This window comes from Cognatundibacterium luofuense, from assembly GCF_018139685.1.
Taxonomy (GTDB): Bacteria; Pseudomonadota; Gammaproteobacteria; order Burkholderiales; family Burkholderiaceae_D; genus Undibacterium; species Undibacterium luofuense.
This window is the reverse complement of sequence record NZ_JAGSPN010000008.1, coordinates 1-57,671: the sequence shown is the minus strand read 5'-3', so window position 1 is coordinate 57,671 and position 57,671 is coordinate 1. Positions and strand designations below refer to the sequence as shown.

Genomic DNA, 57,671 nt, shown 5'->3' with positions numbered 1-57,671 from the left:
TGTTGACGATTAATTTCCTGGTAACCAGCAACGGTTTTTCCCGCTCTCTGAAACAGGTTTTTGACATCGTTATCCATGACTGTCATCGCTTTCACCGTCAATGCAATTAGCGCCTGCCTGAAAAGGCAAACTCATCGACTACTTTTTTCAATTCAAATACTAATACACGGTCCGCATTTTCATCACTGCGCTGGGAAAGGCGCAAAGAGCTGTCCATGCCGAGCGCCTCAAACCACTGTGCATAGATACCTTCAAGCAATGCGGGGGTCCATGCAGACGCATCCTCACCGAATGCCATACGCAACGGCGCAAACTGATGCAATACCAGCAAAGCATCCGCTTGCTCAGACAATTCAACGCAGCCCCAGTTCATTTCTGACCAGACCTGGTTCATTGCGTCTTCCAAAGCCTGCAAACTGCTGCCATCTGCAACTTTTACCATTGTGGCCATCCGTCGCCCCAGACGATGCATCAGCAAGCGCAATTCCCTGACATCACCTTTTTGGGAAAACTCCTGAGCAAACGCCTGCAAAAAAAACTGCCACTGGCGGGAAATTTGCTGAGTTTCGATATATCGGTTACGTTGCTGAGACATAAGGCTTTACCTTCAACTTTTCGCATCCGGAGATGTGTTTCCGGGACGCAGTCTGAAATGTATACACATCCGGTTACAAATGTAACACCTGCATATTTACTCAGTCTAGCAAACCAGGCTAATCAAATGTCAACAATCCATAAAAAGAATAACTGTTTTACAATTGAAAGCCTTGAAATTTCCATGCAGAAATAAAAACATCAAAAACCGGGAAAACGCAGGCTGGATCGAAGGAATTTAACTGAAAGCAGTCACCGTGCACCGGATAACGACAGAGCAGAATGTAACTTTAGGACAACGGCCAGAATTTAACAAATTACTACTTTAAAAAACAGCAGATCGATATCCATTTGTATCAGAATCTCGCCAGCAACCAGTCCCAGATTTGCATGATAGCAATTGCTGCCGGGTTTTCCGGCGCATAGGTGATCGCAGTCTGTTCAAACGCAAGAGACTCTTCCACTGCGGAAGATTCCGGCACATAAAACGGGATTAATCTGTCACCAAGTTGCGACGCATACATTTTGACGACATCCTGCGACAGCTGACGTCCTCCTACCTGATTCACGACATAAGCAGAATCATGTTTTTCGGAACGTCCTCCGTATGCCTGAATCAGCTCCTCAATTTCCGGCAAGGTGACATAGCTCGCAGCATCAGCAAGCACTACCGCAAGAACAAAATCTGCCGCATAAATAGCCTGATGCAAATATGCAGAAGGGCCAGGAGGAGTATCAAGAATCACAACCGTATCAGGATTTTGCAGTGCAGACTCAAGACGTGAACGCAACCAGGTCGGATCCTGCAACAATAAATTCTCAAACTTCTGACGCTTGAGCTCACCGGTAATTCCAAAAGGAATAAAGTGAATACCAGCACTATTTTTCTGAATCAGCCGTGCAAAGCTGATACGGCCGTCTGTTAGTGCAGACAACCCTCTTACAGCGTCTGCCTGCACACCGCCAAAATGCCACTGCATCGCATTTTGCGGATCAAGATCAATCGCCAGAACCGGTCTGCCTGTTTGCGCAATCGCCGCCGCCAGATTTGCAGAAATGGTCGTTTTTCCGACACCGCCTTTCGCAGAAGCAACTGCAAATACACGCATCTGTTTTCCCCCGTCACCGGTTTAAGCTGTTCCGCCTACGGTTAATCCTTCAATACGTAAGGTCGGCTGCCCTACGCCGACAGGAAGACTTTGTCCTTCTTTCCCACAAATACCAACACCCGAGTCCAGTTGTAAATCATTACCAATCATGGAAATGTTATTCATAACTTCAGGTCCGTTACCGATCAGGGTTGCGCCTTTAACAGGGTGACTGATTTTCCCGTTCTCAATCAGATAAGCCTCACTGGCTGAAAATACAAATTTACCGTTGGTAATATCAACCTGACCGCCACCGAAGTTCACAGCATAAATTCCGTCTTTGACTGACGCGAGAATTTCAGCAGGATCTTTATCACCTGCCAGCATGTAAGTATTAGTCATACGGGGCATAGGCAAATGCGCGAACGACTCACGACGCGCGTTTCCGGTCACGGGCATCTTCATCAGACGTGCGTTCATCATATCCTGCATATAGCCGGTCAGAATGCCATCTTCGATGAGGATATTGTGTTGCGTCGGATTGCCTTCGTCATCCATATTCAGCGACCCGCGACGGTTTTGCAATGTTCCGTCGTCCACAACTGTCACGCCTGCAGCGGCGACTCGCTCACCAATCCGGCCAGAATAGGTACTGGATCCTTTGCGGTTAAAGTCACCTTCCAGACCGTGCCCGACTGCTTCGTGCAATAAAACACCCGGCCAGCCCGGACCAAGTACGACAGTCATCGGACCTGCCGGCGCCGGTCTTGCATCCAAATTAACCAGCGCGGAGCGTACGGCTTCTGCAGCATAGTGATCCAGTACAGCGTCAGAAAAATAAGCATAATCAAAACGACCACCACCGCCACTGGAACCGATTTCGCGGCGTCCGTTTTGTTCGGCAATCACAGTAATCGATACACGTACCAGCGGGCGCACATCTGCAGCCAGCACACCATCACTGCGCGCCACCATCACCACATCATATTCACCGGATAACGATGCCATGACCTGCACAACGCGAGGATCTTTAGCGCGTGCCATTTTTTCGATTTTTTCCAGTAGCCGGACTTTCGCCGTTGCATCCAGAGAATGCAACGGATCCTGTGCCGGATACAACTGATGCGCTGTTGCCAGTTGCAGTTCACCCGCAACTTTGATCTTCCCGCTGCCCTGACGCGCAATGGTGCGGGTAGCTGCGGCAGCATCGCTCAAGGCCTGCAGTGAAATCTCATCTGAGTACGCAAATGCGGTTTTCTCTCCGGAAACAGCACGCACACCAACACCCTGATCAATGGAAAAACTACCCGTTTTTACAATTCCTTCTTCCAGACTCCATCCCTCACTGCGGGTGAACTGGAAGTACAAGTCTGCGTAGTCAACTTTATGTGTGAACATCGAAGACAGCACTTTCTGCAAATGCTGCTCATCCAGACCAAACGGAGAAAGCAGTAACTGACGTGCTGTTTCAAGATGACCTTGCACTGAACTCATAGTATTCCTGTTAATAAATCGTAAAAATAAAACGCAAGTTGTGATTGTAAGCCAGAATCCCGTCACTGACAGTGACCGCCGGATGACTCAGCGCAGCTTACGGTGATTCAGTGCGGGCAGGCTGGCACGAATATCCGCTATCAGCGCAGTATCCAGAATGCCGCTGACAATTCCTTCGCCTTCAGGCAAAACATCAATGATTTTCCCCCAGGGGTCAATCAGCATACTATGCCCCCAGGTTCTGCGGCCGTTTTCGTGTAAACCACCCTGTCCGCAAGCAAGCACGTAACACTGATTTTCGACAGCACGGGTACGCAATAAAATTTCCCAGTGCGCCTGTCCTGTGGTGTAAGTAAACGCTGCGGGAACCAGTAATAAATCACAGGCACCCATTGCACGGTAAAGCTCCGGGAACCGTACATCGTAACAAATCGACAATCCAATTCGCAAATCACCGGCACTAAAGCTTACCGGTTGCGTGCCTGCAGTAATCGTACGCGACTCTTCATACGACTCCTGCTCTTTTTGAAATCCGAATAAATGGATTTTGTCGTATCGTGCCTGCACAGCCCCGTCAGGTCCGTACACCAGCGTACTGTTGAATACCTTGCCATCATCAGGCGATACCAGCGGAATTGTGCCGCCCACCAGCCAGATCCTGTGCTGCCGGGCTTTTTCAGACATCCATTGTTGCAATGGGCCGTCACCGAATGGCTCAGCGATAGTCAGTTTATCGGTGTCGCGCTTCCCCATCAGAGGCCAGTACTCAGGAAGCACAATACACTGCGCGCCCTGCTCAGCTGCCTGCTGAATCAATGATTCTGCAGCGAGACAATTTACTTCCGGCGCAGTGGCCGAAACCATTTGTATTGCAGCGACTTTCATACTGACTCCGTTAATTCCTGACCGTTTTCGGGGTATTTGCCGAATCGGAAGATTCGTTACGCTCAAGCTTACGGACATTCGGCTCGCGCCATGAACCACTGACGCCGTATTCGAAGGTAAATGCTTTTGCGAGCGGATCCTTCAGAAATAATTGCGCCAGGAATGTTCCCAGTCCGATAACCGGATTGACTGCCAGTCCGTAAACAACCGAAGCGGCACCGGCATTAATCACCGGAATCACAGCAACATGCAAATCCTGAGTTTCATGCTGTAAGTCTGCGCTGCCCGCCATCAGCACCGAGGCACTGACACCGCGCATACGTAAATTATCCGTCCGTGCAACGCCGTGCTGAAGTAATGCATCACCCTGAATTGCATCAAACGCAAAACCCTCTGAAAATACATCTCTGAAATCCAGTGTCAGGCGACGCGGTAAGGATTGCATACTGAGAACACCAAGCAGTTTTGCTGCACCGGGGTCCACTTTAAGAAACTGTCCTGCATTCATTTCCAATGCCACCTTGCCGGACATGCTCGGAAAATCGAGCGCATACGGCAAACCATTCCAGCGTAATTCACCCCGCAGACTGCCTTTGCCGCCGGTCAGTACATGCTCAAACCCCAGTCGCTCAAGCAATTTTCCGGAATTCTGGACATTCAGTTCATACTGCAGTTCCGTCTGACTATCGCCACCGCCACGGTTACGCCATTTCCCGCTGGCTTTTAACTCGGCATCCGGATTTTTCAGTGTCACCCTGTTCAGTATCCATTCATCAGTTTTTCCACTGCGCTGATTGCGGGCATTTAATTCCAGCCGACCAAGCTTTTTATCTTTCAGTTCAAAATTTTCGGCAACGATCTCCAGTCCCGGTAATTGTTCATCCGATTTACTTACTGTTTCGGACAAAGACTCACTGCCGACAGAAGATGGAATACGGAGATGGCTGAAATGGGCAGAGATCTGACCGTTATCTGCTGGCTGCATACCAGGGCTCCATTTCAGTTGCCCGGTAATTTGTTCAGATTGCAAATCTGCCAACCAGTCATTACCCTGCTGCTTTAGCTGCAGATTCACACTCTGTAACTGCTTACCCATCCACTGCAGCTGGCTGGTTTTTAAGTCCATCTGACGTAATGTGAAGTAGCGAGCAACATTCAGGTCAGCATCATTGCTCGGGCCTGCATGTGAGGAACTACCGGAGGGTAACAATCGCTGCCATTCGTCAATATTCAGTGATGCTACCCGCAGCTTCATATCAACGCCGCTGACTGGCTCCGGTGCTGCCGCCTGAATACCAATGCCGCCACGTATCACCTGCCAGACCTGATCACCGTCATTTTTCCGCTGACGCAGGTAGCGCGCCTGCAGCAGATTACCGGCGACAATACGTAATTCGTCACGCTGCATACCGGCATCTGCTGTTTGCGGCACTAAATCAATCCGCAGTGGCAAAGTATCTGTCGCGGGTTTATTCAACGGAGCCGGTAATTGCAATGCCATTCCCTGCAGGGTGGATTCAATATTCAGCTCCATCGCTTGTTTGCGCACCTGCAGGGCTGCGGTATAGCGACTGCTCCCACTGATACGCCCGTCGAGCAAATGGCGTTGCGCCGCAGGCAGATAATCTCTCAATCCTTCAGCGCTGGCACTGCCATCCAGACGCACGCGGATACTGCCATCTTTCTGACTACCGCCACTGATGGCAATCGCACCACCTAATGCTTGCCCGCGCAATGGCCCGAGACTGACACCGGTTTCGGTGAATTCCAGTTTTCCGCTGACTCCGGATACGACAGGAATACTAGGCTGCAAACTCACTTCATTATTCATGAACTGCAACTGGCCGTTCACTTTCGTATCAATCACATGATTTAACGGGATATTCAGTTTCAGATGCAAACCAGATGCGGCACTGGCCTTTGTATCATCCAGAAAATGGGATAACCATCCGCGCACGGGACTGGCGGCAACATAGCCCAGCATTTGCTGCAACTGTCCATTCGCCTGACCATCAATTTGCAGTTCCGCCTGATGGTGAATCAGATCAGGAATCACAGCTCTGACCTTCTTCAGATCGACCCCCTGAGTGCGGGCGGTATCTGCCAGAATATCCATTTTTGCCCGGTCAAAAATAATCTGACCATTAATCTGCTCAATCAGTGGCCACAAGGGCTTGCCATCAGCCAGTTCTCCGGCAGAAAAATCCAGCTTTGCCTGTTTCAACCGTCCCTTAACAACAAATTCACCCTGACGGCTCGCCTGCGGATCGTTAGCTGCGAACGGAAAATCCCGCAGATTGCCTTTTAAACGCAGACTGGTATCGTCCAGCGTTCCGCCGAGCAAAGAATGCGTCAGCCAGTGACGCAAGTCTGGCGGCGTAATCGTCGGAATGAATTTATCAATACTGCTGATATCAAACCCATGCAAACGACCGGTCAGTTCTATTTGTCCGGGGCCCGCACCTTCTTTCAATGACAACTGGTGTTTGCCCGATAACTGTAAGCGCATTGCACCCTGCTGCAACTCCATCCGTGCAATCTGAAACTGCATCGCATCCGCGACAAATCGCCAGTTTGCCGCCATTTGCAGGCGATCAAAACCCAGTGCCGGATCCACAAAATAGCCGGATGTATTGAATGAGAGGTCCGTCGAATTCAGACTGAAACTACCGCCTTTTTCGCTGGCATCGATAAATCCGGATAAATTCGTAAACCCCGGAATTGCCGGCACCGCAGCAACAGCAGAAGACTCACGGCTGGCGACACGAGGAGCACGGGCCGGTTGAGAACGCATGCCCAGGCGATTGAATTCACCTTTCAACTGATAACGGCTGATATCAGGATAGCGGCCACTCCAGCTGGCACTGAATCGCTTTAACTGCCCGCGCGGCTCGAAATCAGCCAGCATCTGACGCTGATCTTCCGGAATCGGTAAATGACTGGCGAAACCGGCAATCGTGCCCAGATCGAGTGATTCTGCGTACAACTGCACATGCTCAGGCTGTCCGTCTGCCCCCGGTGTATAGTCTTCCCTGATACTGGTTGGCGGAAGGATGCTGCCATCCGGCGCCGTCATCGAAAAACCTGTCAGCTCGATCTGATGTCCGGCCTTACCGAATAGCGAAGGCAGATATTTTTTCGCAAAGACCTGTTTCTCACCGACACGGATTCGCCCTTTAATTTCCTGCATATCCAGCTCTGGCAAACGCGGACCAAACCGTCCCTGCACTCTGGCAAGACGCACGTCAGCAGTCAGATCTGCCATCCGTCCGTCATCAATCGTCAGCCACGCACGGACAGCGCCATAACCTTCACGCACCTGTAAATCGAGTGGCAGATAATGCTGCAAACGTACGAGGCTGGTTTGTCGCAGGTCGGCATACAATTCGCCAGACCAGGTAGACATATCCGTCAGAGATCCGGCAAAGGGTTTGTGCTTCAGGTTACCGCGTATATCGATTGGTGCAGCCAGCGCGCCGGAAGGTTCTGCGCGCAATGCAAACTGGTGCCGGTTCCATTGATTACGTAAATCCAGCACGAGATTCTGTAACCGCAGCGGTGGCGTATCGTGAAGCGTATCCTGCCAGATCAGGCTGCCATCGCGGATCACAATACGATGCTGGGACAACACCCAGTCCAGCTCTTTGCCATCACTTTTGGCAGAAGGATCAATGATAAAACCGGCGATCAGCAAACGCCCCTGACTGTCACGACGAATCTGCAGCGCAGGGCCGAGCAGTTCAATCGCATCAAATCGCGGCGTCAGAAACGGAATGCTCCACCACGACAATGTGGCGTCAATACGGGGAAGGGATAATGCAGTCTGCCCTTGCTGATCTGCAATACGGACATCGGTGAGTTCAAGTCGCGGATGCAATCCGTGCCAGCTGGCATCCAGCGCACCGATGCTGACTTGCCGTCCGACGGCGCGGCTGACTGCTTGTTCCGCTTCCGGCTTCCAGGCACTGACCTGCGGCAGAATCAGATAGCGTAAGCCCAGCACCAGTACGCCGAACAGGAAATACAGGCCGACGATGCAGAGTATTGTCCAGCGCAGGCTACGGCTGCAGACATGCCAGAACAGGCGCAGCAAACGCCAGCTGCGCCGCCAGCCAGTCAGCGGCGGATGCGGATCGTGTGCGGAATCGCCGGTCATGCCAGACACACAATCGTTACCGGAAGACTTCCGGTTTCTGACGCTGCGCAATTCCCGATCAACAACATGCCCCCTGCAAAAATCGATATGCTGATGCACAAAATGGCGGTATCAGCCCACGCCGTTTAAGCACATCAAGACAAAACTGTCCGGCACTGCGACAATGCTTTGCAAACCGGATCAATACCGGCCCGGGCCATTTTGCTAACCCAGTCATCGTTATGCCGAACTCAATCAAACTCTCTTCTGCTTCCCCCTCGGATTTATCGCGCTTTTTAGCACGCTGGCTGCAGGCGCAGCCGGAACGTGCAGCGCTGTTAGAGGAAGTTTCGCAATTATCCTTTACCAATGCGCGTTTTGCGTACTTTTTGCAAAAAGAATTGTCAGCCGGAACCGGGTTACCGGCCGCAATGCGACGTTTGCGCAACCTCGTGCTGTGTACGCTGATTCAGCGCGATCTCAACGGTCAGGCAGATATGCATGAAGTGGTGGATACCATCAGCCATTTTGCCGACTTTGTGGTACGCACCCATGTCGCTGATATCAGTACGGAACTGCAAGCCCTGTATGGTGTTCCGGTGGGTGACGACAGCGGCGAAGAACAGGAAATGATTGTGCTCGGCATGGGCAAACTGGGCGGCTATGAACTGAATGTGTCATCCGACATTGATCTGATTTTCTGCTATCCCGAAGACGGTGATACACGGACAAGCGAAAGTGGTCAGAAGTCGATTTCCAATCACGAATTTTTTACCCGTCTTGGCCGTCGTCTGATCGGTGCCATTTCTGAAATCACGGCTGACGGTTACAGCTTCCGTGTCGATATGGCTTTACGCCCTAATGGCCAGTCCGGCCCGCTGGTGGCCAGCTTTGGTATGGTGGAAGAATATTTCCTGATACAAGGCCGCGAATGGGAGCGTTATGCCTGGGTCAAAGCCCGTGCGATGACCGGCAAAGAACAGGATATCCGCCAATTGGAAAGCATCGTCCGTCCGTTTGTGTACCGACGCTATCTGGACTTCGGTGCGATTGATTCACTGCGCTCTATGCATGCGCAAATCCGTGCTGAAGTGCTGCGCCAGGAAACCCGACATCCGGAACGCAATCTGAACATTAAGCTGGGCCGCGGCGGCATACGCGAAATCGAATTTCTGGCGCAGGTATTTCAGATTATCCGCGGAGGCCGCGATGCGGGACTGCGCGACCGTTCTACCCGCAACACACTGAATGCCCTCGCCGAGCGCGGCATCTTTACTGATGATATCGTCAATCACCTGCTGCTTTCCTACAGTTTTCTGCGCAACTTAGAACATCGTCTGCAATATCTGGATGATGCACAGACCCACACCTTTCCGGTAGCAGATGAAGACAAACTGCGGGTTGCGCGCATGATGGGGTATGAGGATGTCAATGCGCTGCTGCAGGCATTGCAGGCACACCGCGATTTCGTTGCGCATCAGTTCGATACCATTTTCGGTGAAAAAGACAGTGGCTGCGACACTGCCGAAGCCCGTTTAGCGGCGCTCAGCAGTGCCTTGCAAAATGGTGCTGAGGAGGAAGCGCTGATCACCGTGCTGGAGCAGGCAGGCATGCAGGATGCCGCCGAAGCAGCGCGACGCTTACGGGTCAGCTGGCATTCTCCGCGGCTGCAAACCATCAGCGAATCCAGTCAGCAAAAACTGCTGCAACTGGTGTCCGGCGCGATCCAGCTGGTGGTCAGTCATGCGCGTCAGCAAAATGCATGCTGGAATCGCTTGCTCGATTTCATGGAAGCGATTGCGCGGCGCAGCGCGTACTTATCCCTGCTGACCGAATTTCCGCACACGCTGGACCGGCTGGTGCGCATTATGGATGCCAGTGACTGGGCTGCCAAATTCCTGACCCGCCATCCTTTATTGCTGGATGAATTGCTGGACGAGCGCGTGCTGCGTCAGCGGCCGGACTGGCCGCAATTCCGTACCGAACTGCAAACAGCCTTACAGCAGCATCCGGGCGATGTCGAACGCCAGCTGGAAGTACTTCGCGAACTGCATCATGCCCTGCAATTCCGCTTACTGACGCAGGATCTGGAAGGCCAGTGGACTGTCGAACAACTGGCCGATGAACTTTCCTTACTGGCCGATATTCTGGTGGAGGCAACGATACAAGCCGCATGGCAAACCATCGCGACCAGACATCGCGATGTACCGCGTTTCGCCGTCATTGCTTACGGCAAACTGGGTGGCAAGGAACTCAGTTACGCATCAGATCTGGATGTGATTTTCTTGTATGACGATGATGATCAGGATGCGCCGGGCAACTATGCCAAGCTCGCGCAACGCTTTATCACGTGGATGACCAGCCATACATCGTCCGGCATTCTGTTTGACATCGACGTTGCACTGCGCCCCGATGGTGCCAGCGGCCTACTGGTGTCGTCCCTGCAATCTTTCGAACGTTATCAGCAACAGTCTGCATGGTTATGGGAACATCAGGCACTGACACGGGCGCGTTTTTGTGCGGGTGACAGCGAAATCGGTGCACGGTTTGAAGCAATCCGCGAACAGGTTCTGACCGCGCCGCGCGATGAAAGCCATTTGCGCCAGGAAGTACTGAATATGCGTCAGCGTATGCGTGATGCTAACCCGCCGCATCCGCATCTGTTCGATCTGAAACACGATGCCGGCGGCATGATTGATGTGGAATTTATGGTGCAGTATCTGGTACTGCGCTATGCCGCCAGTGTGCCGGCTTTACGCCGCAATACCGGCAATATCGCCTTGCTGCAGTTTGCCGGCGATGCCGGACTGATCCCTGCGGATCAGGCGGCCGCCTGCGCCAGCGCCTACCGCAGTATGCGCAAGCTGCAGCACAGAATCCGCCTGCAAGGCACCGAACGCGCCAGAGTAGCGCCGGAGCTGACAGAAGCGGAGGCCGCGGCAGCCAGTCGCTTATGGCAAACACTGTTCGGTGGGGAACAGACTGCAGTCTGAGACGGAGCCGGAACGGCGGACGCCGTACATTGCAGTGCAGTGCCTGCCACACCGCTAAAATGGCCCGAAAACGGGCATTTTGCGGTGTTCTGCATAGCGATCCGGCGGTCGTCGGCAGAAAGTCCGGCTCTCCGAAAATACCGGATGCGGATATCTGCACAACAGAGAACTTGTTTTGCAGCGGATAACGGGTTTATGTGCGCCACACCACGACCGGCGTGTCAGCGCAAATACTTCATTCGCTGACAGCATCACCCTGCTCCGTTACGGCGAAAAAGAAGCGAAAAGCAAAATACGAAGACGACAGACGAAAAAAAACCGCTGCGATCTGACAGCGGTTTTTTCATCCGGCAGCAAAGCCGGTTTGCCTGCGCAACAAGCATCAGGATACTTTTTGTTCCTGATTGGTTTCCAGCCACTTTCTGACGCGACCGGCATCCGCCAGACGGGAATACTTACCTTTGGAATCCAGAAACACCATCACCACTGCACGGCCTTTGATCATGGCCTGCATCACCAGACAACGGCCTGCTTCGGCGATATAACCGGTTTTCTGTAAGCCGATTTCCCAGGTCGGATTAGCAACCAGACGGTTCGATGTACCGTATTCCAGCGGACGGCCACCCGGATTGACCACATATTTGGAATCGGTTGAATAGTCACGAATCACAGGATGTTTGTAAGCAGCATTGACCAGTTTAACCAGATCGCGCGCACTGGCACGGTTCTGACTGGACAAGCCACTAGAATCCACGTAATGCGTATCGGTCATACCCAGCTGCTTTGCCTTGGCATTCATGGCATTCACAAACGCAGGCAAGCCACCCGGATAATTACGGCCCAGTGCAGATGCCGCACGGTTTTCCGAACTCATCAGTGCAATGTGCAACAAATCAGAACGGCTGAGACGGGCACCGATCTTCAGGCGGGAACCCGTGCCTTTTTCGTGATCAATATCGTCATCGGAGACTTCCAGAATTTCATTCATGTCCTGATGCGCTTCCACCACTACCAGACTGGTCATCAGCTTGGTAATTGAAGCGATCGGCAGCGAAACATCCGGATTTTTTTCAAACAGGACTTTGGAGCTGGCCTGATCGACGACAAATGCGACATTCGACTGCAGAGCCAGCGGATCATTGTGTTTCAGACCAATGCTGTCGCCCACAGTCGGCTTTGCCGGTGTGGCGTCAGCCAGCGCAGCCCGGTGTTTACCGGCTTTCGCTTTTACCTTGCCTGACACTGCTTTTTTTCCCGCAGAAACACGCGCCGGGTTGTTGGTAATCACCACCCGTTTTTTATGTGCAGCAGGCTTTTTGCTTTCATGATGCTTGGCAAAAGCAGGGTTAGCCGTCACCAGGAAAGCCGGAAATAACACAGCAAGGCTGATTGTCAGTGCTTTGCGTACATACTTCACTACCAGCAACTCCCTCAAAAAACGATGAAAAAATATTTCCCTTAAGTGTAACAAATCAATGCAATTTCGCAAGAGAATGAAGCACTTAGCGCAGAAATTTGAAGTGACGGAACAAGAGTAAAAATCAGGCAACAAACCGGACAAATTCAGATAAAGCCATACGCTCTGTCTCCAGCGTATTTTCAACTTTACCCGGATCTGCATAACCCAGTGACATACCGCATACCACCATTTCCTGTTCCGGCAAGGCCAGTTCTTCTGCAATGATGCGGTGATACTGGGTAAACGCTGCCTGCGGACAGGTATCCAGACCAAAGCCACGTGCTGCCAGCATCAGCGTCTGTAAAAACATACCGTAATCGAGCCAGGAACCCTGTTCCATGATGCGGTCTATGGTGAAAATCAAGCCTACCGGTGCATCAAAAAACTGATAGTTGCGGCCATGCTGCGCATGCATACCGGCCTTGTTATCCCGCGTCAGGCCAAGCAACTGATACAAATCCCAGCCGACTTTACGCCGACGGTCAACGTAGGGACTGACCCATTGCTGCGGATAGTAGTGATATTCCTCGGTATGCGGACTGGCCGGATCAGGCTGATGATGAGCATCAAGAATACGTTGCGACAGGCGCTCTTTTGCCTGTCCCTGCAATACATAGACTTTCCAGGGCTGCGTATTCGTACCGGATGGTGCACGGGCTGCCAGTGACAATAATGCTTCCAGTATTTCCTGCGGAACAGCATCCGGTTTAAATGCACGTACAGAACGGCGGGAATGAATCACATGTTCAATAGCCTGTTGCGTTGCTTTCGTATCCATAACACTCCTTGCAGAACAGAAGATCCTGCCGGTAACAATCCGGAGGCAGAAAAGTGAAGGTTCCGATTGTAAGAGAAATACCCTGCCCGAAAGCAACAATTTGATGATTTTTTCATCGTTTTGTCATGACTTGTGCATAGAATTGTCTGACTGACACCATCACAGGCCAGTGTCGGTGCAAGCTGTCATGTGTAGCTTGCAGGTATCGTTGTGCTCAACAACAGCTTTCTCCGCCTGCCCTTCCCGGCTTCACCTTATTCAAAGGAGTCGTTCCATGTTTTCTGTACCAGAACCACTTTCCACCGCCAGCAAAGCCAGCCTCGATGCACAACTGAATCTGCTGCGCGCCGCCGGCAGTCAGTCCCTGGAGCAATCCGCCAGATTACTGGATTTGCAGCTGAGCACGTTTCGCCAAGGTCTGGATGAACAAAGCCGCCGGACCCGCGACGTGATGCATGCGGCAGATCCTCAGGCTTTCTGGCAGGCTGTGAGCCAGCAACCGGATACCGGCATCTGGCTGAATTACAGTAAGCGACTTACTGCGATTGCATCTGCGAGTCAGTCCGAACTCACCAAAATTGCGAATCAGCAGGCACAGGATACGCTGGAAAAATCACTGGCACTGTTCGATGTGATGAGTAAAAACCTGCCACAAGGCAGCGAACCATGGGTCGCAATGATGCGCTCCGGCAGCAATCAGGCAGCAGCCCAACTGGAAAATTTCCAGAAACTGACGCGTAATCTGGCCGAAAGCTTTGAAGCCAATCTGAATCAGGCTGGCGCACAAGTTGAAAAAGCGGTCAAAGCAGCAAGTACAATTAAAAAGTCCTGATAAAACAAAACCCGGTCAGTTTTGACTGACCGGGTTTTCATCCAGCTCGTTGCTGTGTGAAATCAGCCTTCGCCCAGATATGCCGCCTGAACTTTAGGATCATTCAGCATATCTTTCGCATCACCGTTCATGGTAATCACGCCGGATTCCATCACATAGCCACGGTGTGCTGCCTGCAAGGACAGTTTCGCATTTTGCTCAACCAGCAGGATCGTGACGCCCTCAGCCGACACGTTACGAATCACTTCAAAGATCTTTTCCACCATAATCGGTGACAGACCCATCGAAGGCTCGTCCAGCAACAGCAATTCAGGATGGCTCATCAGCGCACGCGCCATTGCCAGCATTTGCTGCTCACCGCCGGACAAAGTACCGGCCAACTGAGCGGAACGCTCTTTCAGACGCGGGAAAATGCCATACCATTTTTCAACATCCGCTTCGATACCTGCTTTATCGTCACGGGTGAATGCACCCATGAGCAGATTTTCATGAATCGTCATGCGGGTGAATACACCACGGCCTTCCGGCACCATCGCCAGACGCTGAGATACCAGCTGGAATGACTGGCTGCCGCGAATCTGCTTACCCAGATAAAAAATCTCACCTTCGGTTTTGCAGCTGGGCAGCGTGCCGGTAATCGCTTTCAGCGTCGTGGTTTTACCCGCGCCATTCGCACCGATCAGGGTGACCAGTTCGCCACGGTTAACTTCCAGATCAATGCCTTTTACCGCTTTGATACCGCCGTATGCCACCTTCAGCTGGCTGACTTTCAGTACATTTTCTTTCATTAGTGTCCTCCTCCGCCCAGGTAGGCTTCAATCACCGCCGGGTTACTCTGAATTTCTGCCGGAACCCCTTCTGCAATTGGCTTACCGTAGTCCAGCACTGTGATACGGTCACACAGACCCATCATCAGCTTCACGTCGTGCTCAATCAGGAGAATCGTTTTTCCCTGCGCCTTAATCTTGACCAGCAATTCACGCAGGCCCAGTTTTTCTGTTGCATTCATACCTGCGGCAGGTTCGTCCAGCGCCAGCAGCTTTGGATCTGTCGCCAGCGCACGGGCGATTTCCAGACGACGCTGATCGCCGTAAGACAAATATTTGGAAGTACGGTCGGCAAACTGACCAATACCGACAAAATCCAGCAATTCCTGTGCACGGGCACGGGTTTCTGCTTCCTCTTTACGGGCTGCCGCGTGATGGAAAATTGCACCGAACACACCCTGATGGGTACGCACGTGGCGTCCGACCATCACGTTTTCCAGCGCAGTCATTTCACCGAACAAACGGATGTTCTGGAAAGTACGCGCAATACCGGCACGGGCCACATCATGCGGTGCAGACGGGGAATACGGTTTGCCATCCAGTTCAAACGTACCGGTATCAGGCTGATACAAACCGGTAATCACGTTAAAGAAAGTGGTTTTACCGGCACCGTTAGGGCCAATCAATCCGTAGATTTGTCCCTGTTTAATTTCAATGCCGACATTGGACAATGCCTGCAGGCCACCAAAGCGTTTGTTTGCGCCCTGAATTTTCAGAATGGTTTGAGTCATGTTCACGTCCTTACGCTGCTGCATCCGATGTCGCCGGAACTTTATCTTCGTGTTTTGGTGCTGGCCACAAACCAGCCGGACGATTCAGCATGACCAGAACCATCGTCAGACCGTACAGCAACTGGCGCAACACTTCTGCTTCAATCAGTACTTTGCCGAACAATGTCATTTGTACTGGTTCAACGATGTGACGCAATACTTCGGGCAAGGCTGCAAGGAGTACCGCACCCAGAATCACACCAGGAATATGACCGATACCACCGAGCACCACCATCGCCAGAATCACAATCGATTCCATCAGCGAAAACGATTCAGGAGAAACGAAGCCCTGGAAAGTACCGAACATCGCACCGGAAACACCGCCGAAGGATGCGCCCATCGAGAACGCCAGCAACTTCACATTACGGGTATTGATACCCATCGCTTTTGCCGCAATCTCATCTTCACGGATTGCAACCCATGCACGACCCAGACGGGAATCCTGCAGGCGCAGAGATACAACGACGATCAGTACGCACAGTGCCAGGAACAGGAAGTAATACGCATTGACTGATGGCATCTGGTAACCAAACAGGTCTACTACACCGGCTTCACCTGCCAGAGAAACACCACCGATTTTGACAGGATCAACCATATTGATCCCTTGCGGACCGTTCGTAAAATTGATCGGCGCATTCATGTTGTTCATGAAAATACGGATAATTTCACCGAAACCCAGTGTGACGATCGCCAGATAATCGCCGCGCAGCTTCAGCGTTGGTGCGCCGAGCAATGCACCGCAGGCACCAGCAATAATTGCTGCAATCGGGATAATGATCCAGACAGAAAGGTGAATACCCTTTGTGGCAATTTCAGGCCCGAACCATTCGATCAGTGAGGCACCGAATACTGGATAGTTTTCGACGACAGACTCAAGAATGGTAGCAAACTGAGGGGACATAAAAATGCCTGCCAGATATGCACCCACTGCATAAAATGCGATATAGCCCAGGTCCAGTAAACCGGCAAAGCCAACCACAATATTCAGACCCAGCGCCAGCATGATGTACAGCAGCGCCATATCAACAATACGTACCCAGGAATTACCGAAATTCGCGGAAATAAACGGGAACGCAATCAAAACAACTGCCAGCAGACCGAGACTGGTATACGCCTTGGCCGGATTGGCTTTCGTATCAAATACAGAAGACATTCTTCAACTCCTCAGGCACGGTCAGCAACACGTTCACCCATAATGCCGGATGGACGCAGGGTCAGGACGATAATCAGTACAACGAATGCGAAGATATCCTGATAGTGACTGCCCAACACGCCACCAGTCAGGTCACCGATATAACCGGCACCCAGCGCTTCGATAATGCCCAGCAGAATCCCGCCCAGCATTGCACCGTAGATATTGCCGATACCACCCAGTACGGCTGCGGAGAACGCTTTCAGGCCGGGAACAAAGCCCATTGCAAACTGTGCGGAAGAATAGTTCGCTGCCCACATCACACCGGCAACGGCAGCCAATGCAGCGCCGATACCGAAAGTAGCAACAATCACGCTGTTTGAGTTCACACCCATCAAACCTGCAACACGCGGATTTTCAGCGGTAGCACGCATCGCGCGGCCCATTTTGGTTTTTTCAACCAGCAGTACGAGGCCAATCATCGATACCAACGCCAGAATCAGCAACAGAATCTGCGTCTGGGAAATCACGGCATTACCGATGAACACCGGCATGGTCGGCATCACGGAAGGGAACGGGATCGGGCTGCGGCCCCAGATCATCATCGCCAGGGTTTGCACCAGAATCGACACACCGATCGCTGTGATCAGCGGTGCCAGACGCGGCGCATTACGCAAGCGACGATAAGCGATACGTTCGATCAGAATATTCACGATCATACAAATCGGGATCGCGCCGAGAATCGCGATGATCAGCATGACGATGCCCGGCAGACCCGGTGCATGGACCAGCAGCAGTTTCAGAATACTGATACCGGCCATAGCGCCGATCATCAGCACGTCACCGTGCGCAAAGTTAATCAGGTTCAGCACCCCGTACACCATGGTGTATCCGAGTGCAACCAGTGCATACATCGAGCCTGTGACCAGACCGTTAATTAACTGTTGGATAAAGGTATCCATATACTTCTCTCTCAATGAATGAATCAGTGTTTCTGGTAAGTCAGGGGTTGCCGTGTTCAGCGCTGCCTGACGTTCAGGACTTCAGATAACAAAAAACGGCATCCGTACGAAACGGTGCCGTTCAGCTTCCGCTAACTATCTGAAGTCGCGGGTCATCATATCGGGAGTGAAAATACTGCGTGTGATACACATAACAAACCTCTCCTCTGCAACTTTTGGTAAAAGCTCTTCTAATATTTTGACCGGTGGATAGTCCGGGGTTGGTGGCCGGATTATACCCAGCCATTTTCAGGACGCCGTGGTATAAAAACCACCTTATCCTAAGTATTTTCCACAAAATCACAAGACCAGCATACACCTTTTGAGGTGCGGGATGGCGCCTGTTTTTTGGCAGGAGCACATCTTAAGCACGGTTTTGCAAAACAAAATATCGAATAATCGCCTTACAGAGAACTTTGTTCAGATATCAGCAAATTACCTTTTAATTAACGGCAGGTTGCCCGGTTAAGCCTTTCGGTAACGGGAATGTGACATTCTCTTCAACACCTTCCAGCGGACGAACTGACTTCGCACCCAGCTCACGCAGACGCTCAATCACTTCCTTCACCAGCACTTCCGGCGCTGAAGCACCGGCAGTCAGGCCAACACGGGAAACACCTTCCAGCCAGACTGGCTGAATCTGAGAAGCATGATCAACCATATACGCTTTGGCGCCGACTTTCTCAGCCACTTCGCGTAAACGGTTCGAATTCGAGCTGTTAGGGCTGCCGACAACAATCACTACTTCCACTTGCGGCGCCATGAATTTCACGGCCTGCTGACGATTGGTAGTGGCGTAGCAGATGTCGCCTTTCTTTGGTTCAGCAATCGCCGGAAAACGGGCTTTCAGCGCCGCGATAATGTCAGCCGTATCATCGACCGACAAGGTGGTTTGCGATACATAGGCCAGTTTCTCAGGATCCGCCACCTGCAGGCGTGCAACGTCTTCAACGGTTTCCACCAGATGAATACCATCGTCCACCTGCCCCATCGTACCTTCCACTTCAGGGTGACCAGCATGGCCGATCATGATGATTTCGCGCTCTTCCTTGCGCATTTTAGCGACTTCGATATGGACTTTTGTCACCAGCGGACAAGTCGCGTCAAACACCGTCACACCACGCGCTTCCGCTTCACGACGCACCGCCTGAGACACGCCGTGTGCAGAGAAAATCAGTGTTTCACCGGCCGGTACATCTTCCAGATTCTCAATGAATACCGCGCCCTTCTCGCGCAAATCATTCACCACAAAAGCGTTATGCACGATTTCATGACGTACATAAATCGGTGCGCCGAATTGTTTCAGCGCACGTTCTACGATTTCAATGGCACGGTCAACGCCGGCGCAAAAACCGCGCGGCTGAGCTAACAGAATCTCTTTATCCATTTTATTTACAGAATACCGATAATGCGGGTTTCAAAAATCACGGTCTGACCGGCCAGCGGATGGTTAAAGTCAAACAAATAACCATTGTCATCCATTGCGCGCAGAATGCCGGCGAAGCGACCGCCGGACGGCGCGGCAAATTCCACCAGATCACCAATCACGTATTGTTCGCCGAACGCAGAATTTTCTTTCAGGGTTTGTGCTGAAACACGCTGAATCAGATCCGGATTACGTGGTCCGAACGCTTTTTCCGGCGGCAATTCCTGGCTGGTGTGAGAGCCGTCTTCCAGACCAATCAGTGCATTTTCCAGTTCGGGTGCAAGTTGTCCTGTTCCCAATTGTAAAGTTGCCGGATTTTCATCAAAAGTACTGATAATATTTTCACCATCCAGCGTAGCCAGACGGTAATGCAAAGTCAGATACGAATCGCTCTGTACGCGCAATGGGGTGCTTTCACTCATAGTAAATATTCCGGCGTTTTCAAATAAGCGCATATTGTAAGCCAGCTTGCAGGAACGCACCGCGAAAACACGGAAGTCTTGATATGACAGGAGGGTTAGATGACGATTCTGGACTGGCCACAGGATGACCGCCCGCGCGAACGCCTGATCCGGCTGGGCGCGAGCCATTTATCTGATGCGGAGTTGCTGGCCGTTTTTTTACGTACCGGGGTTACCGGAAAAAGTGCGGTCGATCTGGCACGTGATTTACTGAAAGAATTCGGTTCTTTATCCGGCATGTTCGCCGCACCGCTGTCCGAATTCTGTCGCATACACGGATTGGGACAAGCCAAATTTGCGCAGTTACAGGCGGTGCTGGAGTTATCAAAACGTGCGATCCGTGAAGAACTCGAAGAAAAAGTCAGTCTTTCAAATCCGCAGGCTGTGAAAGATTATCTGCACCTGCTGTTTGCGAACCGGACGTATGAATGTTTCTGTGTCCTGTTTCTGGACGTGCAGAACAAGCTGATCACGACCGAAGAAATGTTTCGCGGGACACTAACGCAAGCCAGCGTCTATCCGCGCGAAGTGGCGGTTCGAGCCTTGCATCACCATGCGGCTTCCGTCATTGTGGCGCACAACCATCCGTCCGGAAACTGCGATCCCAGCGCTGCTGACAAGCAATTGACTGCGCAATTACAACAAGCTTTACAGTTACTGGAGATACGCGTGCTGGACCATTTTATCGTTGCCAGAGCGGGGATTTTCTCTTTTGCGGAGCGGGGTTTACTGTGAAATTTTAAATTGTTAAATTTAAAGAAAATCACATTTAACAATTTTATTTCACAAGTCATTGATAAATTTACGTTTTTTACGTACAATCCTGTTTTTCCAAAATTCGGAATCAAGGAGCTCATCATGGCACGTGTTTGCCAAGTAACTGGGAAAGGGCCAATGGTTGGCAATAACGTTTCCCACGCTAACAACAAAACCAAACGTCGTTTCTTGCCTAACCTGCAAAATCGTCGCTTCTTCGTAGAATCTGAAAACCGCTGGGTTTCTCTGCGTTTGTCTAATGCTGGTCTGCGCGTTATCGATAAAGTCGGTATCGAAGCTGTTCTGGCTGACCTGCGTGCCCGTGGCGAAAAAGTGTAAGCATAACTTTTGTTAGGAAAATATCATGGCAAAAACAGGTCGCGACAAAATCAAGCTGGAATCGACAGCCGGCACCGGTCACTTCTACACAACCTCCAAAAACAAGCGCACAATGCCTGAAAAAATGGAGATCATGAAGTTTGATCCAAAAGCACGTAAACACGTGCTGTACAAAGAAACAAAAATCAAATAATCGGTTTTGGTTTCGCAAAAAAAGCCTGATCTCTGATCGGGCTTTTTTTATTGCCTGTCGCTCTCTTATACTCTCTTGTATTTTCGCTTCGGTTTCCGCTTCAGATCCCGATTACCAATGGTAATTTGCTTTCGCCTTATCGCCTTATCGCCTTATCGTTATTACCTGAATAAGCTGTACTGAAAATAAGGGCAGCCTCCGGCAAAACATTTTTCCGGCTACGACCGCCAGCTCCCCTCCCGCCCTCGCCTCGTACCTTACATAATCTGAGCAACGAACGCCTTCTACCGTTACACGCTATGCAAAGATCGCCATCTGCGATTTCCGGAGGCCCGGACTTTCTGCCGACGACAGCGCAATCGCTGTGCAAAACTCCGCATTTGAGGCATTTTTGATGCTGCTGACACGGTTTTCAGCGAACTCCGGCAAAACACATGGAAATACTGCGCTGAGGAGCTCCGGACAGCAACATCAGGCAACAGAAGGCTGCAGGGCAATTCATGCGCAAAGCAAATAAAAAACGCCGTTCCCAGTAACGGAAACGGCGCTTTAGCTCGATTCAGCTCAGGCCTGCCAGCTGCGCAGGCAATGAACCTGATCAGGCGTAGGTACGCAGACGCAGAGAGAACTCTTGCAAAGTCTGAATGCCGGATGCTTCCGCACGGGCACACCAGTCCTGCAATTGCTGCACCAGCTGCTCACGGCTGTTGGTGGAGCGTTCCCAGATCTGAGCCAGCTCTTCACGCATTTCATGCATGGTTTGCAGAACGGTACTGTGCTGCAGCACTTCCTGCAACTGCTGCTTCTGGCTTGCCAGCAATTTGCTTGGCTCTACCTGCAGCAATTGTTTTGCAGATTTCAGACGGTTCGCTTCAATCTGTGCTTTTTCACGCAGGGAAGCCACTTCCACCGCCCATGCTTTACGCAGGGTTTTGGTGTATTTCGCCATCACTTCGTAGCGGTTCGCTACGACAGCCTGCAGAGTTTCCAGGTCCACAGCACTTTTCCGACTGTCAAACTTCGGTTCCGGCGCAACTTTTTTCACGGTTGCCATACCGCAGGTTTCCAGAATGCGGATGTACATCCATCCGATATCGAACTCATACCATTTGGACGACAGCTTGGCGGAAGTACCGAAAGTATGGTGATTGTTGTGCAGCTCTTCGCCACCAATCAGAATGCCCCAAGGGAAGATGTTTGTGGAAGCGTCTTCGCAATCGAAGTTACGGTAACCCCAGTAGTGGCCAATACCGTTGATGATGCCGGCAGCAGTCACAGGAATCCAGGCCATTTGCACAGCCCAGACAGTCAGACCCAGAACGCCGAACAGAGCAACGTCGATCAGCAGCATCAGCACGATACCCAGTGCTGTGTAGCGGCTGTACACATTGCGTTCCATCCAGTCGTCCGGTGTGCCGTGGCCGAATTTTTTCAGGGTTTCCTGATTACGTGCTTCTTCACGGTACAGTTCAACACCTTCAAACAGCACTTTTTTGATGCCACGGGTTTGCGGGCTGTGCGGATCTTCTTCGGTTTCGCATTTAGCATGGTGCTTACGGTGAACCGCAGCCCATTCTTTGGTGACCTGACCGGTCGTCATCCACAGCCAGAAACGGAAGAAATGACTTGGAATCGCGTGCAGTTCCAGCGCACGGTGTGCCTGGCAGCGGTGCAGAAAAATGGTCACACTGGCGATAGTGATATGCGTCACTACCATGGTGAACAGGAAAACCTGCCAGCCACTCGCACGGGTCAGACCATTTGACAGAAAATCAATAATTGTCTCGATCATGGTACAAAAAGTTATTGCCCTACAAAATAAATGGCTGCTCTCAGTACAGAAAGAGCAGCCGCATGCCGGTCTGTTTTAACCGGATAAAAAACATTTTACGCTGTTTAGAGGAAACTCACCAAAGGCAAATCAAGATTTAACAAGATTTTGGTCGCTTTTTAAGGACGTTTCCGCTGCAATGTGAACAACTCGCTGCGGAAATGGCAATTCAATCCCGCGTTCTTTCATCACCGCCCACAACGCTCGGTTCACATCAGACAACACGCCGGTTTTACCGTTTTGCGGATCTGCAATCCAGAAACTGACCCGCAACTCCAGTCCGTCAGCGCCAAAACGCATTAAATGTGCACCCGGTGCAGGATCTTTGCATACGCGCTCTACGGTCAGTGCAGCCTGCGCCAGCACCGGCAACAAGGCATCCAGATCGGTATCGTAGCCGACAGAAAAATCCGTCCACATCGCCACACTGGTATTCGTCAGCGAGAAATTCTGTACCGGTGTGGATACCAGCATTTCGTTCGGGATCACCGATTCTGCACCGTCCAGACCCTGCAACACGGTATAACGGGTATTGATCTGCGTGACTTTGCCGTTGAATTTATCAACCGAAATCATGTCGCCGATCGACATACTGCGGTCCAGCAAAATAATGAAGCCGGATACATAGTTGCTGGCGATTTTCTGCAAGCCAAACCCCAGGCCCACACCCAGTGCACCACCGAATACCGACAATACAGTCAGATCAATACCAACCATGGTCAGGCTGGCCAGCACCGCCAGCACAATCAGCAAAGCCTTGCTGACCCGCGACATCACCACCTTGAACGAGGTATGCGCGGTCGGCAATGCCATCAGCTTCGCTTCCAGCGCCGCACTTGCCCATAAAGCAACGATCAACGTCAGCACCACAGAAATACAGGCTTGCAGTATTGCCAGCAGCGAAATTTTATTTTTACCGACAGGCAACACCACATCTTCCAGCGCCGCCAGCAAGTCCGGCCACAAACCGGTGAAATGCAGCACCACACCTATCCAGACCAGGCCGGCGAACAGCTTTTCAAAGGTTGCCAGAAAACTCCCTACCCGCCCTTCTTTGACAAAGGTTTTACGCAATACGTAAAACGCAAAGCGTATCAGCGCCAGCGAGCCGATCACCGGCACCAGCAAACTCAGCAAATGCACATGCTGCCAGCGCCCCAGAATGGCTTTAGCACCGAGCAGCAACAGCAAAGTGGTCAGCGGCATCAGTACGCGGCTGAAACTGCCTGCGCCAATTTCCGCGATCATGCCGGAACCGGGCTCAGGCTGGTGAAACATACTGCGCACAGCACGCGACAACAGCCATGCCATCAGAAAACAGATCAGTACCGTACCGACCTGCCATAAAAACTGCGGCTCGCGAAAATCATCCGCGAGATCCGATAATAAATTCGTCAGCAAAGGTGTACCCATGTTTGAATTCCTGAAACAAGAACCCCTCTGTTGTCAGAGGGGTTAAGAGATCAGTTCACGGTGAATCAGGCAGCTTTTTTACGTTCAAGAATCGCTGCAAAGAAACCATCCGTTTTATGCAGATGCGGATACAGCTTCAGGTAATCACCCATTTCCACTTCCACACGCTGCTCCTGCAATACCTGCGAAGCCGGGATCAGTTCAAATTCCGGATGCTGTGCCAGGAAACCCTGCACGATCGCTTCATTTTCATCTTCCAGAATACTGCAGGTCGCATACACCAAACGGCCACCGGCTTTCACCAGACGCGAAGCGCTGTCCAGAATCGCCGCCTGTTTCTGATTCAGTTCGGCAATGTCTTCCGGTTGCTGGCGCCATTTCATATCCGGATTGCGGCGCAGGGTACCGAGACCACTGCATGGTGCATCGATCAGCACGCGGTCAGCTTTACCGGCCATACGTTTGATTTTGGCATCGCGTTCATGCGCGATCAGCACCGGATGCACATTCGACAAACCACTGCGAGCCAGACGCGGCTTTAGTTTGGACAAACGTTTTTCGGAAACATCCATTGCGTACAGGCGACCGGTATTACGCATGATTGCACCCAGCGCCAGCGTTTTACCACCGGCACCGGCACAGAAATCAACCACCATTTCACCACGGCGTGCGCCCAGCAATTGCGCCAGCAACTGGCTGCCTTCATCCTGCACTTCAATACCGCCGTTTTTAAAGATGGTGGTGTTTTGCAGCGCAGGCTTGCGATACACGCGCAAACCAGTTGCGGAGAATGGCGTTTCCTCGGTTTCGATACCGGCTTCAGACAGTTCTGCCTTAGCACTTTCGCGATTGGCTTTCAGCAGGTTCACGCGCAGATCCAGCGGCGCATTGGTATTCAGCGCTTCTGTCAGTGCAAACGCGCCTTCTTCGCCATGCACTGCCGTCAGCTTATCCCACAGCCAGGCTGGCATGCTGGTACGCTGGCCCAGCGGCAAATGCTGACGGTCAATCAGCGCAACCCGCTTCAGCCACTCTGCTTCACCGGCTTCCAGACCGGCAATCGCTTCCACGCCGGTGATTTCGGCAATCGATAACAAGGCCAGACGACGCATCGCCGGACCGAAACCGGATTCAGAAAATGCGGTCAGCATGGTTTTTTTACGCAGGAAGCAGTAAACCGATTCTGCAATCACGCCACGTTCACGACCGCCAAGACGCGGGTTTTCGCGGAAATAGCGGGACAAAGTCACGTCTGCGGGACCAGCGAAACGCAGAATTTCGCGCAGTACGTTTTCAGTATGGCCAACAACGGCCGGATGTAATCTCATAAACTTCCTTCAGATTCGGGACGGGAAACTCAGGCGTCTTCTGCCGCGATGCGGACACAATTGCCTTCAACAGTCATTCTTCCCTCAATAAACTGCCGTACGGAGCGCGGGTAGATCAGGTGTTCCTGCACCAGAACCCGCTGCGCCAGCATATCTTCATCATCACCATCCAGCACCGGCACCACTGCCTGTGCCACGATAGGACCGTGATCCAGCTCTGCCGTCACAAAGTGTACAGTTGCGCCATGCACTTTGACACCGGCTTCCAGCGCCTGCTGATGGGTATGCAAGCCGACAAACGACGGCAGCAGAGACGGATGGATATTCAGCATGCGGTTTTCGTAATGCGCAGTAAATGCCGGTGTCAGAATACGCATAAAACCGGCCAGTACCACCAGATCCGGTGAAAAAGCATCGATTTGCCGCTGCAACTCGGCATCGTAGGCTTCACGGCTGGCCGCACCCTTGCTAGGGACGACGATCGCCGGGATCTGATGTTGTTCCGCAAAAGCAAGACCTGCTGCATCGGCTTTATTGCTGATCACAGCAGCAATACGGGCTGGCCATTGCTCTTGCTGACAGGCTTTGACGATGGCCTGCATGTTACTGCCACGGCCGGAAATGAGGATGACGATATTTTTCATCCCGCCATTTTACCGTTGACCGCGTCGTTTCCCAAATCGGGACGGATTATGTACTTTGTGACAAGCCGAAAAAGCGCAGTACTTCCTCGCGCCGGTCACGGGTATCTTTCTTGCCGAGCGCGATTAATTCGCGGGTATAACTGGATTCAAACAACAGATACGAAGCCAGCGCCGAACCACGTACCTCTGTCGCACCAATGCCGCCCAGCATGGTTTTGACCGGTAACGGCAGGTTATGTACATGACGTGCTGCGATTTCATCCAGCCGTTCTGACGGTGCAATCACCAGTACATCCACAGGACGCAACGGCGTCGACGCCAGCAGCTCCGGCGGCAACAACGACAAGGTTTTATTAATCCGCATCAGACGTTCGATATCCACCGCCAGACTGTCCAGAAAAATGCTGGACATCGCGTGGCCCGCGATTTGCGCCAGACTCGGATACTGCGGCGTTTCGGTGCTGACGCGCGGCGGCTCGGTCAGCCTGCCTGCGCCGATCACCAAAACGCGGCTCGCACCCAGGTGAATCGCAGGGGAAATCGGTGCCAGCTGCCGCATAGAACCATCACCGCAAAACTGCAATTGCCCTTCCCAGTTCAGCGCCACAGCCGGAAACACAAACGGGATCGCGGAAGACGCCATCAAATGCCGCACCGAAATAAAATCCCGTTGTGCTACACGCTGCGTGCGCACCCAGGGTTCAACCGGCATTTCTGTCTGATAAAAGGTCAGATGCTGACCTGCGGAATATGACGATGCGGTCACCGCCAGCGCCTTTAGCTGACCATTCATCAGCACACTGTCGAGGCGGCTGAAATCCAGCATTTTTTCCAGCAAGGCTTCGAGCGGGGAATTGTCGAGCAGAGAATTTGGTGGTGAGCGCCGCCATTTATTCAGCAGCCAGCCAAACGACCACAGCGTCAGCCAGCGTGCGCCGGAACGGATCACGCCCAGCGAGTCAGCACGATAGACCTGCCCTGCCTGAAAATTGGCCCAGACTTTGACAATCTTGCGCACCGAATCATGAAAATCATCGGCACGGCATGCCAGTGCAGTGGCGTTAATAGCGCCAGCAGACGTACCGCAAATAATGCCGAAAGGATTGGTTTGCCGGGCCACGCCGGCTTCTTGCAGTATCAGTCTGACTTCGTCCAGCACACCGACCTGATAGGCGGCACGGGCGCCGCCACCGGTCAGTATCAGCCCTGTCTGCGCAGGATCATGCATAGTTCACTCCGGTATCGAGGCCTTCAGCCTCATGCTGACCAGTGTAACGGCGGCAGACGCTGAAGTCATGCCGCACTGCAGGATGCGTGCAAACCGGGCCTGGTTGCTGTTGTTATTTCGGTTGCATACGGATTGCGCCATCCAGACGGATGGTTTCGCCGTTCAGCATAACGTTTTCAATAATCGATTTTGCCAGATGCGCATATTCTGCCGGTTTGCCGAGGCGTGGCGGGAACGGTACCATTTTACCCAGTGCATCCTGGACTTCCTGTGGCATACCCAGCAGCAACGGTGTTTCGAAAATGCCCGGCGCAATCGTCATCACACGAATACCGTTACGTGACAAATCACGTGCCATCGGCAGAGTCATACCGGCGACAGCTGCTTTCGACGATGCATAGGCTGCCTGACCGATCTGACCGTCAAATGCAGCCACCGATGCAGTATTGATCATCACACCGCGCTCGCCGTGTTCTGCGGCTTCGGTTTTGCTCATCGCATCCGCTGCCAGACGGCACATATTGAAGGTACCAACCAGATTGATATTGATGACGCGCTGGAACACATCCAGTGCGTGCGGGCCGTCTTTACCGACGGTTTTCATTGCAGGAGCCACACCGGCGCAGTTGATCAGACCGCGCAGTGTACCGGCGGCTGTCGCTGCCTCCACCACGGCTTTGCCGTCCGCTTCTGACGTTACATCACAACGCACAAACACACCATTTAATTCTGCTGCCAGCGCTTTACCGGCTTCGTCCTGCACGTCAGCGATAATGACTTTGGCACCGTTTTCAGCCAGCAAACGCGCTGTCGCTGCGCCCAGACCGGATGCACCGCCGGTAATGATGAATACGTTATTTTGAATTTGCATAGTTGTCTCTCTGCGTTATGGGTGAACAATCGATGAACGAACGAACATTAAAAACACGCTGCACAATGTAAGCATTGCGATGACGCTGTGATGCTATTACGTTTACGTAAACGTTATATCAGTATTGTACTCATAAACCTGCGATAACTGATTTACCGAATCGCAGCAAACCTACAAAAAACCGGCTTTACGCTACCGGTGAACATGCTTTCGGTACATCCGGCAACACGCCCCGCATCCGCCTTCACCGATCCTGCGCTGCAAGGCAATACAGACGACTCAGCACCGCGCCAGTCAGCATCAATTATGCAAAGTTCGTCATCAGCTATTTTGCGAGGCCCGGACTTTCTGCCGACGACAGCCGGATCACTGTGCTGAACTCCGCATTTCGGTGCATTCCGGCTCATTTCAGGCATTTCGGGCACATTCGGATCGTCGCCACAGACTTGCAGCAATACGGATGACGTCATCGCTGCTCTGCAGTGCGCAGCAGCATCAGCGCACATCAGAAGCGGATTCGGCCGGATTTGAACGGATTCGGTCTGAGACACAGGATGCTGAGATCCTGAAATCAACAGGCATAAAAAAAACCGCCTCCGGAACGGGAAGCGGTTTTTTGTCTGGTAAGGCTCAGCTTACCGGATGGTAAACGCAGGCGTTTAGTCTGCCAGCGCAGCGAATGCTGCATCGCGCACAGCTTCAACAGCACCGATACCAGCGATTTTGCGGTATTTCGGCGCGCCCGGCTGACCGGATTTCGCCCAGTCACCGTAGTAAGACACCAGCACTTCCGTTTGCTCGTGGTAAACGGTCAGGCGTTTTTTGACGGTTTCTTCTTTATCGTCATCACGCTGGATCAGGTCTTCACCGGTTTCATCGTCTTTACCTTCGACTTTTGGCGGATTGTATTTGACGTGATAGGTACGACCGGATGGCAAGTGAACACGGCGGCCACTCATACGGTCAACAATCGCTTCGTCCGGCACATCGATTTCCAGAACGTAATCGATTTGTACGCCGGCTTCTTTCATTGCATCTGCCTGACGGGTTGTGCGCGGGAAACCATCGAACAGGTAACCGTTTTTGCAGTCATCGTGCTGCAGACGGTCTTTGACCAGACCGATGATGATGTCGTCAGAAACCAGACCGCCGGCATCCATCACTTTTTTCGCTTCGATACCCAGAGGCGTACCGGCTTTCACCGCTGCACGCAGCATATCGCCGGTAGAAATCTGAGGAATATTGAATTTTTCTTTGATGTAATTAGCTTGGGTGCCCTTACCGGCGCCTGGCGCTCCCAATAAAATAAGACGCATAATAGTTCCTAAGACGAGTTAAATTAAATTCTTGTTCAGCGCAGAAAAACACCACCGGGACCATACCACCGGCGGCGCAGGCTGCAATAACGCGACAGCACTTCCTGAATATCACACAAACTTTTCACCAAACTTACCACAAGTTTGGCGATTCTTGATGATTTGCCATGAAAATCTGTGCAGTTCGCGCTTATTTTTGCAAATTCCGGTAAATTTCGCGCACTTTTTCCAGATCCGCTGGTGTGTCCACACCGGGTGCCGGACTGTCTTCGGTGACATGCACGGCAATCGCGTAACCATTCCACAGCACACGCAACTGTTCCAGTGATTCAATCTGTTCCAGCGGCGACAAAGGCAGCGCAGGATACTGTTGCAGGAAATCATTGCGGTACGCATAGATGCCGATATGACGCAACGCCGGATAATTTTCCGGCACTTGTTGTGCGCCATGCGCAAACGCGTCACGGTGCCATGGGATCGTTGCACGGGAAAAATACAATGCCCGCTGCTGACGATCCAGTACCACTTTCACCACATTCGGATTAAATATGTCGTCAGCGCTGTGAATATCGTGCGCTGCGGTCGCCATCGGCACATCGGCACTGATGCGCTCAGCACAGGCTGCGATCAGCGCCGGATCAATCAGCGGTTCATCGCCCTGCACATTCACGATCACCGCATCCGCCGGCAAACCCAGCGCATGTGCGACTTCCGCAATTCGGTCGGTACCGGAAGGATGATCGGCACGGGTCAGCATCACTTCTATGCCGTGCTGCTCGCAGGCTGCCACGATGCTGGCATGATCAGTCGCCACCACGACGCGCGATGCGCCGGACGCTTTTGCGCGTTCTGCCGTGCGTACCACCATCGGTTTACCGCAGATATCCGCCAGCGGCTTGTCAGGCAAACGGGTGGATGCCAGCCTTGCCGGCACAATCGCGATGAAACCTGCCGCACTCATGCGCGGCTTTCCGCTTCTTCTGCAGTCAGAGTACGGGCCTGATCAGCCCACATAATCGGGATATCATCACGAATCGGAAATGCCAGACGGTCTGCATAGCAAACCAGTTCTTTTTTCGCTTTGTGATGGGTTAACGGGCCTTTGCACAATGGGCAAACCAGATTATCAAGCAGACGGGCTTCCACGCTGTTTCTCCGAAATCATTTGAGTCAGGCCGGCAAGGAAAGACGGCGTCAGTTGCGCCTCAACAGGCACAACCCAGATACGCCGGTCATTCTTCAGTGCCGGAATTTGCAGGCATTTTACTGCATCCTTCTCTGTGATCAGTATGGTTTGACTGTCACAGGACTGAAAATCTGTCGCTGAGAATTGATAATGATCAGCGAAAGGCATGGTCTGCGGCTGTATGCCTGCACTGCGCAGCGTCTGAAAAAATCGTTCCGGATGCCCGATGCCGGCGGCGGCGGTCACCGTTTCTGCTGCAAACGAGGACAAAGCACGCTGTTGCGCAGGATCAGATAACTGCCAGCAATCAGCGGTTTGTAATTGCATACGCACCAGATTCTGTGCATCCGTTACTCCCGGCACTTGCTGCGCTGCCACAGAAAGCGGCGCATTCAGTATCGTGAAATCACGACGGCGATCCGGCAACTCGCGCAGCGGACCCGCAGGCAGCAACAGGCCATTTCCGGTGCCGCGCTGATCGAATAACACCAGCTCAATATCACGGGATAACCGGTAATGCTGCAAACCGTCATCGGCGATCAGCACATCAGTTTCCGGATAGGCCTGCAACAACGCCTGCGCAGCTTGCGTGCGCTCACGTCCGACAAATACCGGTACGCCGGTATGCCAGTGAATCAACCAGGGCTCATCGCCGCTCTGCGTGACAGCTGTGCTTTCACGAACTTCAGACACGCTTGAAGCCTGAGCACCGTAACCACGCGAAATCACACCGGGGCGCATGCCCTGCGCCTGTAAATGACGCACAATCGCGATCACCAGCGGCGTTTTTCCGGTTCCGCCAACAAACAAATTACCTGCCACCACAACCGGTACTGCGAGCTTTACTGCCTGCGCAGATTCCTGCTGCCGGCGACGTCTGGCAATGCTGCCGTACAGCGCACTCAGCGGACGCATCAGCCATGACCACCAACCGCGCTGCTGCCATTGACGGTGCAGAAATGATTCTAAGGATAAGCGCATAGTTCAAAAGAAAGAGGGAGCCACCGGCTCCCTGCATCACGGAAAATTCCGCACTCCGGCCAACGGCGACAATGTCGCCGCTGCCTTAATTTTTATTACCGGTCTGCGCTGCAAATGTGACTTTCGCCATCCCTGCAATCCGCGCTGCTTCCAGTACATCAATCACTGACTGATGGGTTGCCGCTTTATCCGCATTGATAATAATCACCGGATCCACCGCTGCACCGGATTGCTGCTTGCCGATCTCAGCAGCTGCTTTTTTCAGATCTTCTGCCAGCGTTTGTGTATCGATAAACGACACTGCCTGCGTGTTGATCTTGTAACGGCCCTGCGCATCGATCCCGATTTCAATTTGCTGCGGTTTATCCTGCGCTTTTTCCGCATCCGCGGTCGGCAGGGTAATCTGCAGTTCGGTAAAGCGGCTGTAAGTGGTGGTCACCATCAGAAAGATCAGGATCACCAGCAGCACGTCAATGAACGGGATCAGGTTGATTTCCGGCTCTTCCCGCCCTCTTCCTTTACGAAAATTCATGCTTATTTCCTGGCGCTGTGAACCACGTCAACGAATTTCACCGCCTGCTGTTCCATTTCCACGACCAGACCATCAACCAGTGCACGGAAATGACGATAAGCGACCAGCGTCGGCATCGCAATCAGCAAACCGAAACCGGTGTTGTACAGTGCGACAGAAATACCGTGCGCCAGTTGTGCCGGATTCGCACCGGTTGCGGTCTGGGAACCAAAAATTTCAATCATACCGACGATCGTACCGAACAAACCCATCAGCGGTGCCAGTGAAGCAATCGTACCCAGCGTGGTCAGGAACCGTTCCAGCTGGTGCGCAACACCGCTACCCGCTTCTTCAATCGATTCTTTCATGACTTCACGCGGCGCGTTTACGTTGCGCAAGCCGGCAGCCAGTACACGTCCCAGCGGAGAATTTTCAGATAACTGACGAATCACTTCCGGCGTCGCTTTACCGCTCTGGTGTACGCGAATCACTTCATCCAGCAGCGTGGAAGGCAGAATTTTGCTGGCGCGCAGGGAAACCGTGCGCTCGACAATCAGCGCCAGCGCAATAATTGATGCCAGCAGCAGGAAATACATTGGCCAGCCAGCGGCCTGAAATATAGCTAACAAAGCAACTCCTTTAAACAATGAAATGAACAGCTGCCCGCAGCAGTGCTGCTCAGTAAGGCAAATCTTGTGCAGCACGCAATGTAACGTGTTCGCCCATCAGCGGCAAGTGCCGGACGACACAGGGCGCAACAACTTTATCCCCTGACAAACGCGGATTTACACAATTTCTGTGTGAAAGCTTGTGGACAAGCCACTGAGATCTCTGCAAGTCATTGATTTGTAATAAAAAACTTGTTTCGCCTAATTTTTAAGCAGCCAAATCCTGATGCGCATCCGCACGGCACTTCTTCACAATTGAAAAAAGCCACCTGCGGTTCTGCACACTTTTTGTGGACAAACATGTGAAAAGTCATGGATTAGTAAGCTAAGTAGCTGATTTTAAAATGATTTATATCAATGATTAAATTTTAGGCAAAGCGGCTTTTTTCTGGTATTCAGGCCATTTCAAGGCTATCCGGACAAAATTAAGGGACCGGCGCCAGACTGTTCACAATTTTTGTGGAAAAGTATGTGCAAAGTCCGGAAAATACCTCCTAAGTCACTGATTTTAAAATACAAACTATTTATGCCCAAAAAATAGGCAAACAGCGATATCGGTACATTTTTGGTGGCATTCCGGTTCAGTCAGACAACGCCGACACCCTGCTGGTTTGCAGGCTCTGTGGATTTTGCACAAAATTTGTGGAAAACCATGTGCAAAATCGTAGCATTTGTCGGTAAGTGACTGATTTTTATCAACTAATTTGATCTGACCATTTTTTAAGCAGCTGATCAGGCAGCTTGCGCAACCGTTTGCCCTGAATAAGTCCGCCCGCTTTTCACATTTTTTGTGGAAAAGGCTGTGCAGAGTGGCAGGCAAACATCGCTAAGCCAATGAATTGAAACAGTATTTTATGATTGCTCAAAAAACAGGCAGCATGCTGCGGTGTACCAATGCAAAAAGATATCCCCAAGTTGCCCACATTTTCTGTGGATAAGCTTGTGCAAAAGCCTGCGCAGCCCCCTGAATGTCATTGATTTGTAAGGATATTTTCAGGATGCACAAACATTTTGCAAAGTGAAAATCCCGAATAATCAATCACTTAGCGCAGCAGTTTTCATTCACTTTGACAAGCCCCCGCCTGAATGCGATGCTTACCGCATGTTTGCTGCTTGTGGAAAGCTTTTTGCCTGAAAACCCGCATGAATACTGAGTCTCCCGTTTTAAACCGCGCTGCGATGCCGTCTGTGATGTCGGTTTCCGCACTGAACAATGTTGTCGCCCAGATGCTGGAGCGGCAGATTCCCTTGCTGTGGGTCAGCGGCGAAATATCCAACTTTACCCGCGCCGCGTCCGGTCACTGGTATTTCACGCTGAAAGATGCCGGCGCACAGGTCAGAGCCGTGATGTTCCGCGGACGCGCGATGTATGCAGAGTTTCAGCCGCGTGAAGGCGATAAGGTGGAAGTGCGTGCGACCGTCGGCCTGTATGCGCCGCGCGGCGATTACCAGCTGACGGTGGAAGCGATACGCCGTGCCGGTGTCGGCCATCTGTACGAATCTTTTCTGCGCATCAAAGCCACACTGGAAGCCGAGGGTTTGCTGGCCGCCGAACGTAAGCGCCCGCTCCCGCCGTTTGTAAAGCGTATCGGGCTGATTACCAGCCCACAGGCCGCTGCTTTGCGCGATGTGCTGACCACCCTGAAACGCCGCCTGCCACATGCTGAAGTCATTCTGTATCCGGCGCCGGTACAGGGCGAAGGCGCGGCGGCAAAGCTGGCACTAGCCTTATCCACCGCCAATGACCGTGCCGAATGTGATTTACTGATCCTGTGCCGTGGCGGTGGCAGCATAGAAGATTTGTGGGCATTCAATGATGAAATGCTGGCACGCACGATTGCGCACAGCGATATTCCTGTCATCAGTGGCGTCGGGCATGAAACGGATTTCACGATTGCCGATTTCGTCGCCGACTTACGCGCACCGACGCCGACTGCGGCCGCTGAACTGGCAGGACTGCCATGTGAGCACTGGCTGACGCAATTACGACAAGCACGGGAAACGCTGCAGCGCAGCTGGCAACGCCGCTTTGAGCAGCGCCAACAAAGTCTGGATTATCTGAGCCGGCGCCTGATCAGCCCACAGGCGGCGATTCGTCAGCAGCAACAGACGCTGGCGCAATGGCAAAACCGGCTGAAGCAAGTCTGGCAATACCGGCAGAGTCAGCGTCAGCAGGCACTTACATTGCTGCAACAACGCTGGCGCACTAAGCGTCCGGATACCCGCCAGTCCGGCCTGCAACTGCAGCAATTACAGCAACGCTGGCAAATGGCGCAGCAACAGCAATACAACGCCAGCCTGAGCAGGCTGCAACAATTGCAGGCGCAGCTCGAAGCACTGAATCCGCAGCGCACGCTGGAACGCGGTTACGCCATTTTGCGCGATCAGCAGGGGCGCATTCTGCGCTCGCCCGCCGCCCTGAAACCGCATCAGGCCTATCACATTCAGCTGGCGGAAGGCAGCGCGACGGCAGAGCTGGCATCGGTACAAGCGACGCTGGAATGATGCCGTCGGTAACACGCGGCTGAAAGCAAGTTAAAACCAGGCAAAAACAGCGGAAAAAATCGGTAAATGCGCAATTCCGCACACCAACCTGCCGCTCCACGGCAGAAACGCTGGCGATATCCCTAAGCCGCATGCGGATTTCTGCTGCAAAGGCTGCAAGCTTTGCGCGAAACGCTTACAATGCGGTCTTTGCCGTTATACCGACGGAAACCACTGTTAATTTAAAGGACGCAACATGGAACATACCTTACCGGCATTGCCCTATGCACTGGACGCTCTGGCGCCACACATCTCTCAAGAAACACTGGAATTCCACTACGGTAAACATCACCAGACTTATGTGACCAACCTGAATAACCTGATCAAAGGTACAGAGTTTGAGTCCCTGTCTCTGGAAGAAATCGTTAAAAAATCCTCCGGCGGCGTATTCAACAACGCAGCGCAAATCTGGAACCACACTTTCTACTGGCACAGCCTGACACCAAACGGTGGCGGTCAGCCAACCGGCGCGCTGGCAGATGCGATCAACGCAAAATGGGGTTCTTTCGATGCATTCAAAGAAGCGTTCACTAAATCCGCAGTGGGTAACTTCGGTTCCTCCTGGACATGGCTGGTGAAAAAAGCAGACGGCACACTGGATATCGTCAACACATCCAACGCTGCAACACCGCTGACTACGGAAGACAAACCATTGCTGACCTGCGATCTGTGGGAACACGCTTACTACATCGACTACCGCAATGTACGTCCTAAGTATCTGGAAGCATTCTGGGCACTGACCAACTGGGAATTCGCAGCGAAAAACTTCGCGTAATTTCTGCGCTCCTCAACTGTGCAGGCGAAACAAACTGCACAGTATGAAAAAACCCGCAACTGTACTGGCAGTGCGGGTTTTTTGCATTCTGACAGACAAAAGCGCATGGGATAATCCGGTTTAATCCTGCGCAAGACTGCAAAAAGCTGCAAGCTTGCCAGCATCAGGCATCCCGTCCGATGTGACGGATGCAAACCCGCCAAACCAACGACATCACATCATGCCAGCCAGCCGCCTGATCCGCTATTTCCCCGCGATTTTTATCTTCATCTGGGCTTCCGGCTATGTCGTTGCCAAATTCGGCCTGCCATATGCAGAACCGCTGACCTTTTTATGTCTGCGCTACAGCGGCGTGGTGCTGATGATGATGCTGTTCGCGATCTTCATGCATGCACCGTGGCCGTCAAAAAAGCAGGTCTTACCGATCGCAGTGGCCGGCATACTGATGCAGGCCGGTTATCTGGGCGGCATCTGGTGCGCAGTCAAACTCGGTATGCCAGCCGGTGTGGCAGCGCTGATTGCGAATATCCAGCCGATTCTGACCGCAGTGGCCGGTCCGCTGATCGGCGAAAGGGTACGCGGCAAACAATGGTTCGGTCTGGCACTCGGTATCAGCGGCGTGGCTTTAGTCGTATCAAATAAAATTTCCGCCATTGGCTTATCCGGTGCCAGTATTGCGCTGGCGGTAATGGCCTTGTTTTCCATGACCACCGGCACGCTGTACCAGAAACGCTTTTGCCCGGCGGTGGATGTGCGCACCGGTCAGGTCATTCAGTTCGCCGCTTCGCTGCTGGTCACACTGCCGTTTGCACTGATGCTGGAAACCCAGACGATACAATACACAGCGCGCTTTTTCATTGCGATGGCATGGTCTGTGCTGGTGTTATCCGGCATCGGCATTTCCGTATTATTTGTCATGATACGTCACGGCGAAGCCACCAAAGTCACCAGCTATATGTACTTAGTCCCCGCTGTCACCGCACTGATGGCATGGCTGATGTTCGGTGAAAGCTTCACATTAACTGCTGCAACTGGCATGCTGATTGCACTGGCCGGTGTGGCACTGGTGGTGCGGCCATCACGCTGATCGCTGCGCTCTGTCCGGCACACATCCCGCAAAGCCGCTGAATACACAATGTTCATCGGCTTGCCGGTACTTACAGCAAATTTTCTAGGTTTCTCCACCCTATTCCTGTGACTGCGGAACTGCTGTGCATAAATCCGGTCTATTCCAGCCTGTTTATGCAAGATTTCACGCCTGCGCAGCGAATGTGTGGCGTGAGGCTTTTTTCTCACCGGGGATTTCCACTATGACACCAAAATATCTGACCCTGAGCGTGGCACTGGCGTGTGCATTGTTCAGTACTGCACCTGCTATGGTGCATGCCGATACCGCACCGGCGGCGCAGTCTGTCGGCAGCGATCTGACGCTGGAACAGTTGTTCCGTGCCAAGAGCTATGCCGGCCAGTCGGCGCGTAATATCAACTTCAGCCATGATGGCCGTTATCTGGCATACATGTGGAATCCGTTTGGCGAAACCGGTTCGGATTTATATCTGTACGATACGCAGACCGGCGAAACCCGCCGCATTACCTCGCCTGCGCTGATGCGCAGCTACGATGCGCCGGAAGTCTGGGATCGTTTCGATAAAAAACTGGTGCAACGCGATAAAGAAGAAGCGGAACGTCAGGCAAAAGCAGAAGCACAGGCTGCGTATCTGCGCGGCGAAAATGTGAATCTGTTTCAGTGGGAAGAAGCCGCCATTGCTGAACTGAAAAAAGAACTGGCCGAGAAAAAAGCCAAAGAAGCAGCCAAGAAAGCGGAAGAAAAAGCAGCTGCCAAAGATGATAAAGCCACTGATGAAAAAGCCGGTGATAAGCCAGCAGAAAAGAAAGCAGACAAAGCTGAAAAAGAAAAAGAGCTGTGGGAATTGCGCGATGAACTGAAAAAGAAAATCGCAAAAAACAAATTAAAAGCCGGTGATTTGTATCCGGGCGCGGAAACCTATGTCTGGGCGAATAAAAAGAGCGAACTGATTTTCCAGTACCGTGGTGATCTGTTCCGCCTGCAGGCATCGTCCGGCAAAATCGAGCGTTTAACGCAAACCGATAAAGCAGAACGTATCGCTGCGTATCAGGCAGATGATAAAGGGTATATTTATATGGATGACAAACGTCTGTACAGTGCAGCGTTTGATTCCAGTGTGATTCGTCAGCTGAATCCGGAACTGATTTTCGGTGATGATGCAGAGAAAAAATACCGCATCAGCTCAACCACGCTGACCGAAGATAAAAAATGGATGGCGATTGTTGCCGAAGCACCGGATGTTGATCCGGAAACCGGCAAACCACGTCCTGCGTCTGAGCGTCAGGTCGAAATCATGAATTACAACGACCGCTTTGCCACGGCGAAAAAAGTGCCGCGTGAAGTGTCGGATGACAAACGCAAAATTCTGGCCAGCGCGCTTTATATCCGCCGCACCGGCGACACCAGCAGCCGTCAGCCTGAACCGGTCTTCACCAATGCCGGTGGTGATGTCTGGTTTGAAATGAGTGATGTGAGCTGGGCCAAAGATGGCAGCCGCTACACTTTCTCGACCTGGGAACGTGAAAAAGATGTGCTGCGCATTTATGTTGGTAATGCCGATGAAAAAGCGAAACCGAAAATGGTGTTCGAGCGCAAAGGCAATGTCGGTCACGAAGTCGTGAATGTGATTCGTCCGCACTTCACACCGGATGGCAAACAACTGATCGCGGTGCTGGATGAGCAAGGTTATCGTCAGCCGTACACCATTGACATCGCGAATGGCAAAGCCAGTGCGGTACTGAAAGGTGATTTCGAAGCGCATCAGGTACTGGGTTACACACCGGACAGCAAAACCATGTTTGTCCTGGCGAACAAAGATGATTTCGCTGCGATGAATGTGTACAAAGTGCAGCTGGCAAATGGTGAAATGCAGGCGATTGGTCAGAGCGGTGAATTTCACCGTGCATCGGATGTCAGCTATCAGGGCGACAAACTGGCCAGCGTCAGCGGTAACTGGAGTAACCGCCCTGAGCTGAAGTTCACCGACATCAGCAGCCACAAAACCCGTAGCCTGACCAGCAGCCATGATCCGAAATGGAAAGAGGTAGCGCCTCTGACACCGGAGCGTTTCAGCTTCACGAACCGTCACGGCGATCAGGTTCAGGCTTTTGTGTTCAAACCAAAAGACTGGACACCGCAAGACCAGCGCGCAGCGGTGGTCTATACCTATGGCGGTCCGCTGAATGACCGTCATATCGTGGAAGTGGACAGCTTCCAGCCGACCGCGCATTTATTTGGCATGTATATGGCGGCGAAACACGGTTATGTAACCGTGGCAGTAGATCCGCGTGGTCACTCCAACTATGGCCGTAAGTTCAGCGATGCGAACTGGGAACAGGCAGGCAAACCGCAAACCGAAGATCTGGAAGATCTGGTTAAGTACATGACGAAAAACTTCGGCGTGGATAGCAAGCGTATCGGCCTGACTGGCTGGAGCTTCGGCGGCTTCCAGACCCAGTACACGATGTACACCAGCCCTGACGTTTTCGCTGCCGGTATTGCCGGTGCCGGTCCGACTGAATGGGAAAACTACAATAGCTGGTACAGCGGCCGCACCATCGGCAAAACTGAACGCAGCAAACCGAATCTGCGCAAGTATTCGCTGCTGCCACTGACCGCCGGTCTGAAAAAACCGCTGATGCTGGTACACGGTATGCAAGACCCGAACGTGCTGTATCAGGACACCGTGAATGTGTACCGCGCCCTGCTGGAAAACGGTAAGGAAGCGCTGGTGGATCTGTTCCTCGATCCGGATGGTGAGCATGGCTTGGGCGGTGCAGTGAAGACTAAAGCATGGCACAAGAAGTACGAAGCCTTCTTCCTGCAGCATCTGGGTGAAGGCAAGCGCTGATATCGTGAAGCGCTGATGTCTGCATGACCGCTGCATGATCTCTGCATGATCTCTGTCTCAGCGCAGCGGTTTGTATTACTGAAAAGCCATCCGGCCTTAAACCGGATGGCTTTTTTATTCCCTGTAATCACCCGCAATCAGGCTGAATCAGGATGTCAATCCGGAGTGCTTAGCATTCCACACTATGCAGCTATCCGCATCGGGCATTCACGGAGGCCCGGACTTTCTGCCGACGACCGCCGGATCGCTATGCAAAAATCCGCATTTGAGGCATTTTTCGGGCTTTTCCGGCGTTTTCAGACTGTCAGCCAGCTCAGATCACCCAGCGCCAGCCACGACGACGCATCCAGACTGCCAGCGCGGCAAAGCAGGCTGTGAACGCCGCCGCATACAGGGCGGAACAGAATGCCGGCCCAAGCACCGTCCACGGGCCGGACAAGATCAGATGCCGGTACAGCCACTGATCGGCTGCGAAAAAGCTCAGCACACAGGTTGCCACCCACGCCCCAGCGTAAATCACTATCGCATTGATACCGAGACTGGTACCAAACGCCGGTAAGCGACACAGGCTGACAGCGGCCTGCAACACAAGCAGGATCGCGAGGCTGATACCGGTCGTCCACAGCGCAAAAGATGGCGTCCACAAATGCTTGTTCAGCGGCAGCCAGAAGCTGAACAGCCACCCGCTCAGCATCAGCGTCAAAGCCAGCGCACCCAGCCAGCCCCAGCGCCGTGTGCGTAAAGGTGTGGCGATCAGCACACCCAGCATGACGCTGATCAGCGCACCGGCCAGCGAACCCAGACCTTCCGGATCACCACCTGCACTCCCGTTTTCCGGCGGCATCGCCCAGTGACCAAACACCGCGATATCCAGCTGATCTGCCACATTCTGTCCCGGCAGCAGGGAAGCGCCGGATAACAGCCATGCTGTATATACCCCCCCTACTACCAGCACCGACGCCCAGCGTTTCTGCGGGGTTTGCACATATACCCCCCATACCGATACCAGCAAAAAGCAAAGACCGATACGCTGCAGCACACCGGGCAAACGGAAGGCGCGGCCATCGATCAGCCACATTGCGATCAGATGCAGGACCACACCCAGTACCATCAGCCGCAGGCTGCGCCGGATTGCAGCCTGCAATACGCCGGGACGTGGCGCAGCTTCCGGCTGACAGACAGACAAACCAAGGCCGATGCCGGTCAGCACCAGAAAGCAGGGGAAAATCAGATCGGCTGGCTGGCAACCATGCCATGCCGCGTGTTCCAGCCACGGACTGACATGCGACCAGTCACCGGCATTGTTCACCATCAGCATTGCCGCCACTGCCAGACCACGCAACATATCCACCGCCGCCACACGGCCGCCTTTTACCTGATTCGTCATCGCCTGCTTTCCCTGAAATGTATCCTGCATATAGATTCCAGCTGGCATTGTAAGTGGAACTTGACTGGATTTTGACTGGTATTCAAACATGCGTTGTCCGTAACCTGCACTTCAGGGGGATGCAATGCAGGTCATAACACGGCTGGTCTGACTGCGCAGCAAAGCCCATCCACGGCAAAAATCCGGCATCGGCGATTTTCCGGATTTTTTACCGCTGCATTCCGGATCACGTCCATGCATAATGCATTTCGTTGTCGCTGATTCGCTGTAGCACAGTCGCTATCGTCAGTCCGGCTCGGTAAAAGGAATTCATCATGTTGCATAACATCTCTCAGTTTTTGTACTCCATCGGCCGTCAGTACGGCCAGCAGGGTCGCCGCGTACTGGACCGCTTCACTGCTGGTTTATCACGCACCCCGCTGCCACGGGTACTGATCGTGCTGGCTGCGATTGCGCTGGTGCTGAGTCTGCTGCCCTTCATACTGATGCTGATACTGGCTGCGATGCTGTTCCGTCTCAGCCTGCATCTGATGGGAATACGCCGTATGCAGGAAGCGCGCGTGCAGCCACAGCAACGCCCGTCCGCTTATGAAGCGTATGACGCTCAGACAGGTCAGCAGGACAGACTGCGCTGGCGCGACCAGCAGCACTGATTTCCAGCGACTACCCGGTTTCTCACTGTAAGTTCCGTTCGCCGCCGCACTCCCCTGCTGCGGCGTTTTTTTGTTCAGATGGTCTCAGAGCTTGCATACCAGTTGCAGGATACTGACATTTCACAGCCATCCCCGTGCAGCGGCGCAAGGTCAAATCTGCCGCATCACCATACTCCCGAATCTGCATAAACCCTTATTTTTTCGGTACTGCGCTGATACAGACCAGCCACTGATTTTTATGGAATTCCGCAAAGTGGACACAGAGTGGCATTTAACTTTCAAAACCAGTTGACCGCCACCATGCACGGCGTTATGGTTGCCGCTACATGAAAACGGCACAGCCGACAGAACGATCCTGAGGGGGGAGCACATGAGTAATCAACAAGCAGCATCCGGCAATCCTATACGCTGGGTGCCGACACTGTATCTGGCCGAAGGCTTACCGTTTTACGCGGTAGCATTGGTGGCAGGCCTGATGTACAAAAGTATGGGCATCAGCAATGACCAGATCGCGCGCTGGACCGGCCTGATCGGCATGGCATGGGTATTCAAGTGCCTGTGGAGCCCGTTTCTGGAAGCGGCACCGAGCAAGAAAAAGCTGGTCATCATCTTTCAGGCAATCGGTGGTATTACGCTGGGTCTGGTCGCCTTGTCGCTGCAAATGTCGTCTTACTTTGCGATCAGTATTGCGCTGTTCGCGGTAGTGGCAATCGCTTCCGGCACGCATGATATTGCCGCTGATGGTTTATACATTTCCACACTGGAAGCCAAACAACAGGCAGCCTATGCGGGCTGGCAAGGCGCTTTTTTCAATGCCGCCAAATTCATTTCGCTGGGCGGACTGGTGATTCTGGCCGGTCATCTGGAAAAACAAATGAGTCCGAATCTGGCCTGGGGTGTGATTTTCGCGCTGCTGGCAGCCATGCTGCTGGCCTTATCGGCCTACCACGTATGGGCCTTGCCGGATACCCGCAGCGACGTGCAGGCAGGCTCCACCGCTGAAATTCTGCAAACTCTGCAGGATGTGATTATCGATTTTTTGCGCAAACCGGGCATTTGGCTGGCGATACTGTTCATCATTCTGTTCCGTGCCGGTGAAGCGCAAATTCAGACCATAGGCCCGTTGTTCCTGCGTGAACTGAAAGAGCAAGGCGGACTGGGTCTGAGTACCGATCAGGTCGGCATCGTCTACGGTACCGCCGGTACGCTGACCTTTCTGGCAGGCAGTATCCTCGGTGGCTATTTCACTTCGTGGCTGGGTCTGAAAAAAGCCATGCCATGGCTGATTATTGCGATGAACGTACCGAATCTGGTGTTCTTTTATCTGAGCACGCAAATGCCGGACAGCATGCTGGCAATCGGCACTGCACTGAGTCTGGAAATGTTCGGTTACGGCTTTGGTTTCGTCGGCCTGATCCTGTTCATCATGCAGGTTGTGGCACCGGGTAAATACCAGACCGCGCATTACGCACTTGGTACCGGCGTCATGCAGCTGGGTTTTGTGCTGTTTAAAACCGTCAGCGGCGATATCCAGATCGCGCTCGGCTATCAGCACTTTTTCCTGTTTGTATTGCTGTGCGGCCTGCCTTCGCTGATTCTGACCCGCTTCCTGCCATTACCGGACAACGGCAAACGCAGCGAAACTGCCAGCATCGCCACACAGGTACAACCCGAATAAAGCAAGTTCAGAACTCAGGGCGCGGCTGGCGCCCTGAGTGGCAAACGCAGTGTGAACTGCGTTCCCGAACCAGCCTCACTCTTCACTTCCAGTTGTCCGCCCAGCGTTTTCGTCACGATATTGTGGACAATATTCAGTCCCAGCCCGGTACCGCCACGTCCCATTTTGGTCGTGAAAAACGGATCAAAAATCCGCGATAAATGTTCTTCAGGAATCCCCACACCGTCATCGCAGAACACCAGCGTGACCGTATGTTCATCGCTGCAGGCAGCACTCAGACGCATCAAACCATCGCTGCGCTGATCAAATGCATGTGCCAGCGCATTGGTAATCAGATTCGTCACAACTTGCTCCAGCGGTCCCGGAAAACTGTCCATCTGTATGCCATCAGGAATTTCTAAACTCAGCCTGAATGTGGTTTTACGCAGCATAGGACTCAGCACCGATACCATATCTTCAACCACTTCTTTTAAGTCAAAGCGACGGCGCTGTCCGGTCGTCTGATCCACGGCAACGTGTTTAAAATTCGTAATCAGCTCACTGGCGCGGCGTAAGGAACGCAGCAGAATATCATTACCGTCACGGGCAGCCGCCAGATAATCCTGCAAAGCAGATTTTTTCAGCTGATTGTTTTCGATGGCACGCGCCAGTTCTCCTGAACGGTCAAACATAGTGCTGGCAACCGTCAGGCTGTTACCGATAGGCGTGTTCAGTTCATGCGCGACCACCGCGACCATATTGCCGAGTGCAGTCATTTTCTCGGAGCGCACCAGTTCATCCTGGGCAAAACGTAATTGCGCCATCGCATCTGCCAGTTCCTGATTGGCCTTCTGCAAAGCAGCAGTACGCTCGGTGACACGCTGTTCGAGCTCATTATTCAGCGTCTCCAGCGCACGTTCCGCTTCCAGTTGCGGCGTAATATCGCGGCCGATGCCGAGGAATCCTTTCACCGTACCGCTCTCATCACGCATGGCAGTCACTGCCAGCGATACCGTTTTCTTGCTACCGTCGCAGCGGATATAAGTCCAGTTCCGGATTTCAGATCCCTGCTCCATCGCCAGCGCAGTAAATAAACTGATGCCTTCCAGCTCACTGCCGTAACGTGCGCGCAATTCCTGCTGACGTTCACGCATCTCACCTTTGTCATGAAACAGCGATGGCGATTGCTTACCGACAACATCCGATGCGCTGTAGCCCAGTAATTTTTCCGCGCCACGGTTAAACATTGTGATCAAGCCTTCAGGATCGGTCGCAATAATCGACACTTCGGATGCGGCATCCAGCACTGCCTGTAAATCTCGGCGCGCTTTTTCAATTCTGGCTTCCACCTGCAAACGCTCAGTGATGTCTTTACACAGCGCCACGATATGCGGCGCGCCGTCGATATTCAGCATCTTGGCGGATAACAGCACCACCACCAGACGTCCATCACGGGTACGCATACTGGTTTGATAATCTGCCAGACTGCCGTAATTCATCAACCGGCTGATCCAGATTTCGCGGTGTGCCTGATTCGCCCAGATCCCCAGCTCTACCGTGGTACGCCCGACCGCATATTCAGCCTCATAGCCGGTCAGTTGAGCAAACCCGCCATTTGCTTTCAGAATACGGCCGTCACTGACCCGGCTCAGCGATAAGTAATCCGGCACGGCATCAAAGACTGCCTGCAAACGTGCTGCGGCTTCGCGTTGTTGTTGTTCACTGTGGCGCAGCGCAGCCATTTCACTGGCCAGCTCTTCCCCCATACGATTCAGTGCTTTTGCCACCACACTCAGTTCATCCTCACCGGAAACCGGCAAACGTACATCAAACTGACCGGCAGAAATGGCGGTTGCTGCCTGTTCCAGCGTTTTCAGGTGGCGGGTCAGCCAGGTGCCGAGTGCGGCAAGACAAATCAGGGATAACAGCACTTCCATCCCGGCGATTACCAATGATTCCGTCAGTAGGTCTGCCCGTGCACGGTCCAGAAATCCTGTGCTCATGCCAAAGAACAGGGTGCCGTAGGCCTGCCCTGCCAGCACAATATCCACCTGACTGTCCAGCCTGTGCGCATCGCTCTCCAGACGCATAGCTTCGCGTTTTTGCGGCACCTCACCCTGCCATCCGTCTGCAGCCACCAATTGCCCCTGACGGTCATACAGCAGGAAATATGTAATACCTTCGTGGCTGCGGCTCTGACGAAACACTTCCGTCACCGAAGCAAAATCCTGTTGCACCAGTGAAGGTCCGAGCGATGCGTTCAGCAAAACGGAGACTTCGCGCAAACGCAGTCCGGCCAGTTGCTGCAAATGCGCTTCATTCAGACGTAAGCTGTTGGTGACCAGAAAACTCAGCATCACGACTTCCACCAACAGGCTTCCTAATACCAGCTTCCAGCGTAAAGACAATTTCATTGCATCCCCAGATAGTGCAGTGTATCGGCCAGATACACGTCCAGCGTTTTCAGGATTTTTTCATCCGCCAGCTCAACGCCACCAAACCGGCTACGCTGCAAAAATAGCAAGCCGTTAGCCTGATCGCCCAGCGTCATCATCGCCTGCTGTATCTTTTGCCTGTCACCGGGGCTGATGCGCGGCGAAGCGGATAAATGGATATTCGGTAAAGGATCGGTTTGCAAAATACTGCGGAAGTCGCTGCGTTGAGATGCAGGCATCTGGTCGATTGCGAAATGCGCTGTCATGGCAGCATCGGCTTCCCCGTGCGCGACCGACAGTAAGGCACTGTTCATATTGGCGCTCATGCGCAACTGCACATCGGATTCCGGAATATTGCTTTTGCGAAGCATACGGAACATTTCCAGATTGACCAGAATTGTCCGGTCAGTCAGCGCAATACGTTTGCCTTTCAGCTGGCTGATGTGCTGCACACCGGACTGCCCGGCAACATAAATCATGCCATACAGGCTATCGCGGAACCGCGTCAGCGGAATACTGGCGCTGCGTCGTTGCACCAGTCGTGTGAAATGGGCGGAAGAAAGCAGTAAGTCGTACTCATCATTCAGGCAGCGGCGGACATAGGTTGGTACGTCCGTGGCGGTGTACATGACAACGGGACGTCCCAGTGCTTTTTGTAAATGATCACGAACAGGCGCAAACAGATTCAGCAGAACCGACGGCGACAGATAAGGGATGACGCCAATCACAAGCGGGCGCGCGGTTTCCGCAAACGCAAGGCCGGACAAAACGCCAGTACTCAGTGCCAGCCAGCGTCGCCGGGATAGTGACAAAGACATTGTGCATTCCTGATACTAAAAGTAAGGAATACCTTAACATGCCATTTCTGTCACGCATACGGCACAGCGCAAACCTGCCGGTGATTTTCAGTGCGGCTGTGACAAAGACGCGACTGCCGCAGCCTGACCTATGCGTACACCATCTGCACCGAACACCAGTGCATTTGCCGGATCAAAGTACAGGCCGACTTGTTGTCCGGTTTGCCACTCGCGACATTCCGGATCGCGAATAACGATATCTTCGTCATGCCAGCTCGTTTTCACATAAATCAGGCTGCAATCGCCCAACTGCTCAACCACACTGACTTGCGCTGTGAACATGGCCTCAGGTGCATCTGCATGCGAACTGAAACGCATGTGCTCAGGCCTGACCGCGACAACGAGCTGATCACCGGGCTGACCGTTAAATGCAATCTGGCTGTGAAGTAAAAATTGCCCGCCAATCCGCAGTACAGGCCCGGTTGAACTCATATACTGCGCAGGAAAACAATTAATCGCCGGCGTACCGAGAAAGCGCGCTACGAACAGAGTTGCAGGAGTACGGTACAACTGAGCCGGTGTTCCCAGCTGTTCAATACGTCCCTGATTCAGCACCACAATACGCTGCCCCAGCGTCATCGCTTCAACCTGATCATGAGTCACGTAAATCATTGTGGCACCCAGTTGTTTATGCAAACGTGCCAGCTCTACCCGCATTTGTCCGCGCAGGGCAGCATCCAGATTCGATAACGGCTCATCAAACAAAAACACTGCAGGTTCACGTACTATCGCACGTCCGATCGCCACCCGCTGACGCTGTCCGCCTGAAAGTGCTTTTGGCAACCGGTCCAGTAAATGCGTAATTTGCAATGTCGCTGCTGCAGCCTGCACTTTTTCCCGGATCTGCGCAGCATGGATACCAGCCATTTTCAGGCTGAAGGCCATATTGTCATAGACAGACATATGCGGATACAGCGCATAGCTCTGAAAAACCATCGCCAGCTGACGCTTTGCCGGCGGCAAATGATTGGCAAGCTGACTATCAATCCGCAACTCGCCGGATGAAATTGTATCCAGACCGGCAATCATTCTGAGCAGCGTGGATTTGCCACAGCCGGAGGGGCCGAGCAAAACAAGTAACTCGCCATTCTCAATACGCAAATTGACATCATTCAATACAACATTTCCGTCAAAAACTTTACGTACTTGTGTCAACTCCAGCGCTGCCATCATGTTCTCCGGTAGCGGTGATCAGTGCGAGGCCGAACCGGATGGCAATTGCACAGGCAACACACCGGCGGCATCAATTTCACCAGCCAGCCATGCACGCGCAGCGTCAACCGCCGGCGGTGCAAAGCCATACGTCACCAGAGCAGGCGCATCAATATCCAGCATCTGGAACGGATTCCACAGCACCAGATGTAAATTAGGCTTCCATTCGCGACGGACTTTTTCGCTGTAGCGAATACGAATAGTTGAAGCCAGAATCACAGCACGGCCATCCTGCGGTAACGAAGCCCAGTCAAACTGTTCTGCATCACTGAAAGTCGTCATCTCAACGTCGTACAGTGTTTCCAGCATTGCTTTGACTTTTGCAGCCGGAATACCGGCTTCTGACACACCATCACTAACCACATCCGCACTGACGACTAAACGAACGCGGCTGCCGGTTGCAGGAGCCTGTGGCTGGCCAAACGCTGTCAAACCCTTTTTCCAAGCTTGCGACATCAGAATACGGTCAGCAATTTCAGTCTGATATACCTCGTCCTGACAAGGGAAGCGTTCGCACAGGGATTTCACGCGCTGCAATCTGGTATTCAGTTCTGCACGACTGATCTTGCCGGACAGAATAAATTCCGTCAGTGCATTCAGGGCTTCAATCTGGGTTTCGCGGGTACCCAGCGCCATCACCAGATCTGCACCTGCGGCCAGCGCGCGCACTGCAGCTTGCCCGACACCGTAACGTCCGGCAATTGCATGCATATCCATACCATCGGTAATCACAACGCCCTGATATCCCCATTCTTCGCGCAACAAGCCAGTCAGAATACGGTGCGACATAGTGGCTGGATGTTCAGCATCGAGCGCCGGATAAACGATGTGTGCAGTCATGATCGCCGGCGCCTGCTGACCAACCGCAATACGGAATGGTTCCAGTTCCAGTGCTCGCAACGCTTCCAGCGACTTATCAACTGTCGGCAAATCGCGGTGTGAATCTACGTGCGTGTCACCATGTCCCGGAAAATGTTTCACACAACAGGCGACACCTTCCGCCAGACTACCCTGCATCCATGCCAGCGCCAGCGCTGCCGCTTTGGCAGGTTCAGAGCCAAATGAGCGCTCAGAAATCACCGGGTTATAAACATTATTATTCAGATCCAGTACCGGTGCGAAATTCCAGTTAAAACCCAGTGCCCGTACCGAACGTGCAACCGCTGCACCAACCTGACGGCACAATTCCGGATCTGCGCTCGCACCCAGCGACATCGCCGCCGGTGGTTGCGGCACCCATAACGAACGCACTACGGCGCCGCCTTCCTGATCGAGCGCGATCAGGCTGTCTGTACCCATGGTCTGACGCAGGTCACGTGTGAATTGCTTCAGCTGGTGTTCATCCTGCATATTGCCGCGGAACAGGCAAATAGCGCGGATATGGTTGTCACGCATAAACGCTGCATTATCGGCGTCCAGTGTCAGCCCCGGCATACGGATCATAACCAGTTGTCCGGCGATGCGACGCGCTTCCTGTTCATCTGCGATGATATCTGCCTGCTCATTGTGTGCTGTCATTTCACTGCTCCATCCATACCGCGCATAAAAAAGCGCTGAGTCCATAAAAACGCAACCATGACCGGTGCGACGGTTAATATCGTTCCTGCTGCAATCACGCGTGTACTACTGCCATAAGTGCCGCGCAAATAGAGCACTCCGGCGGATACCGGAAAATCGTCAGGCTTAGCCATCACCAGCGATGGCCATAAGTAATCGTTCCATGTTTCCACAGCAGTCAGAATGCCAACCGTGGCCAGCCACGGCGCAATCATTGGCAGCATAATCCGGAACAAAATGGTGATTTCACCCGCGCCATCGATACGGGCAGCATCCAGTAGATCCTGTGGGATTTCATCAAATGCCTGCTTCAGCATCAGTATCGAAATTGCCGTCACCAGATTGGGTAACACCACGCCGAACCAGCTGTCGACCAGCCCCAACTGCGTAATACTCAAGAAATTCATCAGAAAATTGACTTCGCCGGGCAGTATCATCGTGACCATAATGATGGCCAGCACAGTGCGTCTTCCGCGAAACTGCATACGCGATAACGGATAGGCAGCCGCTGCACACAGTAATAACTTTCCGGCGACCGTCATCAGCGTCAGGCAAACGGAATTCCATAAAAAGCGCCCAACCGGAATGACACGGAACACTTCCTCAAAATGCGCCAGTGTCCAGCTCTGCGGCCACCATACTGGCGGAAAACTGAATACATTACCGCTGGCGGAAAATGCGACGACAGCAGTCCACCAGAACGGGAAAATACACAATACTGCGATCATCACCAGCAACAGATAACTGAAGCAGGTTTGCAGGGTACGACGCCAGTTCATCGTCGTCCTCCGGGACGAATCGCCCACAATCCGCAAAGCGCAATTGCCATACAGATCAGCGAAACAATAAAACTGGCCGCCAGCCCGCGCGGAATTCTCAAATGTTTAAGGCCCTGATCGTAGGCGTAATAAAGCGCGGTAAAGGTCGAATTCATCGGCCCGCCCTGCGTCAGCACATCAACCTCCTGATATGCTTTCAGTGCAGCCAGAACTGACATCACGGTGCACATAGCGATCACAGGATACAGTGCAGGCACAGTGATATACCGGAAGCGCGCCCAGCGCCCTGCTCCGTCGAGTTCTGCGGCTTCATACAAATCTGCCGGTACTGCCTGTAAAGCGGCAAGATACATCACCACATACCAGCCAAGACCACGCCAGAAACAAACAAACATCACTGCTGCTAATGCAAGCTGATCATCAGATAACCAGCCCAGCGGTGCATGAATCAGTTTTAATTGCAACAAAACATAGTTCAGCGTTCCCTGCTCGTGGAACATAAAGCCCCACAAAATGCCAACCACAGAAACCGTTGTTACCACAGGCAGATAAAACACCGTTCTGAACCAGTGTATGCCGCGTAACGGTTGATTAACGAGCACAGCCAGCGACAAAGCAGCGATCTGAGTAAAGGGAACGACTAACAGAAACAGGAATGAATTACGTAACCCGGTCAGGAACAACGGGTTATTCAGCAAAGCACGATAATTGTCCAACCCGACAAACTGCGGCGTATGCAATAAACGGTAATCGGTAAGACTGAACCAGGCACCTGCCAGTACCGGCCAGAATGCAAATGCAGCGAAAATAATCAATGCCGGCGATAAAAAAAGCCAAGGTGTCAGTAACTGCCAGCGAAAGCTGCGGAGCATTAACGGCCTCCTTTTTGCGTCGCCAGTTTTTTGTTCCAGATCCGCGCCGCTTCTTCCAGAGATGAGCGCACAGGCTTACGCCCGGTCACCGCTGCCTCTGTTGCCTGAACCAGAATTCGCCGCAACTCGTCGTAATCCTCAATTCCCGAAACATACAGGCTGCGCGCATTCTGCATCGAACGTGCTGCTTCAATCACTGCTTGCTGTGCAGGATCGCTGCTGTTGCCTGCCGCTCTGATCAGGGTTTGACGCAGTCCGCTGCGCGTTGTTGGCATGACACCTGCCAGTGCAGCAAAATCCAGCTGTCTGGCACTACCGGTCAAATAGCGTGCAAACTCTGCGATTGCCGGCATCTGCCCGGACTGATTCCCTTTCGGAACCGCGAAATGAAACATCCAGCCACCGTCATTAATTCCGGTCGGTCCGGCTGGCATTGCAAAAATACCGGTTTGCGCGTAAATGTCCGGCGCATCGGTCTGTACACGCCGTATCGCCGAAGGCGCGCTGACCATCATTGCCAGCCTGCCGCCAAGATAAGCATCTATCACGGCCGGAAAATTATCTTCTGCAAACAGTTTATCTTTCAGCAAACCACCTGCGGCATAAACCGTTTTTAACTGTTCTACCAGTCGCACATGCGCGTCTGAATCAAATGCAGCACGCTGACCTTTGAGCACAGGCAATCCCTGCTGCAGAAAAAAACCGTCAATTTTTCCGAGTGCGGGTGCGTACGCGGGTTTTCCTGTACGTTCGGCAATCCGGATTGCCATCTGAAAAACCTGATTCAGATCTGCCGGCGCACGGTTCAACCCCGCCTGTTGCAATAAGGTTTTATTGTAAGCAATAACGTTAACATTACTGTAGTGCGGAAAACCGTACAGACGACCGTTAAAACGCAAATCATCGAGCGCGCCTTCGGTGTAGTCAGCCTGTTGCCCTGCAGCCGCAAGCCACTGATCAACAGGTTCCAGCATGCCATCACGTGCCAGCGCCTCAGCCCATGGCACAGATAAATTGACAAGTGCGGGTGGCTTACCGGCAGCAATCGCAGTCACAAGTTTTAACTGCAGAATATCCCAGGGATAATCTGTCCAGATTATTTTTGTGCCTGGATGCAGACTTTCATAATCGCGTATTAACTGCTGAAAATAAGGTATAAATTTCGGTTTCAGACTCATCGTCCAGAACTCAATCCGGACCGGTTTTTGCTGACTGGCTTTTGCCTGCGTGAACGTTAACACGCTCAGACAAAAAAGAAGCAATACCGTAAATGAGCGAAGAAGATGGGAAACGGGATAAGAAACTGGCAAGCCGGAACCGCACCGGTAAACAGTTTCCGCCTCGCCGGAGATGCGACGAAACACACCCGATGCCATTTTGTAGAAAACGGTTTTCATCTTCAAGTCTGATCAGCGAGTGTGTCTCAGTTTTCTGACATCAGTTGGTTTTTGTCACTTTACTCAAGTGACGCGGCTGATCCGGATTCAGTCCGCGTGCCACCGACAGTTTGGCTGCCATCACGTAGAAAGACTGAATCGCTGTCAGCGGATCGAGATCCGGCACAGAAGCGGTGGCGATTGTCAGATCACGTTCAGCCACATCTGCCGGCGCTGCGAGCAGCACACGGGCGCCGCGGCCGCGCATTTCTTCCGCCAGTTTAATCAGGCCTTGCTGCGCCGGACCACGTGTCGCGTACACCAGCAATGGATAACCTTCGTGAATCAGTGCCATCGGGCCATGCTTGATCTCTGCGCCACTGAATGCTTCCGCCTGAATGGTGGAAGTTTCTTTAAATTTCAGTGCAGATTCCAGCGCAGTGGTAAATCCTGTGCCACGTCCAACCACCATAATACGTTCAGCCGGTGCAAATACTTCAATTGCTTTATCCCAGTCCTGCTGCGTTGCTACCTGCAGATCATCCGGTAAACGCTGCAATGCATCCAGCAATGCAGCATCGTTTTGCCAGTGTGCGACCAGTCGCGCAGCAGCCGACAGCGATGTGATATAGCTTTTCGTCGCTGCAACACTGAGCTCCGGTCCTGCATGCAAAGGCATAGTCCATTGCGCTGCTTCCGCCAGCGGTGATGCTGCATCATTGACCAGTGCAACGGTGGTTGCACCGTTTGCGCTGAAATAGCGCAATGGCTCGACAACATCCGGGCTTTGTCCGGATTGGGAAATTGCCACCGCCAGCGTGTTCTGTACCTGCAGCGGCGCCTGATTCAGGGTCACCAGCGACATCGGCAGCGACGCGGTCAGACAACCGGTTCTGGCCATCATCAGATAGGCCAGATAAGCTGCTGCGTGGTCTGAACTGCCACGTGCAACCGTTACCGCTGAGCGCGGCGGATTAGCACGTAACAATGCGCCCAGTTCGGCGAAACGTTCCTGATCCTGCGTCAGCTGAAACGCGACGCGTTCCGATGCAGCACAGGCTTCTTTAAGCATTTGCGAGGTCAATCTTCTCTCCTTCTACATACACAGCAATCAGGTTAAGTGCTTCATCCAGCACCACCAGGTCGGCGAACGCTTCCGCCTGCAGGCGTCCACGTTCTGATAAACCGAGATAGTCCGCGGCGTATGTAGACACCCGGTGTGATGCTTCTTCGAGACTGAGACCAATGCTGACCAGATTACGCAGTGCCTGATCCATCGTCAGAGTACTGCCAGCCAGCGTGCCATCTTCAAGACGCACACCACCGAGACATTTGTGGACAACCTGACGACCCAGCATATACTGCCCGTCCGGCATACCGGATGCGGAGGTCGAATCTGTCACACAATACAAATGCGGAATAGACCGCAACGCTGCTTTGATCGCACCAGGATGTACATGGAGCAGATCCGGAATAATTTCTGAATATTCGGCATGTGCCAGCGCAGCACCAACCATGCCGGGAGCGCGATGATCAAAACGTGACATCGCGTTAAATAAATGAGTGAATCCTTTTGCACCGCGATCTAAAGCTTGTACACCTTCGTCGTAAGTGCCAAGCGTATGACCGATCTGCACACGCATGCCGGCATCGACCAGCTGACTGATCAGTTCCATATGACCCGGCATTTCCGGTGCGATTGTGATCAGCCGAATCGGTGCTAAGGCATTCAGTGCCAGCACCTGTTTAATATCGCCCTGCCCCGCAAAATCAGGCTGTGCGCCCAGCTTACCGGGATTGATATACGGACCTTCGAGATGCACACCAAGCACACGTGCAGCACCTTGCGGCCTTTGGTGAATCACGTCTGCCATGGCATTCAGTGCAGCTTCGATATCGCCAAGCGGCGCTGTCATAGTGGTTGCCAGCATACTGGTCGTGCCATGCAGCGCATGACGGCGCGCAATCACACTGACTGCATCACCTGCTTCCATCGTATCCTTGCCACCGGCACCATGCACGTGCAGGTCAATAAATCCCGGCAAAATATACGTTTTACCGGAAGTCGCCGCGTCACCGGCCCTGACGTTTTCGATACGATCAGTGAACGTAATCTCTCCGTCAACCCAGCCTTGTGGCGTCAGGATACTGCCCTGCAGGTGCTGCATCTTACTCATCTGAACAACTCCGCCACAAAGTCATAATAGTCGCTGCGGCAGTATGAATGCGACAGCTCGATTGCCGTACCGTTAGGCAAATAGCCTACACGGGTAATAAACAGCATTGCAGCGCCCTGCTTGATGTCGGCCAGACGCGCCTGTTCTGCGGTCGCGTTCACAGCGCGGATATGCTGCAGCGCGCGGGTCGGCGCTACGTTGTGCGCTTCGAGATAACCGTACAGGCTGTCTGTCACCAGTTTCGGATTCGGCATATACATCGCCGGAATCGTTGTACTTTCAATCGCCATCACCACATTATCAGCAGTACGCAAACGCTTTAAGCGCGATACCACGGTATTCGGCGATAAGCCCAGAGATAAAATTTCTTCCGGCGATGCGATACCGGTTTCACGCGAAATCCAGCGGGAACCGGGTACAAAGCCGCGCTGACGCAGTTCTTCACTGAAATTTGTTAACCTGGATAATGGCTGCTCCAGTTTCGGCGTAATGTAGGTACCCGAACCATGACGACGCGTCAGCAATCCGCGTTCACACAGCATATCTATCGCTTTACGTGCAGTAACGCGCGAAATGTTCAGAGATTCCGACAGCATGCGTTCAGAAGGCAGTGCTTCATCGGGCTGCCAGAGACCACTGTGAATTGCATTTGCCAGTTTGTTGGCTAACTGCAGGTACAGCGGCGTAGAGCTCTCGCTGTCCGGCTTGAAATCGTTCAATTGTTCCAGCATCTGTTCCTCCCAAAACTTGTTATTGTAGTTTCCGGATTTGTCTTTTCACCAGCAACATCGCACCGGTCGCAGAATCAGCCTGCGGCTCTTTCAGTGTCTGCTGCAGAGCTTGCGGAATATATGGTTTCAGCACAGGTGCCAGACCACCACATAATGCAATGCTCAATTGTTCTTTTGCGGTCAGTGCCGCCGCCATTTGTGCTATATCCAGTCCTGCTGTCTGCAACAGCTGACGTGCAACTTCACTGTGCTCTGCCATCCGGATAACGGTAGGCGCCAGGCTCGCATACTTTGTCTGATTGGCTGTTCCCATCCAGGTGAACAAGGCATCACGACTGTTACCCGTTTGTTGTTCCAGCGCATCGGCCAGCGCTTCCGCAGGCTGACGGCCATCCAGTACGCGCTGCAGATAATTCACAGCCTGCCAGCCCAGCCACGCTCCACTGGCTTCATCACCGATAGGAAAACCCCAGCCACCCACTTCGAGACGCGATCCGTCGCTGTATAAAGCTTCGCCGACACTGCCGGTACCAAGGGCAATAATGGCACCTGCTTCACCTGCATGCGCGCCGAGCAATGTGGTGTATGCATCACTCTCTACAATCAGCAAACCAAAGCCCGGATTGAGTTGCAAAAATTCTTCACGCCATGCTGTGACCGTCACACCTGCCAGTCCGAGACCGATACCGATCTGCTGTAAAGGCGGCATCGCGATCCCTGCAATCTCAAACGCCTGAGTCAGCGCCGTCATCACGGACTGCCAGGACTCCGCACGCCCCAGTGCCAGACCACCTGGCCCGCCGGCACCACGCGCCAGCTCTTGCCCATCCGGTGTACTCAACACCACTCGCGTTCCAGTTCCGCCGCCATCCACACCGGCCAGATACAGCAAGCCGGACGCAGCAGAATTCAGATTTATCAACGGGGTTTGTGCAGATTGGTCTCGGTTATACATGGTGTTTTCAGGTGTCCGGTAGCGAACATTCAGCCACGCGGCAAATCAGCGCTACTGAGGTTTTCTGTTAAAATCATCTGTCTCACTGTAAGAGCTTTTTATAGTGGTTGTCAATAGGTATTTAAGTGGTATCTACATGATTTTTACCGCTGCGTTAATACCTCTTGGTGCCAACACCACAAAACACCCGATGCTGTTTGGGTTTTTCGCGACATTACCTCAACCACTAGATGTTCATCCTGCATTACAGCGTCGCTTAATCCTCACTGGACTGCTTACGCTCCATCGCTTTTTTCAGCGTAAAAACTGCTCATTACCCACCATACCGATCTTGGTTACACCCAGACGCTGTGCCGAGGCCATCACCGCAGCAACCGATTTGTACTCCACGACCGCATTCGGGCGCAGATGCACTTCCGGCTGATTCGGCTGCGCTGCTACTTCACTCAGCTTCGCTTCCAGTTCACCACGGGTCGGTACTGCTGCTCCGTTCCACAATACCGTGCCGTCAAAGTCCACGTCGATGTTAATCACGACTGGTTCTGTGGTCGGCGGGCTCGATGGTCCGGTCGGCAGATTCAGGTTGATCGAGTGGTTCTGAATCGGGATCGTAATGATGAACATGA

At 52.8% G+C, this 57,671-nt stretch carries 50 protein-coding genes (1 of these 50 running past the window's edge); 11 read left to right on the top strand and 39 right to left on the bottom strand.

What is annotated here, in order from left to right; genetic code table 11:
* From bcsP to KDM89_RS11710, 6 genes are all read right to left on the bottom strand, one after another.
* Positions 1–86: the beginning of a cellulose biosynthesis protein BcsP gene (gene bcsP / locus KDM89_RS11735; protein ID WP_212688126.1), read on the bottom strand. It extends 526 nt beyond the left edge of the window; the window shows 86 of its 612 coding nt (coding positions 1–86); it begins with the start codon at positions 84–86; the stop codon falls past the left edge of the window.
* A gap of 20 nt (positions 87–106) precedes the next feature.
* The gene (gene bcsD, locus KDM89_RS11730) at positions 107–595 is read right to left on the bottom strand and encodes a cellulose biosynthesis protein BcsD (protein WP_212688125.1); all 489 of its coding nucleotides are present in this window, start codon (positions 593–595) and stop codon (positions 107–109) included.
* 355 nt (positions 596–950) lie between these two features.
* Positions 951–1,703, bottom strand: a complete 753-nt coding sequence (gene bcsQ / locus KDM89_RS11725) for a cellulose biosynthesis protein BcsQ (protein WP_212688124.1) — start codon at positions 1,701–1,703, stop codon at positions 951–953.
* Between the two features lie 21 nt (positions 1,704–1,724).
* Positions 1,725–3,176, bottom strand: coding sequence for a metalloprotease TldD (gene tldD, locus KDM89_RS11720; protein WP_212688123.1), 1,452 nt, complete (start codon positions 3,174–3,176; stop codon positions 1,725–1,727).
* 87 nt (positions 3,177–3,263) lie between these two features.
* Complete coding sequence (locus KDM89_RS11715; RefSeq protein WP_212688122.1) at positions 3,264–4,061, bottom strand: carbon-nitrogen hydrolase family protein; 798 nt, start codon at positions 4,059–4,061, stop codon at positions 3,264–3,266.
* A gap of 10 nt (positions 4,062–4,071) precedes the next feature.
* Positions 4,072–8,217: a YhdP family protein gene (locus tag KDM89_RS11710; RefSeq protein ID WP_230427832.1), complete on the bottom strand. Its 4,146-nt coding sequence runs from the start codon at positions 8,215–8,217 to the stop codon at positions 4,072–4,074.
* Between the two features lie 221 nt (positions 8,218–8,438).
* On the opposite strand from KDM89_RS11710, the gene glnE reads away from it, so the two are divergent.
* Positions 8,439–11,189: a bifunctional [glutamate--ammonia ligase]-adenylyl-L-tyrosine phosphorylase/[glutamate--ammonia-ligase] adenylyltransferase gene (gene glnE / locus KDM89_RS11705; protein WP_212688120.1), complete on the top strand. Its 2,751-nt coding sequence runs from the start codon at positions 8,439–8,441 to the stop codon at positions 11,187–11,189.
* Between the two features lie 382 nt (positions 11,190–11,571).
* On the opposite strand, the gene pbpG is transcribed toward glnE, so the two are convergent.
* Entirely contained in the window at positions 11,572–12,606 is a 1,035-nt protein-coding gene (gene pbpG / locus KDM89_RS11700) for a D-alanyl-D-alanine endopeptidase (protein WP_329604658.1), read from the bottom strand.
* Between the two features lie 124 nt (positions 12,607–12,730).
* On the bottom strand, positions 12,731–13,426 hold the full coding sequence (locus KDM89_RS11695) for a nitroreductase (protein WP_212688118.1): 696 nt from the start codon (positions 13,424–13,426) through the stop codon (positions 12,731–12,733).
* Positions 13,427–13,700: 274 nt separating this feature from the next.
* Here KDM89_RS11695 and phaP point away from each other — a divergent pair, with 274 nt between their 5' ends.
* The gene (gene phaP, locus KDM89_RS11690; RefSeq protein WP_212688117.1) at positions 13,701–14,258 is read left to right on the top strand and encodes a TIGR01841 family phasin; all 558 of its coding nucleotides are present in this window, start codon (positions 13,701–13,703) and stop codon (positions 14,256–14,258) included.
* Positions 14,259–14,320: 62 nt separating this feature from the next.
* Here the strand turns inward: phaP and KDM89_RS11685 are convergent, their stop codons facing one another.
* The 6 genes from KDM89_RS11685 to KDM89_RS11660 all read right to left on the bottom strand — a co-directional run bounded on the left by KDM89_RS11685 (position 14,321) and on the right by KDM89_RS11660 (position 19,836).
* Entirely contained in the window at positions 14,321–15,046 is a 726-nt protein-coding gene (locus tag KDM89_RS11685) for an ABC transporter ATP-binding protein (protein ID WP_212688116.1), read from the bottom strand.
* Positions 15,046–15,816, bottom strand: a complete 771-nt coding sequence (locus KDM89_RS11680) for an ABC transporter ATP-binding protein (RefSeq protein ID WP_189357358.1) — start codon at positions 15,814–15,816, stop codon at positions 15,046–15,048. The genes KDM89_RS11685 and KDM89_RS11680 overlap by 1 nt, the downstream gene beginning before the upstream one ends.
* A gap of 10 nt (positions 15,817–15,826) precedes the next feature.
* Positions 15,827–17,008, bottom strand: a complete 1,182-nt coding sequence (locus KDM89_RS11675; protein WP_212688115.1) for an ABC transporter permease subunit — start codon at positions 17,006–17,008, stop codon at positions 15,827–15,829.
* Between the two features lie 11 nt (positions 17,009–17,019).
* On the bottom strand, positions 17,020–17,949 hold the full coding sequence (locus KDM89_RS11670; RefSeq protein ID WP_212688114.1) for a branched-chain amino acid ABC transporter permease: 930 nt from the start codon (positions 17,947–17,949) through the stop codon (positions 17,020–17,022).
* A gap of 481 nt (positions 17,950–18,430) precedes the next feature.
* Positions 18,431–19,375 (bottom strand): 4-hydroxy-3-methylbut-2-enyl diphosphate reductase, encoded by a 945-nt coding sequence (gene ispH, locus KDM89_RS11665; protein WP_212688113.1) that lies wholly within the window; start codon positions 19,373–19,375, stop codon positions 18,431–18,433.
* Positions 19,376–19,380: 5 nt separating this feature from the next.
* Complete coding sequence (locus KDM89_RS11660) at positions 19,381–19,836, bottom strand: FKBP-type peptidyl-prolyl cis-trans isomerase (RefSeq protein WP_212688112.1); 456 nt, start codon at positions 19,834–19,836, stop codon at positions 19,381–19,383.
* Between the two features lie 99 nt (positions 19,837–19,935).
* On the opposite strand from KDM89_RS11660, the gene radC reads away from it, so the two are divergent.
* The 3 genes from radC (at position 19,936) to rpmG (ending at position 21,163) form a co-directional block, all read left to right on the top strand.
* Positions 19,936–20,610 (top strand): RadC family protein, encoded by a 675-nt coding sequence (radC, locus tag KDM89_RS11655; RefSeq protein WP_212688111.1) that lies wholly within the window; start codon positions 19,936–19,938, stop codon positions 20,608–20,610.
* Between the two features lie 123 nt (positions 20,611–20,733).
* Positions 20,734–20,970, top strand: a complete 237-nt coding sequence (rpmB, locus tag KDM89_RS11650) for a 50S ribosomal protein L28 (RefSeq protein ID WP_189357352.1) — start codon at positions 20,734–20,736, stop codon at positions 20,968–20,970.
* 25 nt (positions 20,971–20,995) lie between these two features.
* On the top strand, positions 20,996–21,163 hold the full coding sequence (gene rpmG, locus KDM89_RS11645; protein WP_189357351.1) for a 50S ribosomal protein L33: 168 nt from the start codon (positions 20,996–20,998) through the stop codon (positions 21,161–21,163).
* 598 nt (positions 21,164–21,761) lie between these two features.
* On the opposite strand, the gene KDM89_RS11640 is transcribed toward rpmG, so the two are convergent.
* The 12 genes from KDM89_RS11640 to KDM89_RS11585 all read right to left on the bottom strand — a co-directional run bounded on the left by KDM89_RS11640 (position 21,762) and on the right by KDM89_RS11585 (position 33,101).
* Complete coding sequence (locus KDM89_RS11640) at positions 21,762–22,955, bottom strand: DesA family fatty acid desaturase (RefSeq protein ID WP_212688110.1); 1,194 nt, start codon at positions 22,953–22,955, stop codon at positions 21,762–21,764.
* A gap of 129 nt (positions 22,956–23,084) precedes the next feature.
* Positions 23,085–24,407 (bottom strand): mechanosensitive ion channel family protein, encoded by a 1,323-nt coding sequence (locus tag KDM89_RS11635; RefSeq protein ID WP_212688109.1) that lies wholly within the window; start codon positions 24,405–24,407, stop codon positions 23,085–23,087.
* A gap of 65 nt (positions 24,408–24,472) precedes the next feature.
* Positions 24,473–25,735 carry an RsmB/NOP family class I SAM-dependent RNA methyltransferase gene (locus KDM89_RS11630; RefSeq protein ID WP_212688108.1) on the bottom strand — a complete coding sequence of 421 codons (1,263 nt, stop codon included), beginning with the start codon at positions 25,733–25,735 and terminating at the stop codon, positions 24,473–24,475.
* A gap of 29 nt (positions 25,736–25,764) precedes the next feature.
* The gene (gene purN / locus KDM89_RS11625; RefSeq protein ID WP_212688107.1) at positions 25,765–26,379 is read right to left on the bottom strand and encodes a phosphoribosylglycinamide formyltransferase; all 615 of its coding nucleotides are present in this window, start codon (positions 26,377–26,379) and stop codon (positions 25,765–25,767) included.
* A 46-nt stretch (positions 26,380–26,425) separates the two neighbouring features.
* On the bottom strand, positions 26,426–27,607 hold the full coding sequence (locus tag KDM89_RS11620; protein WP_212688106.1) for a patatin-like phospholipase family protein: 1,182 nt from the start codon (positions 27,605–27,607) through the stop codon (positions 26,426–26,428).
* A 112-nt stretch (positions 27,608–27,719) separates the two neighbouring features.
* A complete protein-coding gene (locus KDM89_RS11615) occupies positions 27,720–28,478 on the bottom strand; it encodes a 3-hydroxyacyl-CoA dehydrogenase (protein WP_212688105.1) in 759 nt (252 codons plus the stop codon).
* Positions 28,479–29,137: 659 nt separating this feature from the next.
* Entirely contained in the window at positions 29,138–29,794 is a 657-nt protein-coding gene (gene adk / locus KDM89_RS11610) for an adenylate kinase (protein ID WP_212688104.1), read from the bottom strand.
* Between the two features lie 190 nt (positions 29,795–29,984).
* Positions 29,985–30,755 carry a 3-deoxy-manno-octulosonate cytidylyltransferase gene (gene kdsB / locus KDM89_RS11605; RefSeq protein WP_212688103.1) on the bottom strand — a complete coding sequence of 257 codons (771 nt, stop codon included), beginning with the start codon at positions 30,753–30,755 and terminating at the stop codon, positions 29,985–29,987.
* Complete coding sequence (locus tag KDM89_RS11600; RefSeq protein WP_212688102.1) at positions 30,752–30,940, bottom strand: Trm112 family protein; 189 nt, start codon at positions 30,938–30,940, stop codon at positions 30,752–30,754. The genes kdsB and KDM89_RS11600 overlap by 4 nt, the downstream gene beginning before the upstream one ends.
* Positions 30,921–31,961: a tetraacyldisaccharide 4'-kinase gene (gene lpxK / locus KDM89_RS11595; protein WP_212688101.1), complete on the bottom strand. Its 1,041-nt coding sequence runs from the start codon at positions 31,959–31,961 to the stop codon at positions 30,921–30,923. The genes KDM89_RS11600 and lpxK overlap by 20 nt, the downstream gene beginning before the upstream one ends.
* A gap of 85 nt (positions 31,962–32,046) precedes the next feature.
* Entirely contained in the window at positions 32,047–32,493 is a 447-nt protein-coding gene (locus tag KDM89_RS11590; RefSeq protein ID WP_212688100.1) for an ExbD/TolR family protein, read from the bottom strand.
* A gap of 2 nt (positions 32,494–32,495) precedes the next feature.
* Positions 32,496–33,101 carry a MotA/TolQ/ExbB proton channel family protein gene (locus KDM89_RS11585; protein WP_189357339.1) on the bottom strand — a complete coding sequence of 202 codons (606 nt, stop codon included), beginning with the start codon at positions 33,099–33,101 and terminating at the stop codon, positions 32,496–32,498.
* Between the two features lie 1,182 nt (positions 33,102–34,283).
* Here KDM89_RS11585 and xseA point away from each other — a divergent pair.
* The 4 genes from xseA to KDM89_RS11565 all read left to right on the top strand — a co-directional run bounded on the left by xseA (position 34,284) and on the right by KDM89_RS11565 (position 40,397).
* Positions 34,284–35,645, top strand: coding sequence for an exodeoxyribonuclease VII large subunit (gene xseA / locus KDM89_RS11580; RefSeq protein ID WP_212688099.1), 1,362 nt, complete (start codon positions 34,284–34,286; stop codon positions 35,643–35,645).
* Between the two features lie 235 nt (positions 35,646–35,880).
* Entirely contained in the window at positions 35,881–36,459 is a 579-nt protein-coding gene (gene sodB / locus KDM89_RS11575; protein ID WP_212688098.1) for a superoxide dismutase [Fe], read from the top strand.
* A gap of 154 nt (positions 36,460–36,613) precedes the next feature.
* The gene (locus KDM89_RS11570; protein WP_329604656.1) at positions 36,614–37,546 is read left to right on the top strand and encodes a DMT family transporter; all 933 of its coding nucleotides are present in this window, start codon (positions 36,614–36,616) and stop codon (positions 37,544–37,546) included.
* Between the two features lie 223 nt (positions 37,547–37,769).
* Positions 37,770–40,397, top strand: a complete 2,628-nt coding sequence (locus KDM89_RS11565) for a S9 family peptidase (RefSeq protein ID WP_212688097.1) — start codon at positions 37,770–37,772, stop codon at positions 40,395–40,397.
* 313 nt (positions 40,398–40,710) lie between these two features.
* Here KDM89_RS11565 and KDM89_RS11560 read toward each other — a convergent pair whose 3' ends face one another.
* Entirely contained in the window at positions 40,711–41,814 is a 1,104-nt protein-coding gene (locus KDM89_RS11560) for a heparan-alpha-glucosaminide N-acetyltransferase domain-containing protein (RefSeq protein ID WP_212688096.1), read from the bottom strand.
* Between the two features lie 284 nt (positions 41,815–42,098).
* On the opposite strand from KDM89_RS11560, the gene KDM89_RS11555 reads away from it, so the two are divergent.
* Both KDM89_RS11555 and KDM89_RS11550 read left to right on the top strand, forming a co-directional pair.
* On the top strand, positions 42,099–42,437 hold the full coding sequence (locus tag KDM89_RS11555) for a hypothetical protein (protein WP_212688095.1): 339 nt from the start codon (positions 42,099–42,101) through the stop codon (positions 42,435–42,437).
* Between the two features lie 370 nt (positions 42,438–42,807).
* Positions 42,808–44,115 (top strand): MFS transporter, encoded by a 1,308-nt coding sequence (locus KDM89_RS11550; protein WP_212688094.1) that lies wholly within the window; start codon positions 42,808–42,810, stop codon positions 44,113–44,115.
* Between the two features lie 14 nt (positions 44,116–44,129).
* Here KDM89_RS11550 and KDM89_RS11545 read toward each other — a convergent pair whose 3' ends face one another.
* From KDM89_RS11545 to KDM89_RS11490, 12 genes are all read right to left on the bottom strand, one after another.
* On the bottom strand, positions 44,130–46,508 hold the full coding sequence (locus tag KDM89_RS11545; RefSeq protein ID WP_212688093.1) for a PAS domain S-box protein: 2,379 nt from the start codon (positions 46,506–46,508) through the stop codon (positions 44,130–44,132).
* Positions 46,505–47,347: a phosphate/phosphite/phosphonate ABC transporter substrate-binding protein gene (locus tag KDM89_RS11540; RefSeq protein ID WP_212688092.1), complete on the bottom strand. Its 843-nt coding sequence runs from the start codon at positions 47,345–47,347 to the stop codon at positions 46,505–46,507. The genes KDM89_RS11545 and KDM89_RS11540 overlap by 4 nt, the downstream gene beginning before the upstream one ends.
* An 87-nt stretch (positions 47,348–47,434) precedes the next feature.
* Complete coding sequence (locus KDM89_RS11535; protein WP_230427827.1) at positions 47,435–48,559, bottom strand: ABC transporter ATP-binding protein; 1,125 nt, start codon at positions 48,557–48,559, stop codon at positions 47,435–47,437.
* 18 nt (positions 48,560–48,577) lie between these two features.
* Positions 48,578–50,116, bottom strand: coding sequence for a beta-N-acetylhexosaminidase (nagZ, locus tag KDM89_RS11530; RefSeq protein WP_230427826.1), 1,539 nt, complete (start codon positions 50,114–50,116; stop codon positions 48,578–48,580).
* Positions 50,113–50,934, bottom strand: coding sequence for a carbohydrate ABC transporter permease (locus KDM89_RS11525; RefSeq protein WP_212688091.1), 822 nt, complete (start codon positions 50,932–50,934; stop codon positions 50,113–50,115). The genes nagZ and KDM89_RS11525 overlap by 4 nt, the downstream gene beginning before the upstream one ends.
* The gene (locus tag KDM89_RS11520; RefSeq protein ID WP_212688090.1) at positions 50,931–51,806 is read right to left on the bottom strand and encodes a carbohydrate ABC transporter permease; all 876 of its coding nucleotides are present in this window, start codon (positions 51,804–51,806) and stop codon (positions 50,931–50,933) included. The genes KDM89_RS11525 and KDM89_RS11520 overlap by 4 nt, the downstream gene beginning before the upstream one ends.
* Complete coding sequence (locus tag KDM89_RS11515; protein WP_230427825.1) at positions 51,806–53,203, bottom strand: ABC transporter substrate-binding protein; 1,398 nt, start codon at positions 53,201–53,203, stop codon at positions 51,806–51,808. Before KDM89_RS11515 ends, KDM89_RS11520 begins: the two co-directional genes overlap by 1 nt.
* Before the next feature lie 40 nt (positions 53,204–53,243).
* Positions 53,244–54,266 (bottom strand): SIS domain-containing protein, encoded by a 1,023-nt coding sequence (locus KDM89_RS11510; RefSeq protein ID WP_230427824.1) that lies wholly within the window; start codon positions 54,264–54,266, stop codon positions 53,244–53,246.
* Entirely contained in the window at positions 54,247–55,359 is a 1,113-nt protein-coding gene (nagA, locus tag KDM89_RS11505) for an N-acetylglucosamine-6-phosphate deacetylase (protein WP_212688089.1), read from the bottom strand. Before nagA ends, KDM89_RS11510 begins: the two co-directional genes overlap by 20 nt.
* Positions 55,356–56,090: a GntR family transcriptional regulator gene (locus KDM89_RS11500; RefSeq protein WP_212688088.1), complete on the bottom strand. Its 735-nt coding sequence runs from the start codon at positions 56,088–56,090 to the stop codon at positions 55,356–55,358. The genes nagA and KDM89_RS11500 overlap by 4 nt, the downstream gene beginning before the upstream one ends.
* A 19-nt stretch (positions 56,091–56,109) precedes the next feature.
* Complete coding sequence (locus tag KDM89_RS11495; RefSeq protein WP_212688087.1) at positions 56,110–57,045, bottom strand: glucosamine kinase nucleotide-binding domain-containing protein; 936 nt, start codon at positions 57,043–57,045, stop codon at positions 56,110–56,112.
* 294 nt (positions 57,046–57,339) lie between these two features.
* Positions 57,340–57,671 (bottom strand): ExbD/TolR family protein (locus KDM89_RS11490; protein WP_212688086.1); only part of this gene is annotated, 332 nt, incomplete at its 5' end.

Coding starts and splice junctions, on each gene's coding strand:
- lpxK (WP_212688101.1), bottom strand. CDS start 31,961: ATGCGCTTATCCTTAGAATCATTTCTGCACCGTCAATGGCAGCAGCGC.
- KDM89_RS11590 (WP_212688100.1), bottom strand. CDS start 32,493: ATGAATTTTCGTAAAGGAAGAGGGCGGGAAGAGCCGGAAATCAACCTG.
- tldD (WP_212688123.1), bottom strand. CDS start 3,176: ATGAGTTCAGTGCAAGGTCATCTTGAAACAGCACGTCAGTTACTGCTT.
- KDM89_RS11545 (WP_212688093.1), bottom strand. CDS start 46,508: ATGAAATTGTCTTTACGCTGGAAGCTGGTATTAGGAAGCCTGTTGGTG.
- KDM89_RS11660 (WP_212688112.1), bottom strand. CDS start 19,836: ATGAGTGAAAGCACCCCATTGCGCGTACAGAGCGATTCGTATCTGACT.
- radC (WP_212688111.1), top strand. CDS start 19,936: ATGACGATTCTGGACTGGCCACAGGATGACCGCCCGCGCGAACGCCTG.
- adk (WP_212688104.1), bottom strand. CDS start 29,794: ATGCGTCTTATTTTATTGGGAGCGCCAGGCGCCGGTAAGGGCACCCAA.
- sodB (WP_212688098.1), top strand. CDS start 35,881: ATGGAACATACCTTACCGGCATTGCCCTATGCACTGGACGCTCTGGCG.
- phaP (WP_212688117.1), top strand. CDS start 13,701: ATGTTTTCTGTACCAGAACCACTTTCCACCGCCAGCAAAGCCAGCCTC.
- ispH (WP_212688113.1), bottom strand. CDS start 19,375: ATGGATAAAGAGATTCTGTTAGCTCAGCCGCGCGGTTTTTGCGCCGGC.
- KDM89_RS11685 (WP_212688116.1), bottom strand. CDS start 15,046: ATGAAAGAAAATGTACTGAAAGTCAGCCAGCTGAAGGTGGCATACGGC.
- KDM89_RS11565 (WP_212688097.1), top strand. CDS start 37,770: ATGACACCAAAATATCTGACCCTGAGCGTGGCACTGGCGTGTGCATTG.
- KDM89_RS11695 (WP_212688118.1), bottom strand. CDS start 13,426: ATGGATACGAAAGCAACGCAACAGGCTATTGAACATGTGATTCATTCC.
- glnE (WP_212688120.1), top strand. CDS start 8,439: ATGCCGAACTCAATCAAACTCTCTTCTGCTTCCCCCTCGGATTTATCG.
- KDM89_RS11560 (WP_212688096.1), bottom strand. CDS start 41,814: ATGCAGGATACATTTCAGGGAAAGCAGGCGATGACGAATCAGGTAAAA.
- nagZ (WP_230427826.1), bottom strand. CDS start 50,116: ATGACAGCACACAATGAGCAGGCAGATATCATCGCAGATGAACAGGAA.
- KDM89_RS11525 (WP_212688091.1), bottom strand. CDS start 50,934: ATGAACTGGCGTCGTACCCTGCAAACCTGCTTCAGTTATCTGTTGCTG.
- KDM89_RS11535 (WP_230427827.1), bottom strand. CDS start 48,559: ATGATGGCAGCGCTGGAGTTGACACAAGTACGTAAAGTTTTTGACGGA.
- KDM89_RS11555 (WP_212688095.1), top strand. CDS start 42,099: ATGTTGCATAACATCTCTCAGTTTTTGTACTCCATCGGCCGTCAGTAC.
- KDM89_RS11515 (WP_230427825.1), bottom strand. CDS start 53,203: ATGAAAACCGTTTTCTACAAAATGGCATCGGGTGTGTTTCGTCGCATC.
- rpmB (WP_189357352.1), top strand. CDS start 20,734: ATGGCACGTGTTTGCCAAGTAACTGGGAAAGGGCCAATGGTTGGCAAT.
- KDM89_RS11520 (WP_212688090.1), bottom strand. CDS start 51,806: ATGCTCCGCAGCTTTCGCTGGCAGTTACTGACACCTTGGCTTTTTTTA.
- KDM89_RS11550 (WP_212688094.1), top strand. CDS start 42,808: ATGAGTAATCAACAAGCAGCATCCGGCAATCCTATACGCTGGGTGCCG.
- KDM89_RS11710 (WP_230427832.1), bottom strand. CDS start 8,217: ATGACCGGCGATTCCGCACACGATCCGCATCCGCCGCTGACTGGCTGG.
- nagA (WP_212688089.1), bottom strand. CDS start 55,359: ATGAGTAAGATGCAGCACCTGCAGGGCAGTATCCTGACGCCACAAGGC.
- KDM89_RS11675 (WP_212688115.1), bottom strand. CDS start 17,008: ATGTCTTCTGTATTTGATACGAAAGCCAATCCGGCCAAGGCGTATACC.
- KDM89_RS11630 (WP_212688108.1), bottom strand. CDS start 25,735: ATGAGATTACATCCGGCCGTTGTTGGCCATACTGAAAACGTACTGCGC.
- KDM89_RS11495 (WP_212688087.1), bottom strand. CDS start 57,045: ATGTATAACCGAGACCAATCTGCACAAACCCCGTTGATAAATCTGAAT.
- KDM89_RS11540 (WP_212688092.1), bottom strand. CDS start 47,347: ATGTCTTTGTCACTATCCCGGCGACGCTGGCTGGCACTGAGTACTGGC.
- kdsB (WP_212688103.1), bottom strand. CDS start 30,755: ATGAGTGCGGCAGGTTTCATCGCGATTGTGCCGGCAAGGCTGGCATCC.
- KDM89_RS11640 (WP_212688110.1), bottom strand. CDS start 22,955: ATGATCGAGACAATTATTGATTTTCTGTCAAATGGTCTGACCCGTGCG.
- bcsD (WP_212688125.1), bottom strand. CDS start 595: ATGTCTCAGCAACGTAACCGATATATCGAAACTCAGCAAATTTCCCGC.
- KDM89_RS11620 (WP_212688106.1), bottom strand. CDS start 27,607: ATGCATGATCCTGCGCAGACAGGGCTGATACTGACCGGTGGCGGCGCC.
- bcsQ (WP_212688124.1), bottom strand. CDS start 1,703: ATGCGTGTATTTGCAGTTGCTTCTGCGAAAGGCGGTGTCGGAAAAACG.
- KDM89_RS11500 (WP_212688088.1), bottom strand. CDS start 56,090: ATGCTGGAACAATTGAACGATTTCAAGCCGGACAGCGAGAGCTCTACG.
- KDM89_RS11715 (WP_212688122.1), bottom strand. CDS start 4,061: ATGAAAGTCGCTGCAATACAAATGGTTTCGGCCACTGCGCCGGAAGTA.
- KDM89_RS11680 (WP_189357358.1), bottom strand. CDS start 15,816: ATGACTCAAACCATTCTGAAAATTCAGGGCGCAAACAAACGCTTTGGT.
- xseA (WP_212688099.1), top strand. CDS start 34,284: ATGAATACTGAGTCTCCCGTTTTAAACCGCGCTGCGATGCCGTCTGTG.
- KDM89_RS11635 (WP_212688109.1), bottom strand. CDS start 24,407: ATGGGTACACCTTTGCTGACGAATTTATTATCGGATCTCGCGGATGAT.
- KDM89_RS11670 (WP_212688114.1), bottom strand. CDS start 17,949: ATGGATACCTTTATCCAACAGTTAATTAACGGTCTGGTCACAGGCTCG.
- KDM89_RS11615 (WP_212688105.1), bottom strand. CDS start 28,478: ATGCAAATTCAAAATAACGTATTCATCATTACCGGCGGTGCATCCGGT.
- purN (WP_212688107.1), bottom strand. CDS start 26,379: ATGAAAAATATCGTCATCCTCATTTCCGGCCGTGGCAGTAACATGCAG.
- rpmG (WP_189357351.1), top strand. CDS start 20,996: ATGGCAAAAACAGGTCGCGACAAAATCAAGCTGGAATCGACAGCCGGC.